The sequence below is a fragment of the Pseudomonas sp. P7758 genome, from assembly GCF_013386485.1.
In the GTDB taxonomy this organism is placed as follows: domain Bacteria; phylum Pseudomonadota; class Gammaproteobacteria; order Pseudomonadales; family Pseudomonadaceae; genus Aquipseudomonas.
The window spans coordinates 1-55,677 of record NZ_JACARS010000024.1; the positions used below are offsets into that span (position 1 = coordinate 1).

Consider the following 55,677-nt stretch of genomic DNA (forward strand, 5'->3'; position numbering starts at 1 on the left):
TGCCCAACCCGCCCAGTGATGCTTTCCGATGCTTGAACAGTACGTCAAAAAGATCCTCACCTCGCGCGTTTACGACGTTGCCGTAGAAACCCCGCTGCAGACCGCCCGCCAGCTCTCCGAGCGGCTGGGCAACAAGGTCTGGCTCAAGCGCGAAGACTTGCAGCCGGTGTTCTCGTTCAAGATTCGCGGTGCCTACAACAAGCTGACCCAACTGAGCGCCGAAGAACGTGCGCGCGGCGTAGTCACCGCTTCGGCGGGCAACCATGCCCAGGGCCTGGCCCTGGCGGCCAAGGTGCTGGGGGTCAAGGCCACCATCGTGATGCCCAAGACCACCCCCGAGATCAAGGTCGAAGGCGTGCGTTCCCGTGGCGGCAAAGTGGTGCTGCATGGGGATTCTTTCCCGGAAGCCCTGGCGTATTCGCTGAAGCTGGTCGACGAAAAAGGCTACGTCTACATTCACCCCTACGATGATCCGCACACCATTGCCGGGCAGGGCACCGTGGCGATGGAGATCCTGCGCCAGCACCCGGGGCCGCTGGACGCGATTTTCGTCCCGGTGGGCGGCGGCGGCCTGATTGCCGGTATCGCGGCCTACGTGAAATACCTGCGGCCCGAAATCAAGATCATCGGCGTCGAGCCGGACGACTCCAACTGCCTGCAAGCCGCCATGGCGGCGGGCGAGCGCGTGGTATTGCCGACCGTGGGCATCTTCGCCGACGGCGTGGCGGTGGCGCAGATCGGCCAGCACACCTTCGACATCTGCAAGGATTACGTGGATGAAGTGATTACCGTCAGCACCGATGAAATCTGCGCGGCGATCAAGGACATCTACGACGACACCCGCTCCATCACAGAACCCGCCGGCGCCCTGGGCGTGGCGGGTATCAAGAAATACGTCGAGACCCGTGGCATCACTGGGCAAACCCTGGTGGCCATCGATTCCGGGGCCAACGTCAACTTCGACCGCCTGCGCCATGTGGCCGAGCGCGCCGAGCTGGGGGAAGGCCGCGAAGCCATCATTGCCGTGACCATCCCTGAGAAACCGGGCAGCTTCAAGGCCTTCTGCGAGGCCGTGGGCAAGCGCCAGATCACCGAATTCAACTACCGCTACCACTCAGGCCGCGAGGCGCACATTTTTGTCGGCGTGCAGACCCACCCGGAAAACGACCCGCGCAGCGCGCTGATCGCCAGCCTCACCAGCCAGGGTTTCCCGGTGCTGGACCTGACGGAAAACGAACTGGCCAAGCTGCACATCCGCCATATGGTCGGCGGCCATGCGGCGCACGTCAGCGACGAGGTGGTGTTCCGCTTCGAATTCCCGGAACGTCCGGGGGCACTGTTCAACTTCCTTAACAAATTGGGCGGGCGCTGGAACATCTCGATGTTCCACTATCGCAACCACGGCGCCGCCGATGGGCGCGTGGTGGCGGGCCTGCAAGTACCGGCGGACGAGCGTCACCTGGTGCCGGCGGCGCTGGAGGCCATTGGCTACCCGTACTGGGATGAAAGTGATAACCCGGCCTACCAGCTGTTCCTCGGTTGAGCGACTACGCTGACTGGGCGGCCTTCAAGGAATCGAGAACATGGAAACGCTGACCACCCTTAAAGTTATCCACATCGCGGCCACGGTGTTGCTGCTGCTCAGCGGCCTCGCCCTGGCAGTGCTGGCCTGGCGCAAACGCAGCGCGGGGCCGGCCTATACCGTGCAGCGGCCGTGGGTGTTTGTGTGGTTGTTGATGGGCATTTGCGTGGTGAGCATGCCGTTCACCGGCTGGTGGCTGGCGCACCTGATCGGCTGGCCGCTGGGGCAAACCTGGATCCTGGGTTCCAGCGTGATCTACACCTTGGCGGCGCTGAGCTGGTTCTGGCTGGTGGTGCGGCTTAATCGGCTGCGGCGGGGCGGGGCGGGGAGTTTGAACTTCACCGTGGCGCTGGCGGTGGTGAGCCTGGTGGGGTTTGTGGCGATTGCCGGGTTGATGGGGGCCAAGCCGGTTTAAGGCTTGAGACCGAGTTGCCTCCATTCGCGAGCAAGCCCGCTCCCACATTTGACTGCATTCCAAAGGTGGAACTCGATCAAATGTGGGAGCGGGCTTGCTCGCGAAAGCTTTATCAGCCGCGCAGGCTAATCACCGGCCAACCACGCTTCTCAGCCTCAGCCCGCAGATTCGGATCCGGATCCACTGCCACTGCATGCGTCACCTGCTCCAGCAGCGGCAGGTCATTCATCGAATCGCTATAGAAGTAACTGTCGTCCAGGCTAAACCCGGTCTCTTCCAGCCAGCGATTCAAGCGCGTCACCTTGCCCTCGCGAAAGCACGGGATATCCGTACTGCGCCCGGTGTAACGGCCATCCTGCATCTCGCATTCCGTCGCAATCAGGGTTTCAACCCCCAGTCGCTCGGCAATCGGCGCGGTCACAAAACGGTTGGTCGCGGTGATGATCACCAGCTTGTCGCCCGCCGCCCGGTGCTTGGCCAGCAACTCAACCGCCTTGGGCAACATGATCGGCTCGATGCAGTCGCGCATGTAGTCGCGATGCCATTCATCCAGCTGGGCCATCTCGGTGCGGCCGAGGATTTCCAGGCAGAAGTTCAGGTACTCGGCGTTATCCAGCTTGCCGGCCAGGTAGTCCTGGTAGAACTCGTCGTTGCGGGCCTTGTAGGCCACCGCGTCGAGAATCCCGCGTTCACAGAGGTAATCGCCCCAGGCGTGATCGCTGTCACCCCCCAAAAGCGTGTTGTCCAAGTCGAATAAAGCCAGGCGCATTGCAGTTACTCGCTGAAAAGTCTGTAAAAAGGCGTCCAGAATACGGTCTTTTCACAAGAGTGCACATAAGGTAAGCAGCCTCGTTGCCGCTGTATCAATCTTTGTGGAACAATGCGGTGACATGCGTTTGCGAGGTTGTTGCCGTGATCGACCCCGATGGTTTCCGTCCTAATGTCGGGATTATTCTTACGAATGATGCCGGACAGGTGCTATGGGCTCGCCGTATCAACCAAGATGCCTGGCAGTTTCCTCAAGGCGGAATCAACCCCGACGAAACCCCTGAAGACGCCTTGTACCGTGAGTTGAACGAAGAAGTAGGCCTTGAACGTGAAGATGTGCAAATTCTGGCCTGCACCCGAGGCTGGTTGCGCTATCGTTTGCCGCAACGTCTGGTGCGTACCCACAGCCAACCGCTGTGCATCGGCCAGAAACAGAAATGGTTTCTCCTGCGCCTGATCTCCAACGAGCAGCGGGTGCGGATGGATTTGACCGGTAAACCGGAGTTCGATGGCTGGCGCTGGGTCAGTTATTGGTATCCGTTGGGCCAGGTGGTGACATTCAAGCGCGAGGTTTATCGTCGCGCTCTTAAAGAGCTTGCCCCGCGCCTTTTAGCGCGCGACTGACGACGGAGTTCGACCCCGAGCCATGCTCAATACGCTGCGCAAGATCGTCCAGGAAGTTAACTCCGCCAAGGATCTCAAGGCGGCGTTGGGGATTATTGTGTTGCGCGTCAAGGAAGCCATGGGCAGCCAGGTCTGCTCGGTTTACCTGCTGGATCCCGAGACCAACCGTTTTGTCCTGATGGCCACCGAGGGCTTGAACAAGCGCTCCATCGGCAAGGTCAGCATGGCGCCCAATGAAGGTCTGGTGGGCCTGGTGGGGACGCGTGAAGAACCCCTGAACCTCGAAAACGCGGCCGATCACCCGCGTTATCGCTACTTTGCCGAAACCGGTGAAGAGCGCTACGCCTCGTTCCTCGGTGCGCCGATCATTCACCACCGCCGCGTTGTCGGCGTGTTGGTCATCCAGCAGAAAGAACGCCGCCAGTTCGACGAAGGTGAAGAAGCCTTCCTCGTGACCATGAGCGCGCAGCTCGCCGGGGTTATCGCCCACGCCGAGGCCACCGGTTCGATTCGCGGCCTTGGGCGCCAGGGCAAGGGCATCCAGGAAGCCAAGTTCGTCGGCGTGCCGGGTTCGCCGGGTGCTGCTGTCGGTACCGCCGTGGTCATGCTGCCGCCCGCCGACCTGGACGTGGTGCCGGACAAGACCGTCACCGACATCGACGCTGAAATCATCCTGTTCAAGACCGCCCTCGAAGGCGTGCGCAATGACATGCGCACCCTCTCGACCAAGCTGGCCACCCAGCTGCGGCCTGAAGAGCGGGCGTTGTTCGACGTGTACCTGATGATGCTCGACGACGCGTCCCTGGGCAGCGAAGTCAAGGACGTGATCAAGACCGGCCAGTGGGCCCAGGGCGCGCTGCGCCAGGTGGTCACCGATCACGTCAACCGTTTTGAATTGATGGACGACGCCTACCTGCGCGAGCGCGCCTCGGACGTGAAGGACCTCGGTCGCCGTCTGCTGGCCTACCTGCAGGAAGAGCGCTCGACCACGTTGGTGTACCCCGACAACACCATCCTGATCAGTGAAGAGCTGACCGCCACCATGCTCGGCGAAGTGCCGGAAGGCAAACTGGTGGGCCTGGTCTCGGTACTGGGTTCGGGCAACTCCCACGTCGCGATCCTGGCTCGGGCCATGGGCATTCCGACGGTGATGGGCCTGGTGGACCTGCCGTATTCCAAGGTCGACGGCATCGAAATGATCGTCGACGGCTACCACGGCGAGGTCTACACCAACCCCAGCGAAGTGCTGCGCAAGCAATACGCCGAAGTGGTGGAAGAAGAACGCCAGCTGTCCCAGGGCCTCGACGCCCTGCGGGAACTGCCGTGCGTGACCCTCGACGGCCACCGCGTACCGCTGCTGGTCAACACCGGCCTGCTGGCGGACGTGGCACGTGCACAACAGCGCGGCGCCGAAGGGGTGGGCCTGTACCGCACCGAAGTGCCGTTCATGATCAACCAGCGTTTTCCGAGTGAGAAGGAGCAGCTGGCGATTTATCGCGAGCAACTGTCCGCCTTCCATCCGTTACCGGTGACCATGCGCAGCCTGGACATTGGCGGCGACAAGTCACTGTCGTATTTCCCCATCAAGGAAGACAACCCCTTCCTTGGTTGGCGCGGTATTCGCGTTACCCTCGACCATCCTGAAATCTTCCTCGTCCAGACCCGCGCGATGCTCAAGGCCAGCGAAGGCCTGAACAACCTGCGCATCCTGCTTCCGATGATCTCCGGCACCCACGAGCTGGAAGAAGCCCTGCACCTGATCCACCGGGCGTGGGGCGAAGTGCGCGACGAAGGCGCCGACGTGCCGATGCCGCCGATTGGCGTGATGATCGAGATTCCGGCGGCGGTGTACCAGGCTAAAGAGCTGGCGCGGCAGGTGGACTTCCTGTCGGTGGGCTCCAACGACCTGACCCAGTACCTGCTGGCCGTGGACCGCAACAACCCGCGGGTGGCCGACCTCTACGACTACCTGCACCCGGCGGTGCTGCAAGCCTTGCAGAACGTGGTGCGCGACGCCCATGCCGAAGGCAAGCAGGTGAGTATCTGCGGCGAGATGGCCGGTGACCCGGCGGCGGCTGTGCTGTTGATGGCGATGGGCTTTGACAGCCTGTCGATGAACGCCACCAACTTGCCGAAGGTGAAATGGATGCTGCGCCAGATCAACCTGAGCCGGGCCAAGGAGCTGCTGGCGGAGTTGATGACTATCGACAACCCGCAAGTTATCCACAGCTCGCTGCAATTGGCGCTGAAGAACCTTGGGTTGGCGCGGATGATCAACCCGGCGTCTGCAAAGAGCCTCTAACCGGATTTCAGAGCCTGTCCCCAATCGAAATGTGGGAGCGGGCTTGCTCGCGAAAGCGGTGCATCAGTCAGCTTATGTATTGGCTGACACGCCGCCTTCGCGAGCAAGCCCGCTCCCACATTTGATTTGCATGAGGTTCAGATTTTGAGTTCAACTTCACCCAACTGTCCGCCATACGGCCCAAAACTGCGCTCCACGATATGCCGCGTCCCGTCGGCATTCACAATCAACGCCGTACTCGCCCGCGTCCCGTAACTGGGACTGGCAATAAACACACTCGACAGCAAACTCTCCGTCGCCAAGCCCACGCCGGTGTCCGGCAAGTCAGCAAACGGCGCGGTCTGCGGGTCGCTCAAAATCCCCAGCAAGGCTTCAGGCTGCGGATCGTCCAGCACTTCTGTCAGCGCCGCCTTGGCCTTCAACAACTTCGGCCACGGCGTATCCAGCCCTGCATTGGATAACCCATAAACCCCCGCCACCAATGGTGTCGGCGCAGATTCCTTGGCGTTGTAATGCCAAAGCTCGTCCCGCGTCCCGACCAGCAGGTTAAACCCGGCATATTCAATCGATCTGCCATTAACGTCGGCCAAATAGTCGTCAATCGACAGCGAACCGCTGAGAAAGCGCGCCACCAACTCACCCCGCGACTTGCGCGCCGGCGGCTGGTGCGGGTCACGGATATTGGTCAGCGCCGCAAAGCGCCCGTCTGCGCCAACTCCCAGCCAGGTCCCGCCCGCTTCCTGGTCCCTGCCCGCGTAAACATGGGGCGCATCCAGCCACTGGGCCAACGGCAAACTGGGCCGGGCATAAAATTCATCACGGTTGGCCGCGACGATCAGCGGCTGGGCGTGGCCCGGCCGCCAGGCGAAAACAATCAGGCACATAAGGCGATCCCTTTGTGTTTTGCCCACTCTACCCATAGAACCCTGTGCTTTGCATCCGTTAACATGCCGGTCTGTTTTCGGGGGCTCCCATGGAATTTCTGCTGTATTTGCTGCTGGGATCCTGCGCGGGCATGCTCGCCGGGCTGTTCGGCGTGGGCGGCGGCATCATTATTGTGCCGGTGCTGGTGTTCAGCTTCACCTTGCAGGGCTTCGATCCCGCGGTGCTGACCCACCTCGCTGTCGGCACGTCCCTGGCGTCTATTATCTTCACGTCGGTGAATGCGGTGCGTGAGCATCATCGGCGCGGCGCCGTGCGCTGGCCGATCTTCGTATGGATGGCCGTGGGTATCCTGCTGGGCGCGGGCGTTGGCGCGCTGACCGCCGAGGCGATCTCCGGGCCGCATCTACAGAAGATCATCGGTGTGTTCGCCCTGGTGATCGCCGTGCAGATGACTCTGGAGCTCAAGCCCAAGGCCAGCCGCCAGGTGCCGGGCAAGCTTGGCCTGACCCTGGCGGGTGGCGTGATCGGCTGGTCGTCGGCAATTTTCGGCACCGGCGGCGGTTCGTTGACCGTGCCGTTCCTGACCTGGCGCAGCGTGCCGATGCAGCAGGCAGTGGCCACTTCGTCGGCCTGCGGCTTGCCGATCGCCCTGGCCAGTGCGTTAAGTTTCATGATTCTGGGCTGGCATGATCCGCTGCTGCCCGATCATAGTCTCGGCTTTGTGTACTTGCCGGCGCTGCTGGGCATCGCCCTGACCAGCATGGTGGCGGCCCGTTTCGGTGCGCGCCTGGCGCACCGGTTGTCGCCGCGCTTGCTCAAGCGGCTGTTCGCCGGGCTGCTGTTTTGCGTAGGGCTGAATTTTTTGCTGTAACGCAGGCTTAATCGCGCACCGGCATGGTCCGATGCGCCATGACTATTGATTTAACGAGGAGTCGCAATGCTGCCTTACCCGCAGATCAACCCGGTGGCCGTGGCCATCGGTCCGCTGCAAATCCATTGGTACGGGTTGATGTACCTGATCGGCATCGGCGGTGCCTGGCTGCTGGCTTCCCGGCGCCTGAACCGTTTCGACCCGACCTGGACCAAGGAGAAGCTCTCCGACATGGTGTTCTGGATGTCGATGGGGGTCATCGTCGGCGGACGCCTGGGTTATGTGCTGTTCTACGACCTGCCAGCCTACATCGCCAACCCGACGCTGATCTTCGAGGTGTGGAAGGGCGGCATGGCGTTCCACGGCGGGTTTGTGGGGGTGATGATCGCCGCCTGGTGGTTTGGCCGGCGTAACGGTAAGTCGTTCTTCCAGCTGATGGACTTCGTCGCGCCGTTCGTGCCGATTGGCCTGGGTGCCGGGCGCATCGGTAACTTCATCAACGCCGAGCTGTGGGGCAAGCCGACTGACGTGCCGTGGGCCATGGTGTTCCCGCCGTTCAGCGACCCGGCGCAATTGCCGCGCCACCCCTCGCAGCTGTACCAGTTCGCCCTGGAAGGCGTGGCGCTGTTCCTGATCCTCTACATCTTCTCGCGCAAGCCACGCCCAACCATGGCCGTTTCGGGGATGTTCGCGTTGTTCTACGGGATCTTCCGCTTTATCGTCGAGTTCGTACGGGTGCCGGATGCGCAACTGGGCTACCTGGCGTGGGGCTGGGTGACCATGGGTCAGATTCTCAGCCTGCCGATGATCATCGCCGGCCTGGGCCTGCTGTGGTGGGCTTACAATCGCCCGCAAGGCATCAAGAACACCGCGCTTTAAATTCGAACGCCGGGGCCCGAGGGTCCCGGCTTCAACGATACAGGTATACACATGAAGCAATATCTCGAACTACTGAACGATGTCGTGACCAATGGCCTGACCAAGGGCGACCGCACCGGCACCGGCACCAAGGCCGTGTTTGCCCGTCAGTTTCGGCATAGCTTGGCCGACGGCTTCCCGCTGCTGACCACCAAGAAGCTTCACTTCAAAAGCATCGCCAACGAATTGATCTGGATGTTGAGTGGCAACACCAACATCAAGTGGCTGAACGAAAACGGCGTGCGTATCTGGGACGAATGGGCCACCGAAGACGGCGACCTGGGCCCGGTGTACGGCGAGCAGTGGACCGCCTGGCCCACCAAGGACGGCGGCAAGATCAACCAGATCGACTACATGGTCGAGACGCTGAAGACCAACCCCAACAGCCGCCGCATACTGTTTCACGGCTGGAACGTCGAGTACCTGCCGGACGAGACCAAGAGCCCGCAGCAGAACGCCCGGGACGGCAAGCAAGCGCTGCCACCTTGCCACCTGCTGTACCAGGCTTTTGTGCATGACGGTCATCTGTCGATGCAGTTGTACATCCGCAGCTCAGATGTATTCCTCGGCCTGCCGTACAACACCGCTGCCCTGGCGTTGCTCACCCATATGCTGGCCCAGCAGTGCGACCTGATCCCTCACGAGATCATCGTCACCACGGGCGACACCCATGCCTACAGCAACCATATGGAACAGATCCAGACCCAGCTGGCGCGCACGCCGAAGAAGCTGCCGGAACTGGTGATCAAGCGCAAACCCGCGTCGATCTACGATTACAAATTCGAAGATTTTGAAATCGTGGGCTATGACGCTGATCCAAGCATCAAGGCCGATGTAGCGATCTAAAAGCGATCTCGGTCCAAATGTGGGAGCGGGCTTGCTCGCGAATACGGTGTATCAGAAACACATTCAGTGGCTGACACTCCGCTTTCGCGAGCAAGCCCGCTCCCACATTTTTTTGTGTACACATTCAATGCCCGTGGCTTCTGCCCACATGTGAGGGCTCAGCCTCGCTGGCCGCGACACTCCCGCTGACTTCCAACCGCTGCAAAATCCCGCACTGATCCAGATCCGGCCCGCCGCCACAGCGCTGGCGCAGGTCGAGCAACTGTTCCTGCAACGCCAGCAGCCCGTCGATCCGCGCCTTGACGTGGTGGATATGCTCGTCGATCAATGCGTTCACGCTTTCGCACTGGTCCTGAGGACTGTCACGCAGGCCCAGCAGGCTGCGAATTTCCTCAAGGGTCATGTCCAGGCTGCGGCAGTTGCGGATAAACACCAGCCGTTCGGTGTGCGCCTGGGTGTACAGCCGGTAATTACCGTCACTGCGCGCAGGCGGCGGGAGCAGGCCTTCTTTCTCGTAATAACGGATGGTTTCCACCTGGCAATCCGTCAATTTTGCCAATTCGCCGATCTTCATCGCAGCAATCTCCTAAAGGATGCTTGACCCTATAGTGGCTACAGGGTCTTTACTTGGCAACAGGCACCTTTACGGACGCGACAGAATGAGCGATTCCCTCCACACCCCGCACAAGCACGACCATGATCATGACCACGCGCACGATCACGGCCCCAAGCTCAAACCTGTGCAGAAGCACGACCATGGCAGCCATGGCGATTCCTGCTGTTCCAGCAAGGCCGCGCCGGCGCTGGTGAAGCTGACCGAAGCCCCGACAGCGGGCTCGCGGCTGAGCACCTTCCGCATCGAAGCCATGGACTGCCCCACCGAGCAGACGCTGATCCAGAACAAACTGGGCAAGCTTGCGGGTGTGCAGCAGCTGGAATTCAACCTGATCAACCGCATTCTGGGCGTCACCCACGACCTGCCAACTACCGCGCCGATCATCGACGCCATCAAGTCCCTGGGCATGCAGGCGGACCCCATCGAAGAAGGCGTCGCCCCGGCTGAGCCGCCGGCGAAGAAGCACTGGTGGCCGCTGGCCGTGTCCGGCGTGGGCGCGCTGGGGGCTGAAGTGCTGCACTTCACCAACGCAGCCCCGACGTGGGTGATTGCCCTGGTCGCGCTGATCTCGATCTTCAGTGGCGGCCTCACCACCTACAAAAAGGGCTGGATCGCCCTGAAAAACCTCAACCTGAACATCAACGCCCTGATGAGCATCGCCGTCACCGGCGCGATCCTGATCGGCCAGTGGCCGGAAGCGGCGATGGTGATGTTCCTGTTCACCGTGGCCGAGTTGATCGAGGCCAAGTCCCTGGACCGCGCACGTAATGCCATCAGCGGCTTGATGCAGATGACGCCGGAACAGGCCACGGTCCGTCAGGCAGATGGCAGTTGGGTTGAAAAGGAGGTTAAAGTCATTGAACTGGGCGCTATCGTGCGGGTTCGTCCCGGCGAGCGCATTGGCCTGGACGGTGAAGTCACCTCCGGCCAGTCCACCATCGACCAGGCGCCGATTACCGGTGAAAGCCTGCCGATCGAAAAGACCGTGGGCGACAAAGTCTTCGCCGGCACCATCAACCAGGTCGGCTCCCTGGAATACAAAGTCACTGCAGCCGCCAACAACTCCACCCTGGCGCGGATTATCCACGCCGTGGAACAGGCCCAGGGCGCCCGTGCGCCAACCCAGCGTTTTGTCGACACCTTCGCCAAGGTCTACACCCCGGCGGTGTTCATCTTTGCCCTGGGTGTGGCGTTGATTCCGCCGCTGTTCATGGGCGGCGTATGGTTTGAATGGGTCTACCGCGCGCTGGTGCTGCTGGTGGTCGCGTGCCCATGTGCACTGGTGATTTCCACCCCGGTGACCATCGTCAGCGGCCTGGCCGCCGCGGCGCGCAAAGGCATCCTGATCAAGGGCGGTGTGTACCTGGAGGGTGGCTACAAACTCGACTACCTGGCCCTCGACAAGACCGGCACCATTACCCACGGCAAACCGGTGCAAACCGATTACCTGGCGCTGTTCCCGAACATGGAAGACAGCGCGCCGGCCCTGGCCGCCAGTCTGGCCGGGCGTTCGGATCACCCGGTGTCCCTGGCCATCGCCAACGCGGCTGTGGATAAGAATCTCGCCGTTCACACGGTGGATAACTTCGAGGCCCTGACCGGTCGCGGTGTGAAGGGTGAAATCAATGGCGAGGTCTACTACCTGGGCAACCACCGTCTGGTGGAAGAGCTGAACCTGTGCTCGCCGGCCCTGGAGAAGAAGCTCTTCGCCCTGGAAAAACAAGGCAAGTCCGTGGTCCTGCTGCTGGACAAGTCCGGCCCGCTGGCGCTGTTCGCCGTGGCCGACACCGTGAAGGACACCAGCCGCGAAGCCATCCAGCAGTTGCATGACCTGGGCATCAAGACCCTGATGCTGACCGGCGACAACACCCACACGGCCAAGGCGATCGCCGATCAGGTGGGTATCGACCAGGCCCAGGGCGACTTGTTGCCCACCGACAAACTGCAAGCCATCGAAGCGCTCTACGCCAAGGGCCACCGGGTCGGCATGGTCGGCGACGGCATCAACGACGCCCCGGCGCTGGCCCGTTCCGAGATCGGGTTTGCCATGGCTGCTGCGGGTACCGATACCGCCATCGAGACCGCCGACGTGGCCCTGATGGACGACGACCTGCGCAAGATTCCGGCATTCATTCGGCTGTCGCGGCAAACGTCGAGTATCCTCAAGCAGAACATCGCCCTGGCCCTGGTGATCAAGGCGATCTTCCTCGCGGTGACCTTCCTTGGGATGGCCACCATGTGGATGGCGGTGTTCGCCGACATGGGCGTGAGCCTGCTGGTGGTATTCAATGGTCTGCGCCTGCTGCGCAAATAGTCGATGAGAGGGTGGTGTGCTGAGTGCCGAGCTGAAGGCGTTTTACATGGTCGCCCGCCTGGGAAGTATTACCCAGGCGGCGAAAAAGCTCGGGCTCAGCCAGCCCACGGTGACCACCCAGATTCGTCACCTGGAAAGCCAGTACTCGGTGGAATTGTTCTACCGTGGCGGGCGCCGCCTGACCGTCAGCGACGAAGGCGCGCGGCTGTTGCCGATGGTCAAGGCGCTGTTGCAGCAGGAAGCGGACATCGAGTTTTTCCTGCGCAACAGTGGCCAGGTACAAGGGGCCTTGAGGATTGCCGCGACGGCACCTTATTACATCCTCGACCTGGTCAAGACCTTCCGCGAGCGACTGCCGCAGGTCGAGGTTTCGGTGGAGATCGGCAACTCCCAGCAGGTGCTGGAAGCGCTGGATGACTACCGCGTCGACGTCGCCGCCTCGTCCCAATTGCTTGAAGACCCGCGCCTGATCCGGCGGGTACTGGGCATGGACCCGCTGGTGCTGGCGGTGCATCGCAATCATCCGCTGGCGGTACTTGAACATGTACCGCTGACCGCGCTGGCCGGGCATACCTTGCTGATGCGCGAGCCGGGGTCGACCACCCGTCGATTGACCGAAGAGATGTTGCAGGGCGCCGGCGTGAGTTACGGGCCGTTGCTGGAGATCGGCAGCCGGGAATCGATCCGTGAGGCGGTGTTGCGCAATATCGGCATCAGCATCATTGCCCGCCAGGAAGTGCCCCACGACCCGCAATTGCGGGTGCTGACCATCGAGAATGCGCCGCAGATTCCCGAGTATTTGTACTGCCTCAAAGAGCGAAAGGGCGCGCGGTTGCCGGCGGCTTTCCTGGGGTTGGCGCAGGAAATGTCCCCTCTCTGATCGTTCCCACGCTCTGCGTGGGAATGCCGGCCTGGACGCTCCGCGTCCGCTCTTAAGGTCGTGACGCGGAGCGTCACAGGATGTATTCCCACGCAGAGCGTAGGAACAATCTGTCGGCACAACCCAAATCCACCAATACCACTATCGCCACGTTTTGCCTTTCTGCCACAAGAGGGACGCATTGCCTGCCTAGGATGACCTTCATCAGTTTGATGAGGTGCCTCCATGAACACAGCCATGACTAATCCCGGCGCGCCAATGAAGGTGCGCGGTGTACAGAAACGCTTCGGCGCCTTCACCGCGCTGGATAACGTGTCCCTGGACGTCGCCGCTGGCGAACTGGTGTGCCTGCTGGGCCCGTCGGGCTGCGGCAAGACCACCTTGCTACGCTGCATCGCCGGCCTGGAGCGCCAGGACAGCGGCGAGTTGTACCTCGGCGACCGCGATGTTTCCCTACTGGCACCCCAGGCTCGGGACTACGGCATTCTGTTCCAGTCCTACGCGCTGTTTCCCAATCTCACCGTCGAAGCGAACATCGGCTACGGCCTCACCGGCAGTGGCCGCGATGAAGTGCGCAAGCGCGTCGGGCAGATGCTGGAACTCGTAGGCCTGGTGGGCAGCGAAAAGAAATACCCCGGCCAACTTTCCGGCGGCCAACAACAGCGTGTGGCACTGGCTCGCGCCCTGGCGCCGGCGCCGTCCTTGCTGCTGCTGGACGAACCCATGTCGGCCCTCGACGCCCGGGTGCGCGAGCATCTGTGCACCGAGCTGCGCCAATTGCAGCGCCGCTTGGGCATCACCACCCTGATGGTCACCCACAACCAGGACGAGGCCATGCTGATGGCCGACCGCATTGCCGTGATGAACAACGGCAAGGTCGAGCAGTACGCCACGCCCCAGGAAATCTACGACCGCCCGGCCACACCGTTCGTGGCCGAGTTTGTCGGCCAGGGCAACTGGCTGCCGTTCAGTCGCAACAGCGCCAGCCACGCTCAGGTTGGCGGCATGAATATGCGCCTGGCGGACAACGCAGGCGTCGCGAAATCGGGCCGTCTGTTCTGCCGCCCGGAAGCCATCAGCGTCAACCCGCCAGTGCATGAAGAAAACCTGTTCCCGGCCAAGGTCCGCGAGATCACTTTCCTCGGCAACCGCTGCCGCATGAGCTTCGAGCTGGACCAACTGCCCGGCCATCCGCTGCTGGCCGAATTGGCCCCGGAAGCCATGCCGCGCCTTGGCGCCCAGGACATCTGGGTCGCGCTGCCCCCGCGCAGCCTGCAGGTGTTTGCCTGAGATGGCCCGCGATATGACTCTGCCGATACCCGATAACGTGGCTCGTCAGGTTTCCCGTGCCGAACTCGGCGACCGTATTTTTGTAGTCGGCGGCAAGCTGCTCTGGCTGTGCCTGCTGGGCGTCGCGGTGCTGATGCCGCTGCTGGCGATCTTCTGGCGCGGCTTCAGCAGTGAAGCCGGGCAGGGCGGTGGCCTGGTGGCGGCGCGGGAGTTGGTCACCAGCGATAACTTCCACTGGTTGCTGGGTAACAGCCTGAAGGTTTCCGGCAGCGTGGCGGTCATCGTCGTACCGCTGGCTTACCTGTTTGCCTACGCGCTGCAACGCACGCTGATTCCCGGCAAGGCGATCTGGCGCGGCATGTCGCTGCTGCCGTTGATGGCGCCGTCGATGTTGCCCGGGATTGCGCTGGTCTACCTGTTCGGCAACCAGGGCATGTTGCGCGGGCTGCTGTCGGACAACATCTATGGCTTCTGGGGCATCGTCCTCGGCGAAGTGATCTACACCTTTCCCCATGCCTTGATGATCCTGTTGTCGGCGCTTTCCCTGGCGGATGCACGTTTGTTCGATGCCGCATCGAGCATGGGCGCGAGTCCCGCCCGGGCGTTTCGCAGCATCACCTGGCCGGCGACGCGCCAGGCCGTGTTTGCCGCGTTTTGCCTGGTGTTCACCCTGACCATCACCGACTTCGGTGTGCCTGTTGTAGTGGGCGGCGACTACCAAGTGTTGGCGCTGGAAGCCTACAAAGCCGTGGTCGGCCAGCAGCAATTCGGCCGCGGTGCCTTGATCGGCATGGTCCTGCTGCTGCCGGCGCTGTTCAGCTTCGGTGTCGACGCCTGGTTGCGCCGCCGCCATGGCGACTCCATGAGCGGCCGCGCCCAGGTGTTCCAGCCGGCGCCGTCGAAACTGCGGGATGGCTGCTACCTGGCCATCGTCCTGCTGATCTGCGCGATCCTGCTGCTGGTGTTCGGCATGGCGGTCTACTCATCCCTGGTGAAATTCTGGCCCTACAACCTGTCGCTGTCCCTGGCCCACTACCAGTTCGAAGACACGGCCGGCGGCGGCTGGCTGGCCTACCGCAACAGCATCACCATGGCCCTGTGCACCGCGTTGATCGGCAGCGTGCTGATCTTCACCGGCGCCTACCTGATGGAAAAGACCAGGGGCCAGAAGGGCCTGAACCTGGCGCTGCGCATGCTCAGCTTCGTGCCGATGGCGGTGCCGGGGTTGGTGCTCGGCTTGGGCTACGTGTTCTTTTTCAACCTCAACGGCAACCCGCTGCATGTGCTCTACGGCACCATGACGTTGCTGGTGGTGTGCACCATTGCTCACTATTTGACCACCGCCCAAATGACCGCCACCACGGCCCTGCGCCAACTGGACGCGGAATTCGAAGCCGCCGCGCTGTCGCTGAAGGCGCCGCTGTACCGCCATTACCTGCGGGTCACCGTGCCGATCTGCCTGCCGGCGCTGCTGGACATCGTGCGCTACCTGTTCGTCTCGGCGATGACCACCGTTTCCGCCGCGATCTTCCTTTACAGCCCCGACACCATCCTCGCCGCCGTCGCCGTGCTGAACATGGACGACGCCGGCAACGTCGGCGGTGCGGCGGCCATGTCGACCCTGATCCTGTTCACCTCGGCGGGCGTGTCCTTGCTGCTGGCGTGGGCCTCACGCGGCTTGTTGCGCCGCTCCCAGGCCTGGCGCCAAACCGCGCCCGGCCAATAATTCACCCATAAAGGAACTGCACCATGTTCAAGCCCCTGGCGTTAGCCGCTGCTGTGCTCACTGCGTTCAGCCTGAATGCCTTTGCCGCCAAGACCGAGTTGACCGTGTACACGGCCCTCGAAGCCGAGCAATTGAAGACCTACAAACAGGCCTTTGAAAAGGTTAACCCGGACATCGAGATCAAATGGGTGCGCGACTCCACTGGCATCATCACCGCCAAGCTGCTGGCCGAAAAAGCCCGCCCGCAGGCTGACGTGGTCTGGGGCCTGGCGGCTTCCAGCCTGGCGATCCTCGACCAGCAGGGCATGCTGCAAAACTACGCACCGGCAGATTTGAGCAAGATCGGTGCGAACTACCGCGACGCCGCCAACCCGCCGGCCTGGGTCGGCATGGACGTGTGGGCTGCGACCATTTGCTTCAACACCGTCGAAGCCGAAAAGCAGGGCCTGAGCAAGCCGGTGAGCTGGCAGGACCTGACCAAGCCTGAGTACAAGGGCAAGATCGTGATGCCCAACCCGGCCTCGTCCGGCACCGGTTTCCTGGATGTGAGTGCCTGGTTGCAGACCTTCGGCGAGAAGCAGGGCTGGCAGTACATGGACGACCTGCACCAGAACATCGGCCAGTACGTTCACTCCGGTTCCAAGCCGTGCAAGCTGGCGGCCTCGGGTGAATTCCCGATCGGCATTTCCTTCGAATACCCGGCCGTTCAGCTGAAGCGCCAGGGCGCACCGCTGGACATCATCCTGCCGAAAGAAGGCCTGGGCTGGGATATCGAAGCCACTGCCGTGATCAAGGGCACTGCCCACGCAGACGCGGCACAGAAACTCGCCGACTTCTCCGCCAGCCCCGCGGCGATGGAGCTGTACAAGGAAAACTTCGCGGTACTGGCCCAGCCGGGCATCGCCAAGCCGCAGACCGAGTTGCCGGCGGACTACGAGCAGCGGTTGATCAAGAATGACTTTGCCTGGGCGTCGAAAAACCGCGACAGCATCCTGACCGAATGGCGCAAGCGCTATGACGGCAAGTCGGAAAAACAATAACCACCGATCGTTCCCACGCTCTGCGTGGGAACGCTGCTCTGGACGCTCTGCGTCCGCTTTTGTAGTCGTGACGCGGAGCGTCACAGGATGCATTCCCACGCGGAGCGTGGGAACGAGAGGTCTTCATGACACAACTGCTGATCATCGGCGCCGGCATCCTCGGCCTTTCCCACGCATACGCGGCCGCCAAACGCGGCCTCAAGGTCAAGGTCTTCGAGCGCAGCGCCACGCCCCTGGGCGCCTCCGTGCGCAACTTCGGCCAGGCACTGGTCACCGGCCAGCCGCCGGGGCCCATGCTCGACCTGGCGCGGGACAGCCGCGAGATCTGGGGCCAGTGGGCGCAACTCGCCGGCATCCAGCTCAAGCGCAACGGCTCTTATTTGTTCGCCCGCACCGAAGCCGAAGAGCACTTGCTTGAAGCCTTCTGCGCCGGTCGCGCGCAAGAACACGGTTATCGCGTCAAGTTGCTGCAAGGCGCCGCCCTGCACGAGCTGTACGGTGGCCAGTTCGCCCATCACCGCGCTGCGCTTCACGGCCTGGATGATCAACAACTGTATTCGCGCGAGGCTATCCCGGCGCTGATCAACTACCTCAGCCGCGAACTGAGCGTGGAGTTTCATTTCTCCACCCTGGTGCGCGACATCGAACCCGGCCAGGTGCACACCACTGCCGGCTCCTTTCGCGGCGAGCAGATCATTGTCTGCTCCGGTCACGACTACCAGACGCTGCTGGCCGAGCAGATTGCCGAACTCAACCCGCAAATCTGCCGCCTGCAAATGCTGCGCGCCCGGCCAGTGGTGGAGTTGAACCTGCAACACGCGCTGCTGACCGGCCTCAGCTGCGTGCACTACGGCGCCTTCGCCGACTTGCCGGAAGCCGCGCCGGTACAGGCCGAAATCCTGCGGGATGTACCGCACCTGCATGAAAACGGTATTCACCTGCTGATCAGCCCGACACCCTATGGCGAACTGATCATCGGGGATTCCCACCATTACGGCAGCGATCCTTCACCGTTCAACGCCGAACAGGTGGACAACTGGATGATCGAACTGGCCGAACATACCCTGGGCTGCAAGATCCAGGTCGTGGAGCGCTGGCAGGGCGTCTATGGTTCCCGTGGGCCGGGGCCGTTCTCGTTCACGCGGGCGGCGCCGGGGGTGAGCGCGGCGTTGATGCACACCGGCGTGGGCATGAGCGTCGGGCCGGCGATGGCCGAGCGCAATATCACTGAGCTGTGGGGGAGTGCGTGATGAAAGCAGAGCAGGCAATCGCCGAGGTCTTCGGCCTGTACGAACAACACGGCACCGCCGATTACATCGGCGAGCCGGTCTCGCAGATCGAACACATGTCCCAGGCCGCGCAGTTGGCCATGGCTGAAGGCTTCGATGATGAAGTGGTGCTGGCGGCGTTCTTCCACGATATCGGGCATATCTGCGGCCAAGGTGGCGAGAACATGGGCGGTTATGGCGTGGTCAGCCATGAACGGCTGGGCGCCGATTATCTGCGCCGGGCGGGCTTCAGCGAGCGCCTGGCAAAACTGGTGGAATACCACGTGCAGGCCAAGCGTTACCTGACCTTCAGCCAGCCGGACTACTATGCGCGGTTGAGCGAGGCCAGCCGCCGCACCCTGGGTTACCAGGGCGGCGTGATGACCGCCGAGGAAGCCCGGGCGTTTGAGCAGGACCCGTTGTGTGCCGTCAGCCTGCGCATGCGTCACTGGGATGAACAAGCCAAGGAAATGCACGTGCCGTTGCTGGACCTTGAAGTGCTGAAGTCCAAGGCCCGGCAACTGTTGGCGGCTTAGGTCTCGTCCAGGCGCTGGGCCAGGGCTTCGATCTGTTCCTGGCGTTCGGCCTGGCTCAATTTGGGGTGCGGGTTGAGGGACGACCATTGCGGATGAGCCCGGGCCTTGTTCAGGGCTTCGGGCAATTTGCCTTCGCGCCAGGTCTTGTCCTGTGGCGTGTCGACCTTGATGCTGTGGATCGCGGCATGGCCCCGCAGGTTCAGGGCCTTGAGCAGTTGCCGCTGGCGCAGGGCCAACAGGCGCAGCACGCTGTCGTCGACGGTCAGCTCGCGCTGGCCCTTGATCTTGCCCAGCAGGCGGCTGCCATAACTGCGGGCAGTTTGCAGGGCGCCACCGGCGATGGCACCGGCGAGGGCGGCGGCGCCGAGGGTCAGCCCGCCCACCAGTAAGTCCACGCCCGCACCGGCGGCGGCGCCGGCCGCGATGCCGCCACCGACCCGCACGCCCAGTTGCTTGAGGGTCTCGGGGTTGAACAGGTCATCGCCCCAGCGCCCGTCCAGCAGCGGTAAATCGCTGGCGGCGGCGTCCTGCGGGCGGAAGCCGAACAACTTGAGCAAGGCCTCCACGCAACGCTGTTCGCGCTGGCGCACGGCTTTGCGCAGTTCGCTGATGGCTTGCTGTTCTACCTCGGCTTCGCTGACCACGCTGCGGCGGCAGGCGGCGCAGTCGACCAGCAGTTCGGCAATCAACCGCGCTGCACTTTGCTGGCGAGCCTGGCGCTGGGCTTCCTGATCAAGGATCAGCCGTTCCAGTTGCCCACGGGAGTTTTCCAGCAGCAGGGCGAGGCTTTCATAGAGGCGGCGCTCGCCGTCCTCCGGCGGCGCGACGCTGTCGAAACGCACCAGCGCGTGCAGGCCGAGGCGGGCGAGGGCTTCGCGCCAGTCCGGCTCGCGGTGGTCGGCGCTGCTGACAAAATTGAGCACCGGCAGCAACGGCTTGCCACAGCTGGCCAGCACTTGCAGCTCATCGCGGTACTTGGCCAGCACCGGCTCCCGGGCGTCTATCACATACAGCCCGGCGTCGGAGGTGAGCAGTTGGCGCAGCACCTTGGCTTCCTGTTCGAAGCGTTGCCGGGCCTCGCTGCCTTCCAGAAAACGCGCCAGCCGTGCCGGGCCGTCGAGGCGTTCGCCGGGGCGGTCCAGGCGTTCGAGGTAATCGAGCAGGGCGATGGCATCTTCCAGGCCCGGCGTGTCGTACAGCTCCAGCAAGGCTTCGCCGTCCACCGACAAGCGCGCACCTTCGACATGCCGGGTGGTGCTGGGCCGATGGGAGACTTCACCAAAGCCGACGTCTCGCGTGAGCGTGCGCAGCAACGAGGTCTTGCCGACGTTGGTGTGGCCGACCACCGCAAGTTTCAGGGGCTTAGTCATGACCGGTCTCCAGCCAGGTGAGCGGCGCGCAATCGGCGAACGGTATCTCCAGTTGTTGCAAGGCCGTGTGCCAATCACCCAGGCGCTCAGCATCCAGGGCTTGGCCGGCGGGCGCTTGCAGCAGCCAGACCCGAGTGGCGGTGGCGCTGCGGGCCAGTTCGGCAATCAGCGCAAGGCTGCCGCGATCCGGCGAGCGGCGTGGGTCGCAGGCGATGGCCAGGCGCGCGGGCGGGAAGCGGGTGAGTTGCTCCAGCAGCTTGTTGCGGGATTCACGGCTGTCGAGAATGCCGGCGTCCTTGACACTGGCCGGGAGCTTCGGCGGCCATGGGCGCTGGTCGTCCAGCTCGATGGCCACCAGCAGGGCGCCGTTGCTTTCCATTTCACTGACGCCGCCGGTCACGTGGTGCAATTGTTCGGGCGCCGCATCATTGACCCCAAGCCGTTCGCTGCTGGGCATCAGCCGTTCACGCAGTTGGCTGTAGCCGGGCAGGTTAAGGTCGAGGCTCAAGGCGGCGCGCCCACGTTTCCAACGCCACAGGCACAGCAACGCAAGGATCAGCTGCGGCAGGATGCCGTACACCAGCAGCACGCCCACCAGCCAGGCGGCCCAGGCCTGGCGGGCGCTTTCGATATTCAAGGCGGCATCGCCACTGGCGCGGATCATCTCGACAGTGGGCACGTTGAAGCCGAGCAAGGCGGGCAGGGCGCCAAGGGTTTGGGTCACGGCGACAAAGGTATCGGCCCGCAGGATGGTGGTTTCCCACACAAAGCCGTAGCGCCGGGTGGCCAACAGCGTCAGCAGGATCACCATGGCGCTGAGCAGGGCCAGCAGCCACAGGCTGTTGACCAGCACACCGACGGCCCAGCGATTGAGCTTGCGCCGTTGCAGCAACAGCAGCAGGGCGGGCGCCAGTTGCGCGGCCTTGGCGTCGCGGGCGAGTTTTTCGCTGAGCCATAACCACAGGCGGCCAAGACTGGCGCCGTGTTCACCGGCAAACAGCAGGCCCAGGGCCCAGCTCAACAACAGGATCAGGTTCAAACCCAGCAGGCTGCCCAGGGCCCAGAACACATTAACCGGCGCCAACCCGTTGCCCAGCGCGGCAAACGCCAGGCCGGCGCCGCTGATAATGGCGACTGCCACCAGCAGGATCAGCGCCAGGCGCGCGCCTTGCAGCCAGCGGGTCAGGGCGGCGGTCAGGCCATCGCGTTCGGCCAGCCACAGCGCGCGGTTTTGAATGCGCGTGGGCAAATCGCCGCCGGCGCTGCGGGCCAGGCGATTGGCTTCCTGGTCTTCCAGGGCGCCCGCGTGTTCCTCGCGCAGGCGCACGGTCTCGGTCAGCCAGAGTGTTTGCAGGGGGGTCAGAGCTGTCACGCGCCGTCCTGTTGAGCCAGTGAATCTGGAGCATAACCGCTGGAACGCCGGTTGGGGTATGCCGCGCGCGGCTCTGGTATTCTCGTCGCCATGAAAAAAACTCTCCCTTTAAGCCTGATCGCAGCCCTCGGTGAAAACCGTGTGATCGGCGTCGACAACAGCATGCCCTGGCATTTGCCGGGGGATTTCAAATATTTCAAGGCCACCACCTTGGGCAAGCCGATCATCATGGGGCGCAAGACCTGGGATTCCCTGGGGCGACCGTTGCCGGGCCGGTTGAACATTGTGGTCAGCCGTCAGACCGATCTGGCGCTGGAAGGTGCGGAAGTTTTTCCGTCACTGGACGCGGCCGTGGAGCGGGCTGAGGAATGGGCCAAGGCGCAGGGCGTGGATGAGCTGATGCTGATCGGCGGCGCGCAGTTGTATGCCCAGGGGCTGGAGCAGGCGGATCGTCTGTATTTGACGCGGGTGGCGTTGAGCCCGGACGGGGATGCGTGGTTTCCCGAGTTTGATTTGAACCAGTGGAAGCTGGTGTCGAATGTCGAGAATGCGGCTGAGGGTGACAAGCCGGCGTACAACTTCGAAGTCTGGGAAAAAGCCTAAGAGCATCGCAGGCAAGCCAGCTCCCACAGTTGACCGAGTATTACTGAAAAAACCGGTTCAATGTGGGAGCTGGCTTGCCTGCGATAGCGGTCTGTCAGGCCTGCGCCAATTCCGCATGCTCATCGGCATTGAGCAGTTCTTTATCCGTCTGCTGCATGATCTGGCTGGTAATCGCCCCGGCCGTCATCGAACCGTTCACGTTCAACGCGGTACGGCCCATGTCGATCAGCGGCTCAACCGAAATCAGCAGCGCCACCAGTGACACCGGCAAGCCCATCGCCGGCAGCACGATCAGCGCGGCAAACGTCGCACCGCCGCCCACGCCCGCCACACCGGCCGAACTCAAGGTCACAATCGCCACCAGGGTCGCGATCCACAGCGGGTCCAGCGGGTTGATACCCACGGTCGGCGCAACCATCACCGCCAGCATCGCCGGATAAAGGCCGGCACAACCGTTCTGGCCAATCGTTGCGCCAAACGAGGCGGCAAAACCGGCGATGGACTGCGGGATCCCCAAACGACGGGTCTGCGCTTCAATGCTCAGCGGGATGCTCGCGGCGCTGGAGCGGCTGGTGAAGGCAAACGTCAGTACCGGCCAGACCTTGCGGAAGAACCGCAGCGGGTTGATCCCGGCCAGCGACAGCAGCAGGCCGTGCACCACAAACATCAGGCCCAGGGCCAGGTACGACACCACCACAAAACTGCCGAGCTTGATGATGTCTTGCAGGTTGGAACTGGCGACCACTTTGGTCATCAGCGCCAATACGCCGTACGGGGTCAGCTTCATCACCAGGCGCACCAGGCGCATCACCCAGGCTTGCAGGGTGTCGATGGCGTTGAGGACTTTCTGGCCTTTTTCCACGTCATCCTTGAGCAGTTGCAGCGCGGCAACCCCAAGGAATGCAGCGAAGATCACCACACTGATGATCGACGTCGGCTTGGCCCGGGCCAGGTCGGCGAACGGGTTCTGCGGGATGAACGACAGCAGCAGTTGCGGGATATTCAGGTCGGCGACCTTGCCCGCGTAATCACTCTGGATCACTTGCAGGCGCGCCATTTCCTGGGTGCCGGCCACCAGGCCTTCGGCGGTGAGGCCGAACAGGTTGGTCAGGCCGATACCGATCAGCGCCGCGATTGCCGTGGTGAACAGCAGCGTGCCGATGGTCAGGAAGCTGATCTTGCCCAGGGACGAGGCGTTATGCAGACGGGCCACGGCGCTGAGGATCGAGGCGAACACCAGCGGGATCACGATCATTTGCAGCAACTGCACGTAACCGTTGCCGACCAGGTCGAACCAGCCGATCGAGGCCTTGAGCACCGGGTTGCCGGCACCGTAGATCGCGTGCAGCACCACACCGAAGATCACGCCGAGGACCAACGCAAACAACACCTTCTTGGCGAGGCTCCAGTTGGTTCGGCGGGTTTGTGCCAGGCCCAGCAGCAGGGCCACGAACACCAGTAAGTTGAGAATCAGGGGCAGATTCATTGAAGCTCCGTTGAGAAGGCAGCCAATCGCAGGAGCCTGCGATTGCGAACCGGCAAGCCTAACAGCTTGAAATATATTGATTTAATAACGTTATCGCATGGCGACTGTCGTTTTTGGAATAAGTAAATGGCGCCCAGGCGTACGCGGGTGGCGCGATCACGACGAAAGCGGTCGCGCTCGGGCGATAACTGTCATACAGATTTGTTAGCGTCGATGTCTTTCACTCAGGGAGAAAACGCACATGAAGCTAGCGCCGAAACTGTTTGCCGCCGCGCTGTGCCTGGGCCTCGCGAGCCAGGCCTTTGCCGCCACCGAGTTGAAACACTGGCCGGCGGCTGCCGCCAAGCAACTGGACGCGATGATTGCCGCCAATGCCAACAAGGGCAACTTCGCGGTGTTCGACATGGACAACACCAGTTACCGCTACGACCTTGAAGAGTCGTTGCTGCCGTACCTGGAAAACAAGGGCCTGATTACCCGCGACACCATGGACCCTTCCCTGAAGCTGATCCCGTTCAAAGACACCGCCGACCACAAGGAAAGCCTCTTCAGCTACTACTACCGCCTCTGCGAAGTCGACGACATGGTCTGCTACCCGTGGGTCGCGCAGATTTTCTCCGGCTTCACCCTCAAGGAACTCAAGGGCTACGTCGACGAGATGATGGCGTCGGGCAAGCCGGTGCCGGTCACCTATTACGACGGTGACGTGGTCAAGAACATGGAAGTGCAGCCGCCGAAGGTCTTCACCGGCCAGGCTGAGCTGTTCAACAAGCTGATGGAAAACGGCATCGAGGTCTACGTGATGACCGCCGCGTCCGAGGAACTGGTGCGCATGGTCGCGGCCGATCCGAAGTACGGCTACAACGTCAAACCCGAGAACGTCATCGGCGTGAGCACCTTGCTCAAGGACCGCAAGACCGGCGAGCTGACCACCGCCCGCAAGCAGATTGCCGCCGGCAAGTATGACGAGAAGGCCAACCTCGGCTTGGAGCTGACCCCGTACCTGTGGACCCCGGCCACCTGGATGGCCGGCAAGCACGCGGCGATCCTGACCTATATCGACGAGTGGAAAAAACCGGTGATCGTCGGTGGCGACACGCCGACCAGTGACGGCTACATGCTGTTCCATGACGTGGACGTGGCCAAGGGCGGCATCCACCTGTGGATCAACCGCAAGGACAAATACATGACCCAGTTGAACGGCATGATGGCCAAGCACGCTGCGGCCCAGGCCAAGGAAGGGTTGCCGGTGACGGCGGATAAAAACTGGGTGATCGTCAAGCCGGACGAGATTCAGTAAGTACGGCTGGACTCGGTCAAAAATGTGGGAGCGGGCTTGCTCGCGAAGGCGGTGGATCAGCTAGCTTATTCAGTAACTGGCACACCGCAATTCGCGAGCAAGCCCGCTCCCACAGTTGATCTTCTTTGTTTGGGGAATTATCTCCAGACAAAAAAATGCCCCGCACCTGGCGGGGCTTTTTTATGGGCGAGGTTTACAGCCCGTCGAGCATCGCCTTGTTACGCACAGCACCCTTGTCGGCACTGGTGGCCAGCAGGGCGTAAGCCTTCAAGGCGGTGGTGACTTTGCGCGGACGCTTCTCCACCGGCTTCCAGCCTTTCTTGTCCTGCTCGATGCGGCGTGCCGCCAGTTCTTCATCGCTGATCAACAGGTTGATCGAGCGGTTCGGAATGTCGATCAGCACCTTGTCGCCATCCTGCACCAGGCCGATGGCGCCGCCCGCAGCAGCTTCCGGCGAAGCGTGGCCGATGGACAGGCCCGAAGTACCGCCCGAGAAGCGGCCGTCGGTGAGCAAGGCGCAGGCTTTGCCCAGGCCCTTGGATTTCAGGTACGACGTCGGGTACAGCATCTCTTGCATGCCCGGGCCGCCTTTCGGGCCTTCGTAACGGATGATGACGATGTCGCCTTCCTTCACTTCGTCAGCGAGGATGCCGCGTACCGAGCTGTCCTGGCTTTCGTAGATCTTGGCGCGGCCTTCGAACACGTGGATCGACTCGTCGACACCGGCGGTTTTCACGACGCAGCCATCCAGCGCGATGTTGCCGTACAGCACGGCCAGGCCGCCCTCTTTCGAATAGGCATGCTCGACACTGCGGATGCAGCCGTTTTCACGGTCGTCGTCGAGGGTTTCCCAACGGGTCGACTGGCTGAACGCGGTCTGCGTCGGGATGCCGGCCGGGCCGGCCTTGAAGAAGTGATGCACGGCTTCGTCAGTGGTTTGGGTGATGTCCCACTTGGCGATGCCTTCGGCCAGGGATTTGCTGTGCACGGTCGGCAGGTCGGTGTGCAACAGGCCGCCACGGGCCAGGGAGCCGAGGATCGAGAAGATCCCGCCGGCGCGGTGCACGTCTTCCATGTGGTACTTCTGGATGTTCGGCGCGACTTTGCACAGTTGCGGCACGTGGCGGGACAGGCGGTCGATGTCCCGCAGGTCGAAGTCGATCTCGGCTTCCTGGGCGGCGGCCAGCAAGTGCAGGATGGTGTTGGTGGAACCGCCCATGGCGATGTCCAGGGTCATGGCGTTTTCGAACGCCTTGAAGTTGGCGATGTTGCGCGGCAACACCGACTCATCGTTCTCGGTGTAGTAACGCTTGCACAGCTCGACGATGGTGCGGCCGGCCTGCAGGAACAGTTGCTCGCGGTCGCTGTGGGTGGCCAGTGTCGAGCCGTTGCCCGGCAAGGCGAGCCCTAAGGCTTCCACCAGGCAGTTCATCGAGTTGGCGGTGAACATGCCGGAGCACGAACCGCAGGTAGGGCAGGCGCTGCGCTCGTATTCCGCAACCTTCTCGTCAGAAGCGCTGGAATCGGCGGCGATGACCATGGCGTCCACCAGGTCGAGGCCGTGGGAGGCGAGCTTGGTCTTGCCGGCTTCCATCGGGCCGCCGGAGACGAAGATCACCGGGATGTTCAGGCGCAGGGCGGCCATCAGCATGCCGGGGGTGATCTTGTCGCAGTTGGAGATGCACACGATGGCGTCGGCGCAGTGGGCGTTGACCATGTACTCCACGGAGTCGGCGATGATCTCGCGGCTCGGCAGGGAATACAGCATGCCGTCATGGCCCATGGCGATGCCGTCATCCACGGCGATGGTGTTGAATTCTTTCGCTACACCGCCGGCGCGTTCGATCTCGCGGGCGACCAGTTGGCCCAGGTCCTTGAGGTGGACGTGGCCGGGTACGAACTGGGTGAACGAGTTGGCAATCGCGATGATCGGCTTCTTGAAGTCGTCATCTTTCATCCCCGTGGCGCGCCACAGTGCGCGGGCGCCGGCCATGTTGCGGCCGTGGGTGGATGTTTTCGAGCGGTAATCAGGCATTGGAGCACTCCGGGCGGCTAATCAAGTACTAAAGGGGAGTGAGCTTCTAATTGACGACTGGAACACCCGATAAATGGCCGTGTGTCCGGAAGTTGCCACTCGCGTCGCGGGATCGCCGCTTGCTTGGGCCTCGAGCTCATAAACCCGCCGGGGGATGACTGGCGATGAATAGGTCCGATTCTACACCGCTGGCGGCCGGAGGGAATGGCCGTCTACCTGTAGGAGCGAGCTTGCTCGCGAAAAACGTCAACGGTAACGCAGCGCTATCAGGTGGTCCGTGTCGTCTGTTGGTTTTTCGCGAGCAAGCTCGCTCCTACAGGGTTGCGTGTTTCACAGCCACATGGCGTCCCAGAGCGGATAGTCGCCGATACGCTCAACCAGCCCTGCTCTTAATGGATTGGCGACGATGTATCGAGCTGTTGCTTTCAGGTCATCTTCCCGGCGTAGCGCCCGATCAAAGTAGCCCTTTTGCCAAAGTGTCCCGTGGCAACTCCTCGCTTTGTTAATGGCGTGGGCACTTCGCGACTTGGTAATCCGCATCAGTCTCGGCAAATCGCCGTTGTGCAATTCCACCAGCCAATGGAAATGGTCCGGCATCACGACCCAGGCCAGTGAGGTCGCCTCGCCGTCGTCCTGAGCCTTTCTGAATTCGCGAACAAGCAGGCGACCAATGCGCCAGTCCTGGAAGACCAGCTGTCGTTGATGGGTGACGGCGGTGAGCAGGTAAATGCGGCCGGATTCCGAATAGCGGCCTTTACGCAGCCGATGGGCGTTTTGCTGGGTGGACATTCCTTCGTCCTCTTCGTGTGGGTAGAAGAGAGACGGTAGGAGGCAACAGTGTCTATTGGCGTTTAAACACTGGTTCTGAATATGTCATGCCTTCTGTAGGAGCGAGCTTGCTCGCGAAGAACGTCAACGATAACGCAGCGCTATCAGGTGGCCCGTGTCGCCTATATGTTTTTCGCGAGCAAGCTCGCTCCTACAGTGGGAGTGGGAGAGCGTTAGCGTCCGACTCTGATGTTCGTCACTACGCCCCAAACGCTGAGCACGATGAAGCTGATGGCGATGGTCATCAGCAAGTTGTCTCCGGCTTGGGCGAGCGCGGCGCTGCTGACGGCGGCGGTGATGAACATGATGCTGTTGCCGGCCGACGCGGCGGTGCCGGCGCTGCTGGAGAACAGCAACATGGCCGCGGAAATCGCGGCGGGGCGAACCAGGGTCACGGCCAGGGCGCTGATCAGCATCGGGATCAGCAGGGTTATGGTGGTCATGGCCTCATAGCTGATCACCAGCGTCAGCAATACGCCTGCGATCCCCAGCAGGCCCAGCCCGAGGTTGATTTGTCGCGTGAGGGAGATATGTTTCTGCAGTGCAGTTGCTGCAACGCCGCCCAGCAGGTAGGCAACGCCATACACCATCAGCACTACCGCGTACTGGTATTCGGACAGCTTCAACTCATCCATGAAAATCAGCGGTGTCACGCTGATCAAGGCGAAGTAACACGCGAATACCAACGCGGCGATCCACCAGTAACGGATGAAGTCCCGGTTGCTTGCGATGGATTTCAGCGTGGCGATGATCGAAACAGGGGCTCTTTCAGGGCTGGCCGCCTTGGACGGCAATATCAGCCAGGCATGGATAAACATGCCTAGCGCCATCACCGCAAATCCATAAAAGCTGCCCTGCCAATCAAATGTGGTTTGCAGCCAGGAGCCGAGCAGCGGCGACAGCGCAACGAACGATCCGCTCAGGGTCATGTAGTAGATGCGGATGCGGGCGCGATCCTGCTCTTCGAAAAGGTCTTCAACCAGCGCATGGCCGAGCACAAAAAAGCCACAGCCGATGGCCTGGACGGCGCGAAACAGCAGGAAACTCGGGTAATTCGCCGCCAGTGCGCAGCCGATCGAGCCTAGGGTGGAAACCACGATGCACCCCAGCAGCACTTCCTTGCGCCCGAATTTATCTGAAAGCGGGCCGGCGATCAGTTGGGAAATCGCAAAGACCAGAGTGAACAGGCTGATGGATAAGGCGACCTCAGCAGTTGAGGTATCGAACTTCGCGGCCAGGGCTGGAAAGGAGGGCAGCAGGATATTGATCGGGAAGAAGCTGATCAGCGAGATGCAGGTGATGAGGATGAAGCGCGAGCGTTGTTGGCGTTTTAAGTCGCCATGGGGTGGCGAATAAGAGGACTCAGACATTGTTTTTATTTTCCGGAGTAAAACCAGAAACCGATACTAGTCTGCGAAACGGGGAATTCAATCAAAAGTGTTGTGGGAGGCCAAGCCCATGATGGTGTGTGTTGCCGCTGTAGGAGCGAGCTTGCTCGCGAAGAACGTCAACGATAACGCAGCGCTATCAGGTAGCCCGTGTTGTCTATTCGTCTTTCGCGAGCAAGCTCGCTCCTACAGTTGATCCGGTTCCAATTGGGCGTTAGCTATTCGGCAACAACCGGCAAGTAATGCTCTTGATATACCGGGTCTCGGCAATCGCCGGGTGCACCGGGTGGTCCGGGCCCTGGCCGCCGCGTTCCAGCATCTGGATGTTGCGATCCAGGTGACGGGCGCTGGTCAGCAGGATGTTTTGCAGGTCGTCTTCCGGCAAGTGCATCGAGCACGAAGCGCTGACCAGGATGCCGTCCTTGCTGAGCAGGCGCATGGCTTGCTCGTTCAGGCGGCGGTAGGCGCCTTCGCCGTTCTTCATGTCTTTCTTGCGCTTGATGAAGGCAGGCGGGTCGGCCACGATCACGTCGAAACGCTCTTCGCTGGCTTTCAGCTCTTTGAGGGCTTCGAACACGTCGCCTTCGATGCAGGTCATTTTCTCGGCAACGCCGTTCAGTGCCGCGTTGCGCTCCACGCCGTCGAGGGCGAAGGCGGAGGCGTCGACGCAGAACACTTCACTGGCACCGAAGGCGGCCGCTTGCACGCCCCAGCCGCCGATGTAGCTGTACAGGTCGAGTACGCGTTTGCCTTTGGCATACGGAGCCATGCGGGCGCGGTTCATGCGGTGGTCGTAGAACCAGCCGGTCTTCTGGCCCTGGATCACCGGCGCTTCGAACTTCACGCCGTTTTCTTCGAGGGCAACCCACTCCGGCACCAGGCCGAACACGGTTTCGACGTAGCGGTTGAGGCCTTCGGCATCACGCGCGGCGGAGTCGTTCTTGAACAGGATGCCGCTTGGCTTGAGCACTTGGGTCAGTGCGGCAATCACGTCTTCCTTGTGGGCTTCCATGGTCGCCGAAGCGATCTGCACCACCAGGATGTCGCCGAAACGGTCGACCACCAGGCCTGGCAACAAGTCGGAATCGCCGTACACCAGGCGGTAGAACGGCTTGTCGAACAGGCGGTCACGCAGGGACAGGGCGACGTTGATGCGGTGTACCAGCAGCGACTTGTCCAGCGGCAACTTGATGTCGCGGGACAGCAGGCGGGCGCAGATCAGGTTGTTCGGGCTCATGGCCACGATGCCGAGGGGCTTGCCGCCGGCTGCTTCCAGGATCGCCTGGTCGCCTGCCTGGAAGCCGTGAAGAGGTGTGGCGGCCACATCGATTTCGTTGCTGTAGACCCACAGGTGGCCGTTGCGCAAACGACGATCGGCGTTGGCTTTGAGACGCAGGCTTGGCAGGGACATGACGTCGCTCCGGAAAAAAGAGCGGGAGTATACCGTGTTGTGCAGTACTTGGCGGCGCCGCCGGACATGTGGGAGCGGGCTTGCTCGCGAAAGCGGAGGATCAGTAAACCCATTCGGTGGCTGACACACCGCTTTCGCGAGCAAGCCCGCTCCCACATTCGGTCCGGTTTCAGTTCGGGTTTTTGAGGTGTCAGCCTGGTTGCCATAAAGGTTAGAATCGCCGCCTAGTCCAGAGTGTGCCCCCTATGTCCCAAGAGCTATCCGCCGAACAGATCCAACAGAGCCTCCAAGGCATCAGTGTGCCGCCTCAACCGCAAATCATGGTGGATTTGCAGATGGAGCAGTACATGCCCGATCCGGACCTGGAAGTGATCGCTCGGTTGATCGCCCAGGACCCGGGCCTCTCCGGCTCGCTGCTGAAGATCGTCAATTCGCCGTATTACGGTCTGAGCAACAAGATCGTCTCGATACAGCGCGCGGTGAACCTGCTGGGCAGCCGCTCCATCGTCAACCTGATCAACGCGCAGTCGATCAAGGGCGAGATGAGCGACGACACCATCGTCACCCTCAACCGTTTCTGGGACACCGCCCAGGACGTGGCCATGACCTGCCTGGCCCTGGCCAAGCGCACCGGCAGCCAGGCGGTCGATGAAGCCTACGCATTGGGGCTGTTCCACGATTGTGGCGTGCCGTTGATGCTCAAGCGTTTCCCGAACTACATGAGTGTGCTGGAAGAGGCCTATGCCAACGCCGGCCCGGAGTGCCGTGTGGTCGACACCGAGAACCAGGCGTTCAACACCAACCATGCCGTGGTGGGTTACTACACCGCCAAATCCTGGCGCCTGCCGGAACATGTGACCGATGCCATCGCCAATCACCACAATGCCCTGGCGATTTTCAGCGACGAGTCCAACCAGAAGCCGCAGCTGAAAAACCTGCTGGCGATCCTGAAGATGGCCGAGCACATTTGTGCGTCGTACCGCGTGCTGGGCAACCAGGTGGATGACCATGAGTGGAACGCCATCGGCCCGCTGGTGCTGGACCATATCGGCCTGTCGGACTACGACTTCGAGAGCTTGAAGTTGTCGATCCGCGAGCTGGGCGCGCACTAACCCTTTTTCCAAGAGGTACACATGCCCGAGTTACCGGAAGTCGAAACCACCCGGCGCGGAATTGCGCCGCACCTGGAAGGCCAGCGGGTCAGCCGTGTGGTGGTGCGTGAGCGGCGCCTGCGCTGGCCGATCCCGGAAGACCTGGATGTGCGGCTGTCCGGGCAACGCATCGTGCTGGTGGAGCGGCGGGCCAAGTATTTGTTGATCAATGCCGAGGTCGGCACGCTGATCAGCCACTTGGGGATGTCGGGCAACCTGCGCCTGGTGGAAGCCGGCAGCCCGGCGGCCAAGCATGAGCATGTGGATATAGAACTGGAGTCGGGCCTGGCCCTGCGCTACACCGACCCGCGACGCTTTGGCGCGATGCTCTGGAGCCTCGACCCGCTGAACCACGAGCTGCTGATCCGCCTGGGGCCGGAGCCGTTGACCGACCTGTTCGACGGCGAGCGGCTATTCCAGCTGTCCCGTGGACGCTCGATGGCGGTGAAGCCGTTCATCATGGACAACGCGGTGGTGGTGGGCGTGGGCAATATCTATGCGACGGAAGCGCTGTTTGCCGCCGGGATTGATCCGCGTCGGGAAGCCAAGGGCATTTCCCGTGGGCGTTACCTGAAGCTGGCGATCGAGATCAAGCGCATCCTGGCGGCGGCCATCGAGCGCGGCGGCACCACGTTGCGGGACTTTATCGGCGGCGACGGGCAGCCGGGGTATTTCCAGCAGGAATTGTTCGTCTATGGCCGTGGTGGCGAGGCGTGCAAGGTCTGTGGGACTGAGTTGCGCAACGTGATGCTGGGGCAGCGGGCGAGTGTGTTTTGCCCGAAGTGTCAGAGCTGACAATTTGTGGTGCTGCTGATGGCCTATTCGCGAGCAAGCCCGCTCCCACATTCGACTGCATTCCAAAGGTGGAACTCGGTCGAATGTGGGAGCGGGCTTGCTCGCGAAGGGGCTTAATGAAGCGCCAAGGGACTTAGGCCTTCCCGGTAATCAACCGGTACTTCTCCATCAGTTGCTCTTCCGTTTCCGGATGAGCCTCGTCCAGCGGAATGCAATCCACCGGGCAAACCTGCTGGCACTGGGGTTCGTCGTAGTGGCCGACACACTGGGTGCACAGGTTGGGGTCGATCACATAGATCTCTTCACCCTGGGAAATGGCAGCGTTCGGGCACTCGGGTTCGCAGACGTCGCAGTTGATGCAATCGTCGGTGATGATCAGGGACATGGAAACTCCTGCCAGGGCTGTCAGCCAAGGCATCTGAAAACTAATGCGCGCAATTGTGCCGCATTGGCGCCCGCAGTGCGAGTCACAGCGATGGACAGTAGGAGCCGGCTTGCCGGCGATGGCGATGGGTCAGTTGCACCGTGGCGCCTGGATCGCTGGCAAGCCAGCTCCTGCAGTCCGGGATTATTTCTTGAATCGCAGGGTGAGAGCATCCGCCACAGCCGGGTGCACGAACTTGGTGATATCCCCGCCCAACGCCGCGATTTCCCGGACCAACGTCGAGGAAATGAACGAATAACGTTCCGAAGGCGTAAGAAACAGGCTTTCCACGTCCGGCGCCAGTTGGCGGTTCATGTTGGCCAGCTGGAATTCGTATTCGAAATCCGACACCGCCCGCAGGCCGCGCAGGAACACATTGGCGTTCTGTTCCTTGGCGAAGTGCGCCAGCAGCGTCGAGAAGCCGACCACTTCAACGTTGGGCAGATGCTTGGTGACCTCACGGGCCAGCTCCACGCGCTGTTCCAGGGGAAACAGCGGGTTTTTCTTGGGGCTGGCAGCGACCGCGATAATCACATGGTCGAACAAGCGCGAGGCGCGTTCGACCAGATCGCCATGGCCCTTGGTGATTGGGTCGAAGGTACCTGGGTACAACACTCGGTTCATCGCGTCGTCCTGGCGGAGTCCGTTGGGGAACCGGATGGTATCGCAGCCATCCCGGTCGGCCAAGTCAACTTATTCAGAAGAAAGCACTATAGACACCGCGAATACCCGGTTTTTTCAGGCCGTTTTCAGACGTTCGGCCAATGCCGTCGCCAGTTGCGCCGTCAATCCATACACCGATAACTGCGGGTTAGCGCCAATGCTGGTGGGGAATAGCGAGCCATCGTGGATCGACAAGTTGCGCAGTTGATGATGGCGCCCAAGGCTGTCGGCCACGGCGTTTTTCGGTTCTTCCCCCATCGCGCAACCGCCCATTACATGAGCGCTGCCGAGCCGGGTTCGGTGCAATTCGAGGTTCAACCCGTCGATCATGCTGCGGGCTTCAGCCAAGGTGTTCACGTAGCGCGCATCGCCGTGCAGCGGCATCACCGACTTGGCGCCGCCGGCAAACTGAATCTCCGCCATGCTGTGGAATGCCCGGCGCAGGCCGTCCCAGGCGTAGGGCGAAACCTGATAATCGAGCACCGGGGTGCCATCGCCGCGTAATTCGACTGTGCCACCCGGGCTGTCGGGGTGGAAGCCGTCCCGCAGCAGCGCCAGCATGGCGTGGGTTTTCGGCAGTTGACCCATGTCCAGCGCGTTCTGCGTGCCGTAGCCGCCGAGCAAGGTGCTGGCCAGGCCCGGATGCAGTGGCGGTACTTCGAGCTTGTAGGACATTTTGCCGGTAGTGCCGTCCTGCCATTGGAAGTGATCGGAATAAATCGACTGCGGCGCGCCGTAGAACGGGTTGATCACCTCGTCGAACAACCCTGCGGAAAAATTCACCAGGTGTAAAAAGGTTCGCTTGCCCAGTCGCGAGTGGGGATCGGGTGCGTCCGAGCGCAGCAGCAGCGCCGGGCTGTTGATGCCGCCGCCGGCCAGTACGTAATGCTTGGCTTTGACTGTGATCTTGCGGCCGGTGGGTGCCACGCAAAACTGATCCATGGCCACGCATTCGAGGCTGGTGATGGTGTCGCCGCTGAACTTCAGGCGTTCGGCGCGGGCCAGGTACAGCAGCTCGCCGCCTTTCTCCAGGGTGGACGGAATGGTGGTCACCAGCATTGATTGCTTGGCGTTGACCGGGCAACCCATGCCGCAATACCCCAGGTTGAAACAGCCGCGCACATTGCGCGGGATCACGTGCCAGCTGTAGCCAAGCTTTTCGCAGCCCTTGCGGATCACGTCATTGTTGGCATTCGGTGGCATGGCCCAAGGCGCGATGCCCAGGCGTTGTTCCATTTTTTCGAACCAGGGCGCCATTTCGGCGCTGCTGTGGCCCTTGACCGCGTACTCGCTGGCCCAGTGGGCGAGGGTCGGGTCCGGGGTGCGGAAGCTGGAGGTCCAGTTGATCAGCGTGGTGCCGCCGACCGCGCGGCCCTGCAGGATGGTGATAGCGCCGTCCTTGCTCATGCGCCCGATGCCTTCCTGGTAGAGGCTGGCGTAGGCCTCGTCTTCCAGCAGCTTGAAGTCGTTGCTGGTCTTCAGCGGGCCTTCTTCGATCAGCAGCACCTTGTAGCCGGCGGCGCTGAGGATTTCGGCGGTGGTGCCGCCGCCGGCGCCGCTGCCGATGATTGCGACGTCGGCTTCCAGGGTCAGGTCCTGGTCGAGGGCGGCGCCATTGTGGGTCTTCCAGCCGCGGGCCATGCCATCGCGGAACAGATCAGGTACGGGCATCAGGGTCGTCTCTTGTTTTTATCGGGATGCGAATCAGATTTTCGGTGGGCCGGGGTAGCCGCAATGCGCCCAGGACTCGGGGCGGAAATACCAGGCCATGATCACCAGCTTGAGCAACGAGCCCTGGCCCATGCGCAGCAGGTTCAGGTAGCTGTTTTCCCAACGGTGCAGGAAGTTGCGGATCTGTTCGCCGCTGGCGTTTTCCCAGCTGCCCCACACCCCGGTCAGCGGCCCACGGGTGACGGCCATGCCCAATACGTCGAACAGTTGCTGGGTCAGCTTGAACATCTCGGGCGACAGGTGTTGCAGGCTGAAGTCGAGCTTTTTCAGGGTGTCGTCGATGCCGGCCACCACTACCTCGGCGCTGGCCACGCCCTCCAGCAGCACCGGAATCACTGCCCGCAAAAACGGCAGGTCACTGCTGCGCAACATCGCAAAGCCGCTGGCCGGGGTGCTGCTGGAGCAGCCGCTGAGGCTGGCGCCCAGCCCGGCGGTGGCCAGGAAGGCGCTGGCGCACAGGCCGAGTTTCAAGACGCCGCGCCGTGACAGCGCGGGTGATTCAGTCAGGCTAGGGTTCATTCTTATTGTTATCCCGGTGATGGGTTTGTTAGCGGACGAACAGCTTCTGGATCAACTTCTGGATGGATTTGCCATAGGGCGGGTAAATCAGCTTGGCCGCGTTCAGGCGTTGCTTGATCAGCACGCCCTTGGCCTTGCTGAAGGTCAGGAAACCTTCATGGCCGTGGTAATGGCCCATGCCCGACGGGCCGATGCCGCCGAAGGGCATGTCGTCCTGGGCTACGTGCAGCAACGTGTCGTTCAGGCACACGCCGCCGGAATGGGTTTCGTGCAGTACGCGGTTCTGTTCCGCCTTGTTGTAGCCGAAGTAATACAGCGCCAGTGGGCGAGGGCGCTGATTGATGTAGGCAAAGGCCTGGTCGAGGCCGCGATACGGCACGATCGGCAGCACCGGGCCGAAGATTTCGTCCTGCATCACGGTCATCTCGTCGCTGACATTCAGCAGCAGGCTGTGGGCCATGCGGCGGTCCTGGCCCTGGTCGTACAGCGGGACCAGGGTGGCACCCTTGTCGGTGGCGTCTTTCACGTAGCCGTTGAGCCGGGCCAACTGTCGTTCGTTGATGATGGCGGTGTAGTCCGGGTTGTCGGCCAGGGTCGGATAGAACCCGCGGACCGCCTTGCTGTAGGCCTCGACGAAGCCGTCTACACGGTCTTCCGGCACCAGCACATAGTCCGGCGCCACGCAGGTTTGCCCGGCATTCAGCGCCTTGCCGAAGGCGATGCGTTCGGCGGCGTCCTTGAGCGGCACGTCGGCGGAAACAATCGCCGGTGATTTGCCGCCCAGTTCCAGGGTGACCGGAGTCAGGTGTTCGGCCGCCGCGCGCATCACGTGCTTGCCGATGCTGGTGGCGCCGGTGAACAGCAGGTGGTCGAAGCGCAGCTTGGAAAACGCCATGCCCACTTCAGCCTCGCCGAGCACCACGCACACCAGGTCCTCGGGGAAGATCTTCGCCAGCAGCGTCTTGAGCAACTGGCCGGTGGCGGGGGTGGATTCGCTGAGCTTGAGCATCACCCGGTTGCCGGCCGCCAATGCACCCACCAGCGGGCCGATGGCCAGGTACAACGGGTAGTTCCAGGGCACGATCACCCCGACCACACCCAGGGGTTGATAGATGACCTTGGCGGACGCGGGCTGGAAGGCAATGCCTACAGCGCGGCGGGAAGGTTTCATCCAACCCTTGAGGTGTTTGCTGGCGTAGTGAATGCCATGCAGGCTGGGCATCAGTTCGGCGAACAGGGTTTCGTCGGCGCTGCGGTGGCTGAAATCACTGCTGATGGCGTTGATCAGCGCCTGGCGCTCGTCACTCAACAGCTCGCGCAAGGCCTTGAGCCATTGCTGGCGCTGGGCGGCCGGCGGCATCGGGTTGGCGGCGTAGGCTTGGCGCTGGGCGTCGAACAGTTCCTGGAGTTGGTCCAGCGCCTGGGAATCTTGCAGGTAGGCAACGTTGGCAGACATGGCGAAGTTCCCGATTGTTATTGGAATGCTTCAGTTTTTAGAGTCATTGCTCTAAATTGTCAAATAACATTGCACAACGTGCCGATTTATCCGGACAAGGATAGTCCGTAAGATGCCGCCATCACGGGTCTAGAAGTTGATTTCCCATGGCACCACGAGTAAAGACCAGCGAGCGCATTGTGCAAACCAGCCTGGAGCTGTTTAACCAGCAGGGCGAGCGCAGTGTCAGCACCAACCATATCGCTGCCCATATGGAAATTTCCCCGGGCAACCTGTACTACCACTTCCCCAACAAGCAGGCGATTATCGCAGTGCTGTTTCGTGAGTACGAAGCGTTGGTGGACAGCTTCCTGCGCCCGCCCCAGGGCCGTGCGGTGACCGTGGAAGACAAGCGCTTCTACCTGCAGGCGGTGCTGGCCGGCATGTGGCGTTACCGCTTCTTGCACCGCGACCTCGAACACCTGCTGGAAAGCGACCCGGAGCTGGCCACCGGCTATCGGCGGTTCTCCCAGCGTTGCCTGATCCAGGGCGCAGCCATCTACCAGGGTTTTGTCGATGCCGGCATCCTGAACATGGACCCGGTACAAACCGAAGCCCTGACCCTCAACGCTTGGATCATCCTCACCTCATGGGTGCGCTTCCTGTGCACCACCAATGAAAAGTCCACGCACCTGAGCGCTGAGGCCATCAAGCGCGGTGTGTACCAGGTGCTGGTGCTGGAAGCCGGGTTTATCACCCCCAAGGCCAAGGACGCGGTGGATGCACTGTTCAAAGAGTTTTACGTGCCGTTGAATCAGGCGCTGGAAGAAGTGAAGTAGGATGTTTCCCGAACGCTAACCTAGCCACAGGAGTCAGTCATGCCGCTTGCCCAACTGATCAGCCCCCAGCAACTGGCCGAGCGCCAGAAGTCCGGCGGGCTGGTGATCCTCGATTGCCGCTTTGCCCTGGAAGACCCGGACTACGGCCTGTGCAGCTACGCCGAAGGGCATATCGAAGGGGCGCAGTATGCCGACCTGGAGCGCCACCTCAGCGGGCCGATAATCAAGGGCGTGACCGGTCGCCATCCGCTGCCGGCGCCGGATGCGTTTATCCGGCAACTGCGGGCATGGGGCGTTAACGCCGACAGCGATATCGTTTTGTATGACGACGGCCCCGGTGCCTATGCCGCCCGTGCCTGGTGGCTGCTGGCCTGGCTGGGCAAGCGCGACGGCGTGTTCATCCTCGATGGCGGCCTGAAAGCCTGGCACGCGGCGGGCTTCCCGTTGAGCCTGGATGCGCCGGTGATCGAGCCCGGCACCTTCAGCGGCACGCCGGACAACCACTTGCAACTGGACGCCGAACACCTGCAGAAACGCCTTGGCCAGCCCGGCCTGACCCTGATCGACGCCCGCGCCCAGCCGCGTTTTCGTGGTGAAGTGGAGCCGATCGACCCGGTTGCCGGGCATATCCCCGGCGCGCAATGTGCCGCATTCAATGAAAACCTGGGCAGCGACGGCCGTTTCCTGCCGGCGGACCAGCTCAAGCAACGCTTCGCCGCCAAGCTGCAAGACCGCTCGCCGGATGACCTGGTGGCCTACTGCGGCTCGGGCGTGACTGCCTGCCACAACCTGTTTGCGCTGTGCCTGGCGGGTTACCCGTTGGGCAAGTTGTACGCGGGGTCGTGGAGCGAGTGGATCACTGATCCAAAGCGGGAAGTTGCAACAGGCGACTGAGGTCTGCCTGACCCGGTCTGAGCCAAAGTGTGGGAGCTCCCACATTTTTATCGGCGTTGTGTCAGTAGCCACTCCGGGATTCTTCGTTCCAGGTAGTAAGTTGGCTGTTTCAGCGAGCCATCCACAAACCCGACATGCCCGCCCTTGGCCAGCAGTTCGAACTCGGTGCAATCCGACAGTTCGCTGGCCTCGGGCAGGCTGTGGGCGAACACGAACGGGTCGTCCGCGGCCTGGATGATCAGGGTTGGTGTGCGAATGCCCCCGAGGTAGTAGCGGCTGGAGGCGCGGCGGTAGTAGTCCTCGGCACTGAGGAACCCGTGCAGCGGCGCGGTGACGCGGCCGTCAAAGTCCCAGAACGTGCGCATCTTCTCCAGCGAGCCCAGGTCGGCGAGGGTTTTCAGGCCTGCCTCGCGGCCATCCTTGAGAAACCGGCTTTGTTTGACGCGGATATAGGCCAGCATTTCGCGCATGAAATGCTTCTGATAAACCCGAGAAAAGCCCAGGCCAATGCGATCGGCGCACTGATCCAGGCGAAACGGTACCGACACGGCGGCCGCGCCTTGCAGCCCGCAGGCTTCGCCGGTTTCGCCCAAGTACTTGAGCAGCACATTGCCGCCCAGTGAATACCCCACCGCATACAGCGGCGCCAACGGGCGCTTGGCCCGCAGGTGAACGATGGTTTCGGCCAGGTCTTCACTGGCGCCGGAATGGTAGCTGCGGGCAAGCAGGTTGGGTTCGCCGGAGCAGCCACGCCAGTTTAGCGCGACGCTGGCCCAGCCTTGGGTTGCGAGGGCTTTTTGCAGGCCGGCTACATAGGGCGAGTTAGACGAGCCGGTCAGGCCATGCAGGACCAGCACCAACGGGGTGGTTGCCTCATGGGGCCCGTGCCAGTCGAGGTCGAGAAAGTCGCCGTCTGCCAGCCACAGCCGTTCGCGCTGGCGTTCGATGTGCGTGGTTTTGCGCCACAGCGGTCCCCACAGCGTTTGCAGGTGCGGGTTGCCGAGGCCGAAGGCGGGGGAGAAGCGGTCGAGGGGCGGAGTCATGAAATTCTCGGTGCCGAATGGGCTTGCTCCAATCATTGTAGGAGCGAGCTTGCTCGCGAAAAACTCAAGATCACCGCGTTCCCCTGGTTTCCCGCGTCATCGTTAACGATCTTCGCGAGCAAGCTCGCTCCTACACGGTGCGTTGCCACAACGCGTAATACACCCGCCCGGATTTCTGCTCGCGGTGCAGGCGCCACGTGCCCGGCAGGCCGAGTGTGGACGGTGCGGTTTCGCTTTCAGTGTAGATCCAGGCATCCGGCGCCAACCACTGACGCTCTTCCAGCAGCGCACATACAGTCGGCAGCAGGTTCTGGTTGAACGGCGGATCAAGAAACACCACGTCAAACTCACGGGCTTCCTGGGTTTCCAGGTAGCGCAACGCATCAGCCGTCTGCACTTGCCCGGTGGTGCAACGCAGGGTGCCCAGGTGTTCCTTGAGGCTGGCGACCGCCACATTGCTGGCATCCAGCGCCTGGCCCAGCGCCGCGCCACGGGACAGCGACTCCAGGAACAGCGCGCCGCTACCCGCGAACGGGTCCAGCACCTTGGCCCCGGCGATATACGGCGCGAGCCAGTTGAACAGGGTTTCACGCACGCGGTCTGGCGTCGGGCGCAGGCCCACGACATCAGGGAAGCTCAGCTTACGGCTGCCCCACTCTCCGCCGATGATGCGCAGTTGGCCCACACCGTTGTGAACGTTGTGGACAGGTTTTTTGGGACGGGATGGACGGGCCATTAATGCTCCGGAACCCCGAGCGGTTGCTCGGCGGGTTTATCAGTGGGGGGCGGTAGTGGCTTTTGCGCAATCGTCGGGCCGGCGGTCACGATGACCATCTTGTCGGCACTCAAATGTTTGTTCAAAGCAGCTTTGACCTGGTCAACGGTCAGCGCCTGGGATTGTTTCATGAAATCTTCCAGGTAGCTCAGCGGCAGGTTGTAGAAACCCATGGCGCCCAGCTGCCCGACGATATCGGCGTTGCTCGCGGTGGACAGCGGGAAGCTGCCGGCCAGTTCGCGCTTGGCGTCATCGAGTTCTTTCTGTGTCGGGCCGGTCTTGAGGTAGGCGGCGAGTACGTCCTGCACCAATCGCAGCGTGCCGGCGCTCATTTCGGCGCGGGTTTGCAGGTTGATCATGAACGGGCCGCGTACCTGCATCGGCGAGAAACCGGAGTATACGCCGTAGGTCAGGCCGCGTTTCTCGCGCACTTCGCTCATCAAACGGGTGCCGAAGCCACCGCCGCCGAGAATCTGGTTACCCAGGGACAGCGCGGCGTAATCCGGGTCGGCACGGTCGATTCCCAGTTGCGCCAGCAGCAGGGTTGTCTGCTTGGACGGGAACTCGATATGTGTGGTGCCAGCCTTGGGCTCGACCGGTTGGGCGATTTTCGCCAGCGCCGGGCCTTTTGGCAGGGACGCGGAAACCTTGGCGGTCATGGCTTCGGCTTCGGCGCGGGTCAGATCGCCGACTACAGAAATCACTGCGTTGCCGGCGGCGTAGGCCTTGGCGTGGAAGTCCTTCAATTGCGCGAGAGTCACCTTCGGCACGCTCTCGGCGTTGCCTTCGCTCGGATGGGCGTAAGGGTGGTCGCCATAGAGCTGCTTGAACAGCTCGATGCTCGCCAGTTTGCCGGGGTTCTGTTTCTGGTATTCAAAGCCGGCCAGCAGCTGGTTCTTGATCCGCGCCAGAGAGTCTGCCGGGAAGGTCGGCTTGCCGATCACGTCGTCAAACAGTGACAGGGCGGCGTCACGCTTGTCGCTGGCGCTCAGGCTGCGCAGGGAAACCAGCGCCATGTCGCGGTAGGCGCCATTGCTGAAATCGGCACCCAGGCCGTCGAAACCGGCGGCAATCTGGCTGACGTCCTTGCCCGGCACGCCTTCGTTGAGCATTGCGTTGGTCAACAGTGCCAGGCCTGGCGTTGCGCCGTCCTGGCTGCTGCCGGCGGCGAACAGGATGCGCATGTCGAACATCGGCAGTTCATGGGCTTCGACGAACAGCACCTTGGCGCCTTCGGCGGTGGTCCAGGTTTGCACGTCGAGCTTGCGGTTGGTCGGTGCCTTGTCGTCCATCTCGGCCAGGGATTGCAGCTTGTTGGCGGACTTGGCCTGCTCCAGCGCCTGGCTGGCGACGGATTCGCTGGGGCGCAGCAAGTACACCGCGCAGGCAGCAGCCAAAGTCACCACGATCAGGCCGGGCAGCACCAGGCGGTTGTTTTTACGTTCACTCATGAGCGGTCTCCTCAGGCAAGACATGGGCGACGCTGAGACGTTCGCGGGTGAAATAGGTGCGTGCAGCTTTCTGGATATCTTCGGCGGTGACGCTTTGCAGCTCGGCCAGCTCGGTGTCCATGAGTTTCCAGGACAGGCCCACCGTCTCCAGGGAGCCGATGGCAGTGGCCTGGCTGGTGATCGAGTCGCGCTGGTAAACCACGCCGGCGATGACCTGGGCGCGGATACGCTCCAGTTCTTCAGCGCTCGGTGGCTTGGCCTTCAGCTCATCCAGCAGGCGCCACAGGCCGGCTTCAGCCTGGGCCACGGTCTTTTTCTTTTGCAGGTTCGGTGTGGCAGTCAGGGTGAACAGGCTGTCACCGCGGGTGTAGGCGTCGTAGCTCGACGAACCGCCGGACACCAGCTCTTCGCCGCGCTCCAGTTGTGTCGAGATGCGCGCGCTGTAGCCGCCGTCCAGCAGGGCCGAGATCAGGCGCAGGGCGTTGACCGAGCGTTTGTCTTCAGCGGTGGCCAGGCTCGGCACGTTGAAACCAAGGATCACGCTCGGCAGTTTGGTCTGTACATGCATAGTCAGCAGGCGTTCACCGGGCTCGGCCAGTTCCAGCGGGATTTTCGCCGGGGGGACGTCGCGCTTGGGGATCGGGCCGAAATAGCGCTGGGCCAGGGTTTTGACTTCATCCGGGGTTACGTCGCCCACCACTACCAGGGTGGCGTTGTTCGGCACGTACCAGGATTGGTACCAGTGGCGCAGCTCTTCAACCTTCATGCGGTCCAGGTCGGCCATCCAGCCGATGGTCGGCGTGTGGTAGCCGCTGGCCGGGTAGGCCATGGCCTTGAAGCGCTCATAGGCCTTGGACATCGGGTTGTCGTCGGTGCGCATCCGGCGTTCTTCCTTGATCACCTCGATCTCGCGGCTGAACTCGTCGGCCGGCAGGCGCAGGCTGGCCATGCGGTCGGCTTCCAGCTCGAAGGCGACACCCAGGCGGTCACGGGCGAGCACTTGGTAGTAAGCGGTGTAGTCGTCGCTGGTGAAGGCGTTTTCTTCGGCACCCAGGTCACGCAGGATCAACGAAGCCTCGCCGGGGCCGACCTTGGCGCTGCCCTTGAACATCATGTGTTCCAGGGCGTGGGACAAACCGGTCTGGCCCGGGGTTTCATAGCTGGAGCCAACCTTGTACCAGACCTGGGAAACCACCACCGGGGCGCGATGGTCTTCGCGCACGACGACCTTGAGGCCGTTGTCCAGGGTGAATTCGTGGGTGGGTTGTGGGTCGGCAGCCAAAGCTGAAAGGGGCAGACAAACTGTGCTGAGCAGCAGGCCTGCGGCGCGGCGGGCTAGAGCATTCATTCGTTTTTAAACCTGTTGGGCTGCCCGCTTGGTCTTAGCGTCGGCGGGCGAGGAGGTGCTAGGATACTGGTCCGACCTAGGGACGGCCACTATGGCTGTCTTGTTAAGGCTCTATTTAGGCCTTACAAAATGTTGCGCATGAACGAGCTGGCTAAAAAACAGTCTGTTACGCATCGAATTTTATTTACCGGCACGCCCCCTGGCGCGTCGCTACCTTGAGATAGCCGTCTCCATGTTTGGTTCCAACGACGACAAGAAGACCCCAGCTGCGGCTGGCGAGAAAAAAGGCCTGTTCGGATGGCTGCGCAAAAAGCCGCAGGAAACCGTCGTCGAACAGCCGCAGGTTCAAGCTGAACCGATCCCCGAATCCATAGTAGAAGCCGAACCGGTTGCCGAAACACCGGCCCCGGTGGTGTTGCCGATGGCCGAGCCGGTGTTGCAGCCGGTGGTTGAGCCAGAACCTGCGCCAGAGCCAGAGCCAGAGCCAGAGCACAAGCCATGGCTGGTGTTGCCGGTGGCAGAAGAGCCTGTAGCACTGGTTGAAGGCGAGCTGGCCGAGCATGTGGCTCCGCCGATTCCGGCCCTCGTGGAGCCTGCGCCCGTTGTGGTCCAAGCGCCGCCAGTGGTTGAGGTGCTTGCACCGGTGGTCGCCAAACCTGTTCCGGTCGCCGTCGCCGCGCCAGCAGTCATCGAAGAGCCTGCTGTTCCTGCCGAAACCGGCAAGACCGGTTTCTTCGCCCGCCTCAAGCAAGGCCTGAGCAAGACCAGCGCCAGCATCGGCGAAGGCATGGCCAGCCTGTTCCTCGGCAAAAAGACCATCGATGACGAGCTGCTGGAGGACATCGAAACCCGCCTGCTGACCGCCGACGTGGGCGTCGAAGCCACCGCCGTGATCATCCAGAGCCTGACCCAGAAGGTCGCGCGCAAGCAGCTGACCGACGCCGATGCGCTCTACAAGTCGCTGCAGGCCGAGCTGGCCAACATGCTCAAGCCGGTGGAAGCGCCGCTGATCATCGATACGCAGAAAAAGCCGTTTGTGATCCTGGTGGTTGGCGTCAACGGCGCCGGCAAGACCACCACCATCGGCAAGCTGGCGAAGAAGCTGCAACTGGAAGGCAAGAAAGTCATGCTCGCCGCCGGTGACACCTTCCGTGCCGCCGCCGTGGAGCAATTGCAGGTCTGGGGCGAGCGCAACAAGATCCCGGTCATCGCCCAGCACACCGGCGCCGATTCGGCTTCGGTGATCTTCGATGCGGTGCAGGCCGCCAAGGCGCGCAACATTGATGTGCTGATCGCCGATACCGCCGGTCGCCTGCACACCAAAGACAACCTGATGGAAGAGCTGAAGAAAGTTCGCCGCGTGATCGGCAAGCTCGACGCCGACGCGCCCCACGAGGTGTTGCTGGTGCTGGACGCCGGTACCGGCCAGAACGCCATCAGCCAGGCCAAACAATTCCACCAGACGGTCCAACTGACCGGCCTGGCATTGACTAAGCTCGACGGCACGGCCAAGGGCGGTGTGATCTTCGCCCTGGCCAAGCAGTTCGGGTTGCCGATTCGTTACATCGGCGTCGGTGAAGGCATCGACGACCTGCGCACTTTTGAAGCCGAACCCTTTGTACAGGCACTGTTTGCCGAGCGGGAGCGTTCATGATTCGTTTCGAACAGGTCGGTAAACGCTACGCCAACGGGCATGTCGGCTTGCATGAGCTGAGTTTCCGGGTGCGTCGCGGCGAATTCTTGTTTGTGACCGGCCATTCGGGTGCCGGTAAAAGTACCTTGTTGCGCCTGTTGCTGGCCATGGAGCGCCCAACCACCGGCAAACTGCTGCTGGCGGGCCAGGACCTGGCAACCATCAGCAACGCACAGATTCCATTCCTGCGTCGCCAGATCGGCGTGGTGTTCCAGAACCACCAGTTGCTGTTCGATCGCACGGTGTTCAACAACATCGCCTTGCCGTTGCAGATTCTCGGTCTGTCCAAGGCCGAAATCGTCAAGCGCGTGGATTCGGCCCTGGAGCGCGTGGCGCTGTCGGACAAGACCGACCTGTACCCAGGCGACCTGTCCACCGGCCAGCAACAGCGCGTCGGCATCGCCCGCGCCATCGTCCATCGCCCGGCCTTGCTGCTGGCGGACGAACCCACCGGTAACCTCGACCCGCGCCTGGCCGCAGAAATCATGGGCGTGTTCGAAGACATCAACCGCCTGGGCACCAGCGTGCTGATCGCCAGTCACGACTTGGCGCTGATCGCCCGCATGCGCCACCGCATGCTGACCCTGCAACGCGGCCGCCTGATCGGTGACGGGGAGGCTGGGGTATGAGTGCAACACGCAGCCCGAAGGTTTCCGAGCGCGTCGCGCCAAAGGCGGCCGACCCGCAGCCACAGAAGAAAAAACGCGACGAAGACGATGGCCCGGATTTCGGCACCTTGGTGCATGCCTGGATCGAAAGCCACCGTGCCAGCCTGGTAGACAGCCTGCGCCGCCTCGGCAAGCAGCCGATCGGCAGCTTTTTTACCTGCCTGGTCATGGCCGTGGCCTTGAGCCTGCCCATGGGCTTGTCATTGCTGCTGAACAATGTCGAGCGCCTTGGCGGTTCGTGGCAGCGGGCGGCGCAGATTTCCCTGTACCTGAACCTGGATGCCAGCGCCCAGGACGGTGAGTCCCTGCGCGACCAGATCAAGGGCATTCCGGGTGTGGCCGAGGCTGAGTACATCAGCCGCGATCAAGCCCTGGAAGAGTTCCAGCAACAGTCCGGCCTGGGCGAGGCGCTCAAGGAGTTGCCGCAAAACCCGCTGCCGGGCGTGGTGCTGGTCACCCCGAACGAGGTCGACAAGACCACCCTGGAAGCCCTGCGACAAAAACTCGCAGAGCTGCCGAAGGTCCAACAGGCACAACTTGATCTAGTCTGGGTAGAGCGGTTGGCCGCGATTCTCAAGCTGGGCGACCGGTTTGTGTTCGGCCTGACGGTGTTGCTGGTGTCTGCATTACTTTTGGTGATAGGCAATACCATTCGTCTTCATATTGAAAACCGCCGCACCGAGATAGAAGTGATTAAACTCGTCGGCGGCACGGACAGCTATGTGCGTCGGCCTTTTCTGTACATGGGCGCGCTTTATGGCTTCGGTGCGGGAATTTTGTCCTGGGGCGTACTGGCTTTTGGCCTGAACTGGCTGAACGATGCGGTGGTGGGGCTTGCCGGTTTGTACGGCAGCGATTTTGCCCTGGCCGGCGTGCCGGCAGCCGATGGTCTGTCATTGTTGCTTGGGGCAGTGCTCTTGGGGTATATCGGTGCTTGGATTGCGGTCGCACGGCATTTACGTGAGCTGGCACCGAAGTAGTTAATGTCAGGGTAATGTGGTTTCGTTTGTATTGACCGTATCAGTGGTTTAGGGAACTTGTCCTACGGTTCCCGGTCAATTTTCGCAGTGCTGAACTGCACGAGTTATGTGAGTCGGAGGTTTTTTCGTATGACCACTTCTTTGCAACCTGCTTATGCTCTGGTCCCGGGTGCGAACCTGGAGGCCTATGTGCACACGGTCAACAGCATTCCATTGCTGACGCCCGAGCAGGAGCGTGAACTGGCCGAGAGTCTCTACTATGAGCAGGATTTGGGGGCGGCTCGGCAGATGGTGCTCGCCCACCTGCGTTTTGTCGTACATATCGCCCGTAGCTATAGCGGCTACGGCCTGGCCCAGGCTGACCTGATTCAGGAAGGCAACGTTGGCCTGATGAAAGCCGTGAAGCGCTTCAACCCGGAAATGGGTGTGCGCCTGGTGTCGTTTGCTGTGCACTGGATCAAGGCGGAAATTCACGAATTCATCCTGCGCAACTGGCGCATCGTGAAAGTCGCGACCACCAAGGCCCAGCGCAAACTGTTCTTCAACCTGCGCAGCCAGAAGAAACGCCTGGCGTGGCTGAACAACGAAGAAGTGCATCGCGTGGCCGAAAGCCTTGGCGTTGAGCCACGTGAAGTGCGCGAGATGGAAAGTCGCCTGACCGGCCATGACATGGCCTTCGACCCGGCCGCTGAAGCGGACGACGACAGTGCCTTCCAATCGCCGGCCAACTACCTGGAAGACCACCGGTACGACCCGGCGCGTCAGCTGGAAGATGCCGACTGGAGCGACAACTCCAATCACAACCTGCACGAAGCGCTGGAAGTGCTGGACGACCGCAGCCGTGACATTCTCTACCAGCGCTGGCTGGCAGAAGAAAAAGCCACGCTGCACGACCTGGCGCAGAAGTACAACGTGTCGGCCGAGCGGATTCGTCAGCTCGAGAAGAGTGCGATGAACAAGCTGAAACTGTCGATCGCCGCCTGACACAGGTAGCTAGGACAACGCGATCGAAATGTGGGAGCGGGCTTGCTCGCGAAGGCGGTGGATCAGTCACCTAAGGTATTGACTGGCACACCGCTTTCGCGAGCAAGCCCGCTCCCACTTTTGTTTTGTGGGTGTCAGTCAGCCCAAGGCGCCTTGCGCGAGTTGTTCAGCTCATTCAAATAGCTGTCGCCACCCAACTGACTCATCTGCTGCCGAATCCACGCCGCCCGTCGCGCGACATACGACGTTGGATGGCTGGCACTCCACACCCGCGGGTTAGGCAACACCGCCGCCAGGTAGCTGGCCTGCTGGCGGGTCAGCGCCTTGGCGCTCACCCCAAAGTGATGCCGCGCCGCCGCTTCGGCGCCGAACACGCCTTCATCCCACTCCACGCTGTTGAGGTACACCTCAAGAATTCGCTGCTTGGGCCAGAGAATCTCGATCAGCCCGGTAAACCAGGCTTCCAGGCCCTTGCGGAAATAGCTGCGGCCGGTCCACAAAAACAGATTCTTCGACACCTGCTGGCTCAAGGTGCTGGCGCCGCGAATCGAACCGCCGCGCTCGTTATGCAGCAACGCCGCCTGGATCGCGTCGAAATCAAAACCCCAATGTTGCGGGAAGCGCTGGTCTTCGCCAGCCATCACCGCCACTTTCAGTTCGTCGGAGATCTGATCCCACGGCACCCACGTGCGCTGTACGTCAATCGGCTCGCCGTCGACCCAGGACTCGACCTTGCGCTCAACCATCAGCGCAGTGCCCGGTGGTGGCACGAAACGGAACAGCAGCACCAGCAGCACGCTGCCGATGGCAAACCACTTGAGGGCTTTGAGAAAACGCTTGAAGAGGAGACGCAGCATAGAGATGGCTTGGCCGAACCCGTTGAGCGGGCCATTATACAGACCCTGCCCCCTGAGTCTGACTGGAGTTCCTCATGTTGCGTGGCTTTCTGATGCTGGCTGCCTTTTTCGGTTTCACCGGCGTCGCCCTGGGTGCGTTTGCCGCCCACGGCCTGAAAAACCGCCTGAGCGCCGAGTACCTGGCGATTTTCCACACCGGCGTGACCTACCAGTTGGTGCACACCCTGGCGCTGTTCGGCGTGGCACTGTTGGCGGCGCACATCCCGGGCAGGCTGGTGACGTGGGCGGGTGTGTCTTTTGCCGTGGGCATCCTGCTGTTCTCCGGCAGCCTGTATGTGCTGACCATGACCGGCATCAGCAAGCTCGGCATCATCACCCCGTTTGGTGGCCTGGCGTTCCTGCTGGGCTGGTTCTTCCTCGGTTTGGCGGCGTGGCGTCTACAGGCTGCCTGACCAAGGGGCTTGGGCCAGCAACGTCAATCACGCTAGAATGCTGGCCCCTAAAAACGATGGCGGCCCGTGGCATGCGCATTCAGTTGAACGGCGAACCCTTTGAACTGCCCGACGGTGAAACCGTTGCGGCCCTGCTGACCCGTCTGGACTTGACCGGACGCCGCGTCGCAGTGGAGCTCAACCAGGATATCGTCCCGCGTAGCCAGCACGTCGAGACCGCGCTCACCGAGGGTGACCAGGTCGAAGTGGTCCACGCCATCGGCGGCGGCTAGCCGTCCGGCGCTCCAGGGCGCCAACCCGCATTCTGCAGAACCTCACCCCAACTCGAGGATTTCCCATGAGCATCGTTCGTAGCGACAAGCCTTTCGTCCTGGCCGGTCGTACCTTCCAGTCGCGTCTGCTGGTCGGCACCGGCAAGTACCGCGACATGGAAGAAACCCGCCTGGCCATCGAAGCCTCGGGCGCCGAGATCGTTACTTTCGCCGTGCGCCGCACCAACCTCGGCCAGATCGAGGGCGAGCCGAACCTGCTCGAAGTGCTGTCGCCGGATCGCTACACCTTCCTGCCGAACACCGCCGGTTGCTACGACGCCATCGAAGCCGTGCGCACCTGCCGCCTGGCCCGTGAGCTGCTCGACGGCCACAACCTGGTGAAGCTGGAAGTGCTGGCCGACCAGAAAACCCTGTTCCCCAACGTGATCGAAACCCTCAAGGCCGCCGAGACCCTGGTCAAGGAAGGTTTCGACGTGATGGTCTACACCAGCGACGACCCGATCATCGCCCGCCAACTGGCCGAAATCGGCTGCATCGCGGTGATGCCGCTGGCCGGTCTGATCGGTTCCGGCCTGGGTATCTGCAATCCGTACAACCTGCAGATCATCCTTGAAGAAGCCAAGATCCCGGTGCTGGTGGATGCGGGCGTGGGCACTGCCTCCGACGCCACCATCGCCATGGAACTGGGTTGCGATGCGGTGCTGATGAACTCGGCCATCGCCCATGCCCAGCAGCCGGTCCTGATGGCTGAAGCCATGAACCACGCAATTGTCGCCGGCCGCCTGGCGTACCTCGCCGGGCGCATGCCGAAAAAACTTTACGCCAGCGCCTCCTCGCCGCTGGATGGTCTGATCAAGTAAGAGCCATTGATGACTGAATCAAACGAAACGCCGAACACCCTGGAAGAAGGCGACGAGTCCAAGCACCGCCGCATCAAGAGTTTTGTGATGCGCGCCGGTCGCATGACCGAGGGCCAGCAAAAGGGCCTGGAGCAGGGCACGCCGCTGTTCGTCCTGCCGCTGGCAGACGCGCCGGTGGATTACGACCAGGTGTTTGGCCGCTCGGCACCACGCTCCCTGGAGATTGGCTTCGGCATGGGCCATTCCCTGCTGGAAATGGCCGCGGCTTCGCCGGAGCAGGATTTTATCGGGGTTGAAGTACACCGTCCGGGTGTTGGCGCGCTGCTGAACGGCGTGCTGACTCAGGGCCTGACCAACCTGCGGGTCTACGACTGCGACGCGATCGAAGTGCTCAACCGCTGCATCGCCGACAACAGCCTCGACCGCCTGATGCTGTTCTTCCCGGACCCCTGGCACAAGAGCCGTCACCACAAGCGCCGCATCGTCCAGGCTTCCTTCGCGGAACTGGTGCGCAGCAAGCTGAAAGTGGGCGGCATCCTGCACATGGCCACCGACTGGGAACCGTATGCCGAGTACATGCTGGAAGTAATGAACGTCGCCCCTGGCTACCGCAACCTGGCGGAAGACGGCAAATGCGTCCCGCGCCCGGCCGAGCGGCCGATCACCAAGTTCGAACGTCGCGGCGAGCGACTCGGGCATGGGGTTTGGGATTTGAAGTTTGAGAAAGTGGACTGATAAGTCCCAGGCTTGAAATGCAGTAAAAAATGTGGGAGCGGGCTTGCTCGCGAATGCGGTAGATCAGTCGACATTTACGCTGACTGACACACCGCATTCGCGAGCAAGCCCGCTCCCACATTTGTTTTGTGCCGCGCTTAAGGTCAGCGGCGATCCGCCACCACCCCAATCAACACCAGCACCACCAACAACACCGGCGCCAGGCTGTAGTTGTTGAACTGGCTCAACCCGCGAACAATCCACGGCGTGGCATAGATCAGCGCAGCACCGCTGCCGATCATGCACACCAGCGCCATCAGCGGCACGCGCAGCGCACCCGCGATGCTGCCCAGCCGTGCTTCGACCCAGCCCTTGATGTCGGCGCCAAACAGCACCAGCAGGCAGCCTACCAACGCCAGGGAGATTTCCGACAGGTTGCTACGGCTCCAGCGGGATACGGTGGCGAGCAGGTCGAGTACCAGATCCATTTGATTTCCTTAAGAGCAATCAGCTCAAAAACTTCTGCAGCAGGTCATTGAGAAAGAGTTGCCCGCGGTCGGTGGCCGCCAGGCGTGACGGTTCGACCTGCATTAAGCCACTTTGTTCTGCCTCACGACGGGCCTCATCGAGACTCGCCAGCTCAAGGCCGGTACGCTCGGCGTAAAGCCTGGCTTCGACGCCGTCGGTGAGGCGCAGGGCGTTCATCAGGAACTCGAACGGTAACTCTTCGTTGGTCAGTTCTTTCGCGCCGGCCTGGTAGTTTTTCGCCGGGTTGAGGTAGTCCTTCGGTGCCCGGGTTTTCCAGGTGCGCACGATGCGCCCATCCGGATGGCTGAGCTTGCCGTGGGCACCGGCGCCGATGCCGATAAAATCGCCAAAGCTCCAGTAGTTCAGGTTATGCCGCGCCGGCCGTCCCGGTTGGGCGTAGGCCGAGACTTCGTACTGGGCGTAACCGTGTTCGGCGAGCAACGCCTGGCCGGCTTCCTGGATGTCCCACAGGGTGTCGTCTTCCGGCAGCACGGGCGGCTGGTTCCAGAACACGGTGTTGGGTTCCAGGGTCAGTTGATACCAGGACAGATGCGTGGGCTTTAGGGCAATGGCCTGGCGCAGGTCGCCCAGGGCGTCCTCCAGGGACTGATCGGGCAAACCGTGCATCAAGTCCAGGTTGAAGTTGTCGAACCCGGCCTGGCGCGCCATGCCGGCGGCACGCACGGCTTCGTCACCGTTATGGATGCGGCCCAGGGCTTCGAGTTTTTCCTGCTGGAAACTCTGGATGCCAATCGACAGCCGATTGATCCCAAGCTTGCGGTACGCCACGAACTTCTCTTGCTCGAAGGTACCGGGGTTGGCTTCCAGGGTGATCTCGATATCGCCGGCAAACGGGATGCGCGCTTCCACGCCCTTGAGCAACCGGCCCAGGGCAGCGGCGCTGAACAGGCTTGGGGTGCCGCCGCCGAAAAAGATCGAACTCAGCTCACGGCCGTACACTGCATGCAGGTCCTGATCGAGGTCGGCCAGCAACGCGTCGACGTACTCTTCCTCTGGCAGCACCTTGCTGGCGGTGTGGGAGTTGAAGTCGCAATAGGGGCATTTGCGCACGCACCACGGGATGTGGATATACAGCGCCAGGGGCGGCAGGTGAGGCAGGGCCGCCCGAGGTGTTTGCGCGCCACCGAGAATCAGTGGCTGCGCGGAGGTGTTCTGAGTCATTTCATGCCCAGGCGCTGGCGCAGCAAATCCATTGCGCGGGCGCGGTGGCTGATCTGGTTCTTGTCGGCCGGGCTCAATTCGGCGCTGGAGACATTGCGCTCCGGCACCCAGAACAACGGGTCATAACCGAAACCGTGCTCGCCGCTGGCCGCATGCAGGATGCGACCGTGCCACAAGCCTTCGCAGAGGATCGGCAATGGATCATCGGCGTGACGCACCAGGGCCAGCACGCAGACGAACTGCGCGCCGCGCATCGCGTCGGGCACGTCCTTGAGGGCGTCCAGCAGCTTGGCGTTGTTGGCCGCATCGCCTTTACCGTCGGCGTAACGTGCCGAGTAGATGCCAGGCGCGCCGCCCAGGAAGTCCACGGCCAGGCCAGAATCGTCAGCCAGTGCCGGCAGGCCGGAAATACGCGCGGCGTTGCGGGCCTTGAGGATGGCGTTCTCGACAAACGACAGGCCGGTCTCTTCCGGCTCTACCTGGCTGAACTCGCCAATCGAGCGCAGTTGCACCGAGTCGCCGAGCATGGCCTGGAGTTCTTTGAGCTTGCCGGCGTTATGGCTGGCCAGTACGAGTTGAGTAAGGTTCATCATTGCGCCGGAAACAGTTCCTGGTTGAAACTGAAACCGTGGGCTTTGCCACCGGTTTCAACGTTGATGGTGAAAATCTTGGTTTCCTGCTGCGGCACCGGGTACTGGGCGACGTAAAGCGTAGAACCTTTCTGGGTGATTTTCTTGAACGTCAGCATCTCGCTCTTGCCGCCCAGATCCTTGATTGTGCCGGTAACGGTGGCGTCTATCGATTCGACGCCCTTGTTTACGAACACATTGATCATGCCCAGCTCTTTGCTGCGTACGATCCCGGCTTCCTGAGCCATTTCCGGCGTCAGGAAGCTGGTGGTCAGGGTGTTGTAGTGCACCGTGATATCGCCGAATTCTTTCTGACGATTACCATCGATAACATCCGCCGCCATAGCGCTGACGCTCAGGCACGCGGTGAGTAGAAAAACAGCCAGGCGACTCATGATCGTCCTCCTTGAAAATGGTTAGACGGCAATCTGGTGGTCCGTCAGGCCCGGGCTGCTGACCCGGTAGATCCCGATCTCACCCAGCAGGTTGGGCCATAGCTTACTCGCCCAGCCGTGACGATGCTGTTGATCGACGGCAAGGCGGTTGATGACTTTGGCTTCGCGCTCGCCGCACAGCGCTTCGAAGTCTTCAAAGGTGCAGAAGTGGATGTTGGGCGTGTTGTACCAGGTGTACGGCAGGAAGTCCGACACCGGCATGCGGCCCTTGGTGGCCAGGTACCAGCGGCAGCGCCAGTGGCCGAAATTGGGGAAAGTAATGATGCACTGGCGGCCGACGCGCAACATTTCGTCGAGGATCCGGTCCGGGTAGTGCACGGCTTGCAGGGCCTGGGTCATGACCACGATGTCGAAGCTGTTGCTGGCAAAGTTGCCGAGGCCCTTGTCCAGGTCCTGCTCGATCACGTTGATGCCCTTGGCCACGCACTGGGCGATGTTGTCCGGGTCGTTTTCCAGGCCATAGCCGGTGACTTGCTTGTTGTCGCGCAGCCAGCTCAGCAGTTCGCCATCGCCGCAACCCAAGTCGAGCACGCGGCTGCCGGCGGGGATCCAGTCTTGGATGATTTCCAGGTCGGCTCTCATGGCGTTCTCACAGTGCTATTCGATTCATGTAGTTGCTGAAGGCCTGCAGGTAGCGCGGGATCGGGATCAGGAAGGCGTCGTGGCCTTGCGGTGCGTCGATCTCCAGGTAGCAGACGTCTTTCTTGGCGGCCATCAGCGCATCCACCAATTCCCGCGAGCGGGCCGGGGAGAAGCGCCAGTCGGTGGTGAACGACATCACGCAGAACTTGGCGGTGGCCGCCTCGAAGGTGCGCGCCAGGTCATCGTCGAAGTTCGCCGCCGGATCGAAGTAGTCCAGGGCCTTGGTCATCAGCAGGTAGGTGTTGGCGTCGAAACGCCCGGAAAACTCCTCGCCTTGATAACGCAGGTAGCTCTCGACCTGGAATTCGACGCTGTGGAAGTCGTAGTTGAGCTTCTCGCTCTTGAGGCCACGGCCGAATTTCTCGCCCATGGAGTCATCCGACAGGTAGGTGATGTGCCCGACCATGCGCGCGAGCATCAGCCCGCGCTTGGGGATCACGCCCGCTTCCTGGAACGAACCGCCGTGGAACTCAGGGTCGGTCAGGATCGCCTGGCGCGCCACTTCGTTGAAGGCGATGTTCTGCGCCGACAGCTTGGGGGCCGAGGCGATGGCCAGGCAATGGCGCACGCGGTCCGGGTAGGTGATGGTCCATTGCAGGGCCTGCATGCCGCCCAGGCTGCCGCCGATCACGGCGGCCCATTGGGCGATGCCCAGAACGTCGGCCAGGCGCGCCTGGCTGTGCACCCAGTCTTCCACGGTCAGCACCGGGAAATCGGCGCCAAACGGCTTGCCGGTTTCCGGGTTGAGGCTGCTGGGGCCGGTGGAGCCGTTGCAGCCGCCGAGGTTGTTCAGGCTGACCACGAAGAACTTGTTGGTGTCGATGGGCTTGCCGGGACCGATGCAGCTGTCCCACCAGCCGGGCTTGCGCTCGTCCATGCTGTGGAAACCCGCAGCGTGGTGGTGGCCGGACAAGGCGTGGCAGATCAGCACGGCGTTGCTGGCCGTGGCGTTCAGTTGGCCGTAGGTTTCATAGATCAGGTCGTAGGCGGGCAGCGAACGGCCGCAGGCCAGGGCCAGC

Annotated in this window: 54 protein-coding genes (1 of these 54 only partly in view); 28 read left to right on the forward strand and 26 right to left on the reverse strand. The window is 62.0% G+C overall.

Going from position 1 to position 55,677, the window contains the following annotated elements; genetic code table 11:
* The first annotated feature begins 28 nt into the window (after positions 1-28).
* Together ilvA and HX873_RS06355 are read left to right on the forward strand one after the other, a co-directional pair.
* On the forward strand, positions 29-1,543 hold the full coding sequence (ilvA, locus tag HX873_RS06350; protein WP_003213834.1) for a threonine ammonia-lyase, biosynthetic: 1,515 nt from the start codon (positions 29-31) through the stop codon (positions 1,541-1,543).
* Positions 1,544-1,583: 40 nt separating this feature from the next.
* Positions 1,584-1,997: a DUF2269 family protein gene (locus HX873_RS06355; protein ID WP_177122483.1), complete on the forward strand. Its 414-nt coding sequence runs from the start codon at positions 1,584-1,586 to the stop codon at positions 1,995-1,997.
* A gap of 112 nt (positions 1,998-2,109) precedes the next feature.
* Here the strand turns inward: HX873_RS06355 and HX873_RS06360 are convergent, their stop codons facing one another.
* Positions 2,110-2,766 carry an HAD family phosphatase gene (locus tag HX873_RS06360; RefSeq protein WP_177035311.1) on the reverse strand — a complete coding sequence of 219 codons (657 nt, stop codon included), beginning with the start codon at positions 2,764-2,766 and terminating at the stop codon, positions 2,110-2,112.
* Between the two features lie 143 nt (positions 2,767-2,909).
* Between HX873_RS06360 and HX873_RS06365 the strand changes: the two genes are divergently transcribed.
* Both HX873_RS06365 and ptsP read left to right on the forward strand, forming a co-directional pair.
* Positions 2,910-3,389, forward strand: a complete 480-nt coding sequence (locus HX873_RS06365; protein WP_003176750.1) for an RNA pyrophosphohydrolase — start codon at positions 2,910-2,912, stop codon at positions 3,387-3,389.
* Positions 3,390-3,411: 22 nt separating this feature from the next.
* Positions 3,412-5,691 (forward strand): phosphoenolpyruvate--protein phosphotransferase, encoded by a 2,280-nt coding sequence (gene ptsP / locus HX873_RS06370; protein WP_003213828.1) that lies wholly within the window; start codon positions 3,412-3,414, stop codon positions 5,689-5,691.
* Positions 5,692-5,828: 137 nt separating this feature from the next.
* Here ptsP and HX873_RS06375 read toward each other — a convergent pair whose 3' ends face one another.
* The gene (locus HX873_RS06375; RefSeq protein ID WP_003213826.1) at positions 5,829-6,575 is read right to left on the reverse strand and encodes an NRDE family protein; all 747 of its coding nucleotides are present in this window, start codon (positions 6,573-6,575) and stop codon (positions 5,829-5,831) included.
* 89 nt (positions 6,576-6,664) lie between these two features.
* Between HX873_RS06375 and HX873_RS06380 the strand changes: the two genes are divergently transcribed.
* The 3 genes from HX873_RS06380 (at position 6,665) to HX873_RS06390 (ending at position 9,211) form a co-directional block, all read left to right on the forward strand.
* Positions 6,665-7,447: a sulfite exporter TauE/SafE family protein gene (locus HX873_RS06380; RefSeq protein WP_003213825.1), complete on the forward strand. Its 783-nt coding sequence runs from the start codon at positions 6,665-6,667 to the stop codon at positions 7,445-7,447.
* A 66-nt stretch (positions 7,448-7,513) separates the two neighbouring features.
* Positions 7,514-8,326 (forward strand): prolipoprotein diacylglyceryl transferase, encoded by an 813-nt coding sequence (gene lgt / locus HX873_RS06385; protein WP_003213823.1) that lies wholly within the window; start codon positions 7,514-7,516, stop codon positions 8,324-8,326.
* Between the two features lie 51 nt (positions 8,327-8,377).
* The gene (locus tag HX873_RS06390; protein ID WP_003213821.1) at positions 8,378-9,211 is read left to right on the forward strand and encodes a thymidylate synthase; all 834 of its coding nucleotides are present in this window, start codon (positions 8,378-8,380) and stop codon (positions 9,209-9,211) included.
* 124 nt (positions 9,212-9,335) lie between these two features.
* On the opposite strand, the gene cadR is transcribed toward HX873_RS06390, so the two are convergent.
* Positions 9,336-9,785, reverse strand: a complete 450-nt coding sequence (cadR, locus tag HX873_RS06395; protein WP_017476559.1) for a Cd(II)/Pb(II)-responsive transcriptional regulator — start codon at positions 9,783-9,785, stop codon at positions 9,336-9,338.
* Positions 9,786-9,870: 85 nt separating this feature from the next.
* On the opposite strand from cadR, the gene HX873_RS06400 reads away from it, so the two are divergent.
* The 7 genes from HX873_RS06400 to HX873_RS06430 all read left to right on the forward strand — a co-directional run bounded on the left by HX873_RS06400 (position 9,871) and on the right by HX873_RS06430 (position 18,881).
* The gene (locus tag HX873_RS06400; RefSeq protein ID WP_177122484.1) at positions 9,871-12,141 is read left to right on the forward strand and encodes a heavy metal translocating P-type ATPase; all 2,271 of its coding nucleotides are present in this window, start codon (positions 9,871-9,873) and stop codon (positions 12,139-12,141) included.
* A 16-nt stretch (positions 12,142-12,157) separates the two neighbouring features.
* Entirely contained in the window at positions 12,158-13,021 is an 864-nt protein-coding gene (locus HX873_RS06405) for a LysR family transcriptional regulator (RefSeq protein ID WP_008438952.1), read from the forward strand.
* Between the two features lie 225 nt (positions 13,022-13,246).
* On the forward strand, positions 13,247-14,311 hold the full coding sequence (locus HX873_RS06410) for a putative 2-aminoethylphosphonate ABC transporter ATP-binding protein (RefSeq protein WP_023659299.1): 1,065 nt from the start codon (positions 13,247-13,249) through the stop codon (positions 14,309-14,311).
* A 1-nt stretch (position 14,312) separates the two neighbouring features.
* A complete protein-coding gene (locus HX873_RS06415) occupies positions 14,313-16,037 on the forward strand; it encodes a putative 2-aminoethylphosphonate ABC transporter permease subunit (protein WP_177122485.1) in 1,725 nt (574 codons plus the stop codon).
* A 23-nt stretch (positions 16,038-16,060) separates the two neighbouring features.
* Positions 16,061-17,077: a putative 2-aminoethylphosphonate ABC transporter substrate-binding protein gene (locus tag HX873_RS06420; RefSeq protein ID WP_003213811.1), complete on the forward strand. Its 1,017-nt coding sequence runs from the start codon at positions 16,061-16,063 to the stop codon at positions 17,075-17,077.
* Positions 17,078-17,202: 125 nt separating this feature from the next.
* Positions 17,203-18,327 (forward strand): TIGR03364 family FAD-dependent oxidoreductase, encoded by a 1,125-nt coding sequence (locus HX873_RS06425; RefSeq protein WP_177122486.1) that lies wholly within the window; start codon positions 17,203-17,205, stop codon positions 18,325-18,327.
* Positions 18,327-18,881: a phosphonate degradation HD-domain oxygenase gene (locus HX873_RS06430; RefSeq protein WP_177122487.1), complete on the forward strand. Its 555-nt coding sequence runs from the start codon at positions 18,327-18,329 to the stop codon at positions 18,879-18,881. Before HX873_RS06425 ends, HX873_RS06430 begins: the two co-directional genes overlap by 1 nt.
* Here HX873_RS06430 and HX873_RS06435 read toward each other — a convergent pair.
* A complete protein-coding gene (locus tag HX873_RS06435) occupies positions 18,878-20,251 on the reverse strand; it encodes a DUF3482 domain-containing protein (protein WP_177122488.1) in 1,374 nt (457 codons plus the stop codon). The two genes, HX873_RS06430 and HX873_RS06435, sit on opposite strands and share 4 nt — an antisense overlap.
* A complete protein-coding gene (locus tag HX873_RS06440) occupies positions 20,244-21,623 on the reverse strand; it encodes a DUF2868 domain-containing protein (protein ID WP_177122489.1) in 1,380 nt (459 codons plus the stop codon). Before HX873_RS06440 ends, HX873_RS06435 begins: the two co-directional genes overlap by 8 nt.
* A gap of 90 nt (positions 21,624-21,713) precedes the next feature.
* Between HX873_RS06440 and HX873_RS06445 the strand changes: the two genes are divergently transcribed.
* A complete protein-coding gene (locus tag HX873_RS06445) occupies positions 21,714-22,226 on the forward strand; it encodes a dihydrofolate reductase (RefSeq protein ID WP_008438965.1) in 513 nt (170 codons plus the stop codon).
* 94 nt (positions 22,227-22,320) lie between these two features.
* Here the strand turns inward: HX873_RS06445 and HX873_RS06450 are convergent, their stop codons facing one another.
* The gene (locus HX873_RS06450; RefSeq protein ID WP_003213804.1) at positions 22,321-23,712 is read right to left on the reverse strand and encodes an L-cystine transporter; all 1,392 of its coding nucleotides are present in this window, start codon (positions 23,710-23,712) and stop codon (positions 22,321-22,323) included.
* 241 nt (positions 23,713-23,953) lie between these two features.
* On the opposite strand from HX873_RS06450, the gene HX873_RS06455 reads away from it, so the two are divergent.
* On the forward strand, positions 23,954-25,012 hold the full coding sequence (locus HX873_RS06455) for a haloacid dehalogenase-like hydrolase (RefSeq protein WP_134327478.1): 1,059 nt from the start codon (positions 23,954-23,956) through the stop codon (positions 25,010-25,012).
* 193 nt (positions 25,013-25,205) lie between these two features.
* On the opposite strand, the gene ilvD is transcribed toward HX873_RS06455, so the two are convergent.
* The 4 genes from ilvD to HX873_RS06475 all read right to left on the reverse strand — a co-directional run bounded on the left by ilvD (position 25,206) and on the right by HX873_RS06475 (position 30,674).
* The gene (gene ilvD, locus HX873_RS06460) at positions 25,206-27,047 is read right to left on the reverse strand and encodes a dihydroxy-acid dehydratase (protein WP_177041175.1); all 1,842 of its coding nucleotides are present in this window, start codon (positions 27,045-27,047) and stop codon (positions 25,206-25,208) included.
* 330 nt (positions 27,048-27,377) lie between these two features.
* Positions 27,378-27,836, reverse strand: coding sequence for a transposase (locus tag HX873_RS06465; protein WP_003213801.1), 459 nt, complete (start codon positions 27,834-27,836; stop codon positions 27,378-27,380).
* Between the two features lie 212 nt (positions 27,837-28,048).
* Positions 28,049-29,245 carry an MFS transporter gene (locus HX873_RS06470; protein WP_134327475.1) on the reverse strand — a complete coding sequence of 399 codons (1,197 nt, stop codon included), beginning with the start codon at positions 29,243-29,245 and terminating at the stop codon, positions 28,049-28,051.
* Between the two features lie 232 nt (positions 29,246-29,477).
* Complete coding sequence (locus HX873_RS06475) at positions 29,478-30,674, reverse strand: class I SAM-dependent rRNA methyltransferase (protein ID WP_177122490.1); 1,197 nt, start codon at positions 30,672-30,674, stop codon at positions 29,478-29,480.
* Between the two features lie 299 nt (positions 30,675-30,973).
* On the opposite strand from HX873_RS06475, the gene HX873_RS06480 reads away from it, so the two are divergent.
* Together HX873_RS06480 and mutM are read left to right on the forward strand one after the other, a co-directional pair.
* On the forward strand, positions 30,974-31,786 hold the full coding sequence (locus HX873_RS06480; RefSeq protein ID WP_174717803.1) for an HDOD domain-containing protein: 813 nt from the start codon (positions 30,974-30,976) through the stop codon (positions 31,784-31,786).
* Positions 31,787-31,807: 21 nt separating this feature from the next.
* Positions 31,808-32,620, forward strand: coding sequence for a bifunctional DNA-formamidopyrimidine glycosylase/DNA-(apurinic or apyrimidinic site) lyase (gene mutM / locus HX873_RS06485; RefSeq protein WP_008438968.1), 813 nt, complete (start codon positions 31,808-31,810; stop codon positions 32,618-32,620).
* A 133-nt stretch (positions 32,621-32,753) separates the two neighbouring features.
* On the opposite strand, the gene HX873_RS06490 is transcribed toward mutM, so the two are convergent.
* From HX873_RS06490 to HX873_RS06510, 5 genes are all read right to left on the reverse strand, one after another.
* On the reverse strand, positions 32,754-33,005 hold the full coding sequence (locus HX873_RS06490; protein ID WP_003213796.1) for a YfhL family 4Fe-4S dicluster ferredoxin: 252 nt from the start codon (positions 33,003-33,005) through the stop codon (positions 32,754-32,756).
* Positions 33,006-33,188: 183 nt separating this feature from the next.
* On the reverse strand, positions 33,189-33,668 hold the full coding sequence (gene coaD / locus HX873_RS06495) for a pantetheine-phosphate adenylyltransferase (protein ID WP_003176711.1): 480 nt from the start codon (positions 33,666-33,668) through the stop codon (positions 33,189-33,191).
* Between the two features lie 114 nt (positions 33,669-33,782).
* Positions 33,783-35,378 carry a GMC family oxidoreductase gene (locus tag HX873_RS06500; RefSeq protein ID WP_134327474.1) on the reverse strand — a complete coding sequence of 532 codons (1,596 nt, stop codon included), beginning with the start codon at positions 35,376-35,378 and terminating at the stop codon, positions 33,783-33,785.
* A gap of 33 nt (positions 35,379-35,411) precedes the next feature.
* Entirely contained in the window at positions 35,412-35,957 is a 546-nt protein-coding gene (locus HX873_RS06505) for a twin-arginine translocation pathway signal protein (protein WP_087693254.1), read from the reverse strand.
* A 28-nt stretch (positions 35,958-35,985) separates the two neighbouring features.
* Positions 35,986-37,413 carry a coniferyl aldehyde dehydrogenase gene (locus HX873_RS06510; RefSeq protein WP_102604117.1) on the reverse strand — a complete coding sequence of 476 codons (1,428 nt, stop codon included), beginning with the start codon at positions 37,411-37,413 and terminating at the stop codon, positions 35,986-35,988.
* A 146-nt stretch (positions 37,414-37,559) separates the two neighbouring features.
* On the opposite strand from HX873_RS06510, the gene HX873_RS06515 reads away from it, so the two are divergent.
* Both HX873_RS06515 and HX873_RS06520 read left to right on the forward strand, forming a co-directional pair.
* Positions 37,560-38,231, forward strand: a complete 672-nt coding sequence (locus HX873_RS06515; RefSeq protein WP_003213791.1) for a TetR/AcrR family transcriptional regulator — start codon at positions 37,560-37,562, stop codon at positions 38,229-38,231.
* Positions 38,232-38,270: 39 nt separating this feature from the next.
* A complete protein-coding gene (locus tag HX873_RS06520) occupies positions 38,271-39,125 on the forward strand; it encodes a sulfurtransferase (protein WP_087693253.1) in 855 nt (284 codons plus the stop codon).
* A gap of 47 nt (positions 39,126-39,172) precedes the next feature.
* Here the strand turns inward: HX873_RS06520 and HX873_RS06525 are convergent, their stop codons facing one another.
* The 4 genes from HX873_RS06525 to HX873_RS06540 form a co-directional block, all read right to left on the reverse strand.
* Positions 39,173-40,168 (reverse strand): hydrolase, encoded by a 996-nt coding sequence (locus tag HX873_RS06525; RefSeq protein WP_177122491.1) that lies wholly within the window; start codon positions 40,166-40,168, stop codon positions 39,173-39,175.
* Between the two features lie 130 nt (positions 40,169-40,298).
* The gene (gene rsmD, locus HX873_RS06530) at positions 40,299-40,904 is read right to left on the reverse strand and encodes a 16S rRNA (guanine(966)-N(2))-methyltransferase RsmD (protein WP_003213788.1); all 606 of its coding nucleotides are present in this window, start codon (positions 40,902-40,904) and stop codon (positions 40,299-40,301) included.
* The gene (locus tag HX873_RS06535) at positions 40,904-42,394 is read right to left on the reverse strand and encodes a pitrilysin family protein (protein WP_177122492.1); all 1,491 of its coding nucleotides are present in this window, start codon (positions 42,392-42,394) and stop codon (positions 40,904-40,906) included. The genes rsmD and HX873_RS06535 overlap by 1 nt, the downstream gene beginning before the upstream one ends.
* Complete coding sequence (locus tag HX873_RS06540; protein WP_003213786.1) at positions 42,387-43,742, reverse strand: pitrilysin family protein; 1,356 nt, start codon at positions 43,740-43,742, stop codon at positions 42,387-42,389. Before HX873_RS06540 ends, HX873_RS06535 begins: the two co-directional genes overlap by 8 nt.
* Positions 43,743-43,974: 232 nt before the next feature.
* Here HX873_RS06540 and ftsY point away from each other — a divergent pair, with 232 nt between their 5' ends.
* From ftsY to rpoH, 4 genes are all read left to right on the forward strand, one after another.
* Positions 43,975-45,396: a signal recognition particle-docking protein FtsY gene (ftsY, locus tag HX873_RS06545; protein WP_177041187.1), complete on the forward strand. Its 1,422-nt coding sequence runs from the start codon at positions 43,975-43,977 to the stop codon at positions 45,394-45,396.
* Positions 45,393-46,064, forward strand: coding sequence for a cell division ATP-binding protein FtsE (gene ftsE / locus HX873_RS06550; RefSeq protein ID WP_003213784.1), 672 nt, complete (start codon positions 45,393-45,395; stop codon positions 46,062-46,064). Before ftsY ends, ftsE begins: the two co-directional genes overlap by 4 nt.
* A complete protein-coding gene (ftsX, locus tag HX873_RS06555; RefSeq protein WP_003213783.1) occupies positions 46,061-47,083 on the forward strand; it encodes a permease-like cell division protein FtsX in 1,023 nt (340 codons plus the stop codon). Before ftsE ends, ftsX begins: the two co-directional genes overlap by 4 nt.
* A 129-nt stretch (positions 47,084-47,212) precedes the next feature.
* A complete protein-coding gene (rpoH, locus tag HX873_RS06560; protein WP_003176698.1) occupies positions 47,213-48,067 on the forward strand; it encodes an RNA polymerase sigma factor RpoH in 855 nt (284 codons plus the stop codon).
* A gap of 134 nt (positions 48,068-48,201) precedes the next feature.
* Here rpoH and mtgA read toward each other — a convergent pair whose 3' ends face one another.
* A complete protein-coding gene (gene mtgA / locus HX873_RS06565) occupies positions 48,202-48,924 on the reverse strand; it encodes a monofunctional biosynthetic peptidoglycan transglycosylase (RefSeq protein ID WP_102370102.1) in 723 nt (240 codons plus the stop codon).
* Between the two features lie 74 nt (positions 48,925-48,998).
* Here mtgA and HX873_RS06570 point away from each other — a divergent pair, with 74 nt between their 5' ends.
* From HX873_RS06570 to trmB, 4 genes are all read left to right on the forward strand, one after another.
* Complete coding sequence (locus HX873_RS06570) at positions 48,999-49,376, forward strand: DUF423 domain-containing protein (RefSeq protein WP_003213781.1); 378 nt, start codon at positions 48,999-49,001, stop codon at positions 49,374-49,376.
* 71 nt (positions 49,377-49,447) lie between these two features.
* Positions 49,448-49,648 (forward strand): sulfur carrier protein ThiS, encoded by a 201-nt coding sequence (gene thiS / locus HX873_RS06575; RefSeq protein WP_008434168.1) that lies wholly within the window; start codon positions 49,448-49,450, stop codon positions 49,646-49,648.
* Between the two features lie 65 nt (positions 49,649-49,713).
* Positions 49,714-50,508, forward strand: coding sequence for a thiazole synthase (locus HX873_RS06580; protein ID WP_102370101.1), 795 nt, complete (start codon positions 49,714-49,716; stop codon positions 50,506-50,508).
* A 9-nt stretch (positions 50,509-50,517) separates the two neighbouring features.
* Complete coding sequence (gene trmB / locus HX873_RS06585; RefSeq protein ID WP_003213778.1) at positions 50,518-51,243, forward strand: tRNA (guanosine(46)-N7)-methyltransferase TrmB; 726 nt, start codon at positions 50,518-50,520, stop codon at positions 51,241-51,243.
* 143 nt (positions 51,244-51,386) lie between these two features.
* On the opposite strand, the gene HX873_RS06590 is transcribed toward trmB, so the two are convergent.
* The 6 genes in view from HX873_RS06590 to HX873_RS06615 are tightly spaced (at most 21 nt apart) and all read right to left on the reverse strand, a layout consistent with a single transcriptional unit that may run on beyond the window.
* A complete protein-coding gene (locus HX873_RS06590; RefSeq protein ID WP_003213776.1) occupies positions 51,387-51,710 on the reverse strand; it encodes a DUF3392 domain-containing protein in 324 nt (107 codons plus the stop codon).
* Between the two features lie 19 nt (positions 51,711-51,729).
* Complete coding sequence (hemW, locus tag HX873_RS06595; protein ID WP_008434163.1) at positions 51,730-52,932, reverse strand: radical SAM family heme chaperone HemW; 1,203 nt, start codon at positions 52,930-52,932, stop codon at positions 51,730-51,732.
* Positions 52,929-53,525 (reverse strand): RdgB/HAM1 family non-canonical purine NTP pyrophosphatase, encoded by a 597-nt coding sequence (gene rdgB, locus HX873_RS06600; protein WP_177022331.1) that lies wholly within the window; start codon positions 53,523-53,525, stop codon positions 52,929-52,931. Before rdgB ends, hemW begins: the two co-directional genes overlap by 4 nt.
* Positions 53,522-53,956, reverse strand: a complete 435-nt coding sequence (locus HX873_RS06605; RefSeq protein WP_003213770.1) for a DUF4426 domain-containing protein — start codon at positions 53,954-53,956, stop codon at positions 53,522-53,524. The genes rdgB and HX873_RS06605 overlap by 4 nt, the downstream gene beginning before the upstream one ends.
* Before the next feature lie 21 nt (positions 53,957-53,977).
* Positions 53,978-54,598, reverse strand: a complete 621-nt coding sequence (gene metW / locus HX873_RS06610; RefSeq protein ID WP_003213768.1) for a methionine biosynthesis protein MetW — start codon at positions 54,596-54,598, stop codon at positions 53,978-53,980.
* Between the two features lie 7 nt (positions 54,599-54,605).
* Positions 54,606-55,677, reverse strand: partial view of a homoserine O-acetyltransferase gene (locus tag HX873_RS06615; RefSeq protein WP_008434158.1) — the 3' portion only. It continues 68 nt past the right edge of the window; 1,072 of the gene's 1,140 nt are visible here — the last part of the coding sequence; the start codon falls outside the window, past its right edge; its stop codon occupies positions 54,606-54,608.

Bases quoted from the DNA above. Each gene is read 5' to 3' on its own strand.
- ilvA (WP_003213834.1), top strand. From the start codon at position 29: ATGCTTGAACAGTACGTCAAAAAGATCCTCACCTCGCGCGTTTACGAC.
- HX873_RS06355 (WP_177122483.1), top strand. From the start codon at position 1,584: ATGGAAACGCTGACCACCCTTAAAGTTATCCACATCGCGGCCACGGTG.
- HX873_RS06360 (WP_177035311.1), bottom strand. From the start codon at position 2,766: ATGCGCCTGGCTTTATTCGACTTGGACAACACGCTTTTGGGGGGTGAC.
- ptsP (WP_003213828.1), top strand. From the start codon at position 3,412: ATGCTCAATACGCTGCGCAAGATCGTCCAGGAAGTTAACTCCGCCAAG.
- HX873_RS06375 (WP_003213826.1), bottom strand. From the start codon at position 6,575: ATGTGCCTGATTGTTTTCGCCTGGCGGCCGGGCCACGCCCAGCCGCTG.
- HX873_RS06380 (WP_003213825.1), top strand. From the start codon at position 6,665: ATGGAATTTCTGCTGTATTTGCTGCTGGGATCCTGCGCGGGCATGCTC.
- lgt (WP_003213823.1), top strand. From the start codon at position 7,514: ATGCTGCCTTACCCGCAGATCAACCCGGTGGCCGTGGCCATCGGTCCG.
- HX873_RS06390 (WP_003213821.1), top strand. From the start codon at position 8,378: ATGAAGCAATATCTCGAACTACTGAACGATGTCGTGACCAATGGCCTG.
- cadR (WP_017476559.1), bottom strand. From the start codon at position 9,785: ATGAAGATCGGCGAATTGGCAAAATTGACGGATTGCCAGGTGGAAACC.
- HX873_RS06400 (WP_177122484.1), top strand. From the start codon at position 9,871: ATGAGCGATTCCCTCCACACCCCGCACAAGCACGACCATGATCATGAC.
- HX873_RS06410 (WP_023659299.1), top strand. From the start codon at position 13,247: ATGAACACAGCCATGACTAATCCCGGCGCGCCAATGAAGGTGCGCGGT.
- HX873_RS06415 (WP_177122485.1), top strand. From the start codon at position 14,313: ATGGCCCGCGATATGACTCTGCCGATACCCGATAACGTGGCTCGTCAG.
- HX873_RS06420 (WP_003213811.1), top strand. From the start codon at position 16,061: ATGTTCAAGCCCCTGGCGTTAGCCGCTGCTGTGCTCACTGCGTTCAGC.
- HX873_RS06425 (WP_177122486.1), top strand. From the start codon at position 17,203: ATGACACAACTGCTGATCATCGGCGCCGGCATCCTCGGCCTTTCCCAC.
- HX873_RS06430 (WP_177122487.1), top strand. From the start codon at position 18,327: ATGAAAGCAGAGCAGGCAATCGCCGAGGTCTTCGGCCTGTACGAACAA.
- HX873_RS06435 (WP_177122488.1), bottom strand. From the start codon at position 20,251: ATGACTAAGCCCCTGAAACTTGCGGTGGTCGGCCACACCAACGTCGGC.
- HX873_RS06445 (WP_008438965.1), top strand. From the start codon at position 21,714: ATGAAAAAAACTCTCCCTTTAAGCCTGATCGCAGCCCTCGGTGAAAAC.
- HX873_RS06450 (WP_003213804.1), bottom strand. From the start codon at position 23,712: ATGAATCTGCCCCTGATTCTCAACTTACTGGTGTTCGTGGCCCTGCTG.
- HX873_RS06455 (WP_134327478.1), top strand. From the start codon at position 23,954: ATGAAGCTAGCGCCGAAACTGTTTGCCGCCGCGCTGTGCCTGGGCCTC.
- ilvD (WP_177041175.1), bottom strand. From the start codon at position 27,047: ATGCCTGATTACCGCTCGAAAACATCCACCCACGGCCGCAACATGGCC.
- HX873_RS06465 (WP_003213801.1), bottom strand. From the start codon at position 27,836: ATGTCCACCCAGCAAAACGCCCATCGGCTGCGTAAAGGCCGCTATTCG.
- HX873_RS06470 (WP_134327475.1), bottom strand. From the start codon at position 29,245: ATGTCTGAGTCCTCTTATTCGCCACCCCATGGCGACTTAAAACGCCAA.
- HX873_RS06475 (WP_177122490.1), bottom strand. From the start codon at position 30,674: ATGTCCCTGCCAAGCCTGCGTCTCAAAGCCAACGCCGATCGTCGTTTG.
- mutM (WP_008438968.1), top strand. From the start codon at position 31,808: ATGCCCGAGTTACCGGAAGTCGAAACCACCCGGCGCGGAATTGCGCCG.
- HX873_RS06490 (WP_003213796.1), bottom strand. From the start codon at position 33,005: ATGTCCCTGATCATCACCGACGATTGCATCAACTGCGACGTCTGCGAA.
- coaD (WP_003176711.1), bottom strand. From the start codon at position 33,668: ATGAACCGAGTGTTGTACCCAGGTACCTTCGACCCAATCACCAAGGGC.
- HX873_RS06500 (WP_134327474.1), bottom strand. From the start codon at position 35,378: ATGCCCGTACCTGATCTGTTCCGCGATGGCATGGCCCGCGGCTGGAAG.
- HX873_RS06505 (WP_087693254.1), bottom strand. From the start codon at position 35,957: ATGAACCCTAGCCTGACTGAATCACCCGCGCTGTCACGGCGCGGCGTC.
- HX873_RS06510 (WP_102604117.1), bottom strand. From the start codon at position 37,413: ATGTCTGCCAACGTTGCCTACCTGCAAGATTCCCAGGCGCTGGACCAA.
- HX873_RS06515 (WP_003213791.1), top strand. From the start codon at position 37,560: ATGGCACCACGAGTAAAGACCAGCGAGCGCATTGTGCAAACCAGCCTG.
- HX873_RS06520 (WP_087693253.1), top strand. From the start codon at position 38,271: ATGCCGCTTGCCCAACTGATCAGCCCCCAGCAACTGGCCGAGCGCCAG.
- HX873_RS06525 (WP_177122491.1), bottom strand. From the start codon at position 40,168: ATGACTCCGCCCCTCGACCGCTTCTCCCCCGCCTTCGGCCTCGGCAAC.
- rsmD (WP_003213788.1), bottom strand. From the start codon at position 40,904: ATGGCCCGTCCATCCCGTCCCAAAAAACCTGTCCACAACGTTCACAAC.
- HX873_RS06535 (WP_177122492.1), bottom strand. From the start codon at position 42,394: ATGAGTGAACGTAAAAACAACCGCCTGGTGCTGCCCGGCCTGATCGTG.
- HX873_RS06540 (WP_003213786.1), bottom strand. From the start codon at position 43,742: ATGAATGCTCTAGCCCGCCGCGCCGCAGGCCTGCTGCTCAGCACAGTT.
- ftsY (WP_177041187.1), top strand. From the start codon at position 43,975: ATGTTTGGTTCCAACGACGACAAGAAGACCCCAGCTGCGGCTGGCGAG.
- ftsE (WP_003213784.1), top strand. From the start codon at position 45,393: ATGATTCGTTTCGAACAGGTCGGTAAACGCTACGCCAACGGGCATGTC.
- ftsX (WP_003213783.1), top strand. From the start codon at position 46,061: ATGAGTGCAACACGCAGCCCGAAGGTTTCCGAGCGCGTCGCGCCAAAG.
- rpoH (WP_003176698.1), top strand. From the start codon at position 47,213: ATGACCACTTCTTTGCAACCTGCTTATGCTCTGGTCCCGGGTGCGAAC.
- mtgA (WP_102370102.1), bottom strand. From the start codon at position 48,924: ATGCTGCGTCTCCTCTTCAAGCGTTTTCTCAAAGCCCTCAAGTGGTTT.
- HX873_RS06570 (WP_003213781.1), top strand. From the start codon at position 48,999: ATGTTGCGTGGCTTTCTGATGCTGGCTGCCTTTTTCGGTTTCACCGGC.
- thiS (WP_008434168.1), top strand. From the start codon at position 49,448: ATGCGCATTCAGTTGAACGGCGAACCCTTTGAACTGCCCGACGGTGAA.
- HX873_RS06580 (WP_102370101.1), top strand. From the start codon at position 49,714: ATGAGCATCGTTCGTAGCGACAAGCCTTTCGTCCTGGCCGGTCGTACC.
- trmB (WP_003213778.1), top strand. From the start codon at position 50,518: ATGACTGAATCAAACGAAACGCCGAACACCCTGGAAGAAGGCGACGAG.
- HX873_RS06590 (WP_003213776.1), bottom strand. From the start codon at position 51,710: ATGGATCTGGTACTCGACCTGCTCGCCACCGTATCCCGCTGGAGCCGT.
- hemW (WP_008434163.1), bottom strand. From the start codon at position 52,932: ATGACTCAGAACACCTCCGCGCAGCCACTGATTCTCGGTGGCGCGCAA.
- rdgB (WP_177022331.1), bottom strand. From the start codon at position 53,525: ATGATGAACCTTACTCAACTCGTACTGGCCAGCCATAACGCCGGCAAG.
- HX873_RS06605 (WP_003213770.1), bottom strand. From the start codon at position 53,956: ATGAGTCGCCTGGCTGTTTTTCTACTCACCGCGTGCCTGAGCGTCAGC.
- metW (WP_003213768.1), bottom strand. From the start codon at position 54,598: ATGAGAGCCGACCTGGAAATCATCCAAGACTGGATCCCCGCCGGCAGC.